The following is a 55,301-nucleotide window of genomic DNA, read 5'->3' as shown; positions in this document are numbered from 1 at the left end:
ACTGATGGCCTGCCATGAGCTGCTCGCGTTGCAGCTGGAAGAACTGCAGCAGCACCAGCCCCTGAGTGACAGCGCCGAGCTGATCGCCAAGGTCCGGGTGTTGCGTCAAGCCACTGCGCCTGCTGCACCGGCTACTGCGCCGCCAACGTCCGGCGCCGACCCCGAGTTGCTGGATATCTTCCTCGAAGAGGCTGCCGACATTCTCGACAGTTCCAGTGCGGCGCTGTCGCGTTGGCAGGCCGAGCCCGGCAATCGCCAGGAGGTGGAAACCCTGCTGCGCGACTTGCACACCCTAAAGGGCGGCGCGCGCATGGTCGAGATTGCGCCCATTGGCGACCTGGCCCATGAGCTGGAATTTCTCTATGAAGGCCTGTCTGCCGGATTGCTCGCGCCATCCCCGGAGTTGTTCGCGTTGCTGCAAGGCTGCCATGATCGCCTGGCGCAGATGATCGACGCGGTGGCGGACGGCTTGCCGGTCGGCTCGGTGGACAAGCTCATCGAGCGCATCAAAAGCCTGGTGCACCCGAGCGATGAGCCCGTGACGCCATTAGCGTTGCCGGCGGGCAAGGCGGAGGCCGTCGTCGATCCGATGGCCGACATGGTGAAGATCTCTGCCGAGCTACTCGACGACCTGGTCAACCTGGCCGGTGAAACCTCGATCTTCCGTGGCCGCATCGAACAGCAAGTCAACGACGCACGCATCGCCCTGACCGAAGTGGAAACTACGATTGAGCGCATGCGCGATCAACTGCGTCGCCTCGACACCGAAACCCAGGGCCGCATCCTCAGCCGCCAGCAAGTCGAGGCCGAGCGCCTGGGCTATGAAGACTTCGACCCGCTGGAAATGGACCGTCATTCGCAGTTGCAGCAACTGTCTCGCGCGTTGTCCGAATCCGCCTCTGACCTGCTCGACCTCAAGGACACCCTTGAGCGCCGCAACGAAGACGCCCACGACCTGTTGCAGCAACAGGCGCGCATCAACACCGAGTTGCAGGAAGGCCTGATGCGCACGCGCATGGTGCCGTTCGAGCGCATGCTGCCGCGCCTCAAGCGCATCGTGCGCCAGGTGGCGGGTGAGCTGGGCAAGGACGTGGAATTCATCGTCGGCAACGCCGAGGGCGAGATGGACCGCAACGTGCTGGAGCGCATGGCCGCGCCGCTGGAGCACATGCTGCGCAACGCCGTCGACCACGGCCTGGAGTCCCGCGATGCACGGCTGCTGGCCGGCAAGCCCGAGAAAGGCCGCATCACCCTGGACTTGACCCACGAAGGCGGCGACATCGTTTTCGACATGCGCGACGACGGCGCCGGTGTGCCGCTGGAGGCCGTGCGGCGCAAGGCGATCAAGCGTGGCTTGCTCGCCCCGCATCAAGAGATCAGCGACCGCGACGTGTTGCAGTTCATCCTACAGCCGGGCTTCTCCACGGCGGAAAAGATCACGCAGATTTCCGGGCGCGGCGTGGGCATGGACGTGGTGCATGAGGAAGTGCGTCAGCTTGGCGGCTCGATGGTCATTGACTCGACGCCGGGCGAGGGTGTGCATTTCCGTATTCGCTTGCCGTTCACCGTGTCGGTCAACCGCGCGCTGATGGTGCAATGTGCGGATGACCAGTACGCGATTCCGCTCAACACCATCGAAGGCCTGGTGCGGGTGCTGCCCCATGAGCTGGCGGGGCACTATCAGCAGGATCCGCCGAGTTATGAATATGCCGGCCAGCGTTACGAGCTGTTCTACCTGGGCGACCTGCTGCACACCGTCAGCCGTCCGAAACTGCTGGGCCAGTACCAGCCGGTGCCGGTGCTCTTGGTGCAGTGCAACGAGCGGCGCGTGGCGATCCATGTGGACGCCATGGCCGGCACGCGGGAAATCGTGGTCAAGGGCCTGGGGCCGCAGTTTGCCGGCGTGCAGGGCCTGTCGGGCGCGACGATTCTGGGCGACGGTCGCGTGGTGCTGATCATCGATTTGCTCGCGCATATTCGCGCACGCCAGCCGGCCTTGCCGGCCCAGTCGGTCGACGCGCCACTGATCCTCAACGACCCGTTGAAAAAGCGCCCGTTGCTGGTGCTGGTGGTGGACGACTCCGTCACGGTGCGCAAAGTCACCAGCCGCCTGTTGGAGCGCAACGGCATGAACGTGCTCACCGCCAAAGACGGCATCGACGCCCTCGCCGTGCTGGAAGAGCACAGCCCGGACCTGATGTTGCTCGACATCGAAATGCCGCGCATGGACGGCTTCGAAGTCGCCACCCAAGTGCGCAACGACCCCCGGCTCATGCGCCTGCCGATCATCATGATCACCTCGCGCACCGGCCAGAAACACCGCGACCGCGCCATGGCCATCGGCGTGAATGACTACCTCGGCAAGCCGTACCAGGAATCGGTGCTGCTCGAAAGCATCGCCTACTGGAGCAAGTCCCATGCTTGACCACCGCACCAGCCAACTCACCGGCCTGCTGCTGCCCCTGGCCGACCGCCACCTGGTGCTGCCCAATGTCGCCATCGCCGAACTGATCGACTTCCAGCGCGGCGAACCGGCCAGCGATGCACCGCCGTGGTATTTGCGGCAAGTGACCTGGCGCGACAGGCAAATCCCGCTGATCAGCTTTGAAGCGGTGTGCGGTGAAGCCAGCGTGACCGGCGAACGCTCGCGGATAGTGGTGTTGAACGCGTTGGGCGGGCGGCCGACGCTGAAGTTTATTGCGCTGGTGATCCAGGGCATTCCACGGTCGTACAAGCTTGATAGTGAATTGAGCTACGTGGACGTGCCGCTGTGCCCGCTGGAGCTGGCGGCGGTGCAGGTGGGCGAGCATGTGGCGAAGGTGCCGGACCTTATGGGCATCGAAGCGCTCTTGGTTGAATCCGGCTTGGCTTGATTGCCCACCTATTCAAATCCCTATGAAGTTCCAAATATGGGAGCGGGCTTGCTCGCGAAAGCGGTGGGTCAGTCACTGATAGCTGGCTGACCCACCGCTTTCGCGAGCAAGCCCGCTCCCACACTGAATTGTGCTCGCTGCTTTATGGCGGCTGCGCGCAGGAGGTCTTCGGACCTGCTGGGTGTCCTAAACAGGCCCGGTCTTGCACACCTGCGCACGGTCGCCACCCTCATTCGCGTGCAAGCGAGCGGTGGCGCTCCTCACTCACTGTTTAGGAGCTTCATCATGGCCGAACCTACCCCCCAATCGGCCGCTCTTCACCGTAAACCCGCACGAAAACACCGGAACCCTGCTGGTCAACGCCAGCGAAACCCTGTCCTCCCTCAACGCACTGACCTGCAATCTCGCTTTCGACCTGGACACCTCCCAGCGCGCAGTCATGCTCGGAATTCAGCAAATGGCGGAGTTGGGGCAGTTGTTGGTTGATAGAGCGTTGGAGCAAGTCAGCCCGTCGCCAGCCTCTTGAAGCGGTCCTAAACAGGGACTGATTGTTCCCTGATTGGGACCGCTATTTAACCAACACCATCGATCAAATGTGGGAGCTGGCTTGCCTGCGATGGCGGAGTACCAGTCGACTTATCGCCAGATGACACACCGCTATCGCAGGCAAGCCAGCTCCCACATTTTGATGTCATCAGGCTCACGATCAGCATTCGCACGGACTTCGTTACTCCAGCCGTAATAATCCACCGCCGAGCTTGATTGATGGCCCTCTGAATCACTCCTAAGGTACAGCCCACGACAGCAAACCCGTGGAGCGACCATGACAACAACAATCACCCCCGACTCGCGCTGGACGCGGCGGCGCGACGAGAAGCAGCGGCGGCTCGGGCTGGTCAAAAAATACGCAGACGGGGCGGTGTTGCCCAGTGACAGGATCGTCGAGGCGCTTGAGGCGCTGATCCTGCCCGGTGACCGTGTGGTGTTGGAGGGCAATAACCAGAAGCAGGCGGATTTCCTCTCGCGCTCCCTCGCCAAAGCCGACCCGTCCAAGCTCCACGACTTGCACATGATCATGCCCAGTGTTGGCCGTTCCGAGCACCTGGACCTGTTTGAAAAAGGCATCGCCCGCAAGCTGGATTTCTCCTTCGCCGGCACCCAATCCCTGCGTATCAGCCAGTTGCTCGAAGACGGCCTGCTGGAAATCGGCGCGATCCACACCTACATCGAACTCTATGCGCGGCTGGTGGTGGACCTGATCCCCAACGTGGTGCTTTCCGCCGGATTTATGGCCGACCGCGCCGGCAATATCTACACCGGCGCCAGCACTGAAGACACCCCGGCGCTGATCGAGCCCGCCGCGTTCAGCGATGGCATCGTGATCGTGCAGGTCAACCAGTTGGTGGATGACGTCACCGATTTGCCGCGTGTGGATATCCCGGCGAGCTGGGTGGATTTTGTGGTGGTGGCCGACAAGCCGTTCTATATCGAGCCGCTGTTCACTCGCGACCCGCGCCACATCAAGCCGGTGCACGTGCTGATGGCAATGATGGCAATCCGTGGCATCTACGAAAAACACAATGTGCAGTCGCTCAACCACGGCATCGGTTTCAACACCGCCGCCATCGAGCTGATCCTGCCGACCTACGGTGAATCCCTTGGCCTTAAGGGCAAGATCTGCCGCAACTGGACCCTCAACCCGCACCCCACGCTGATCCCTGCGATTGAAAGCGGCTGGGTGGAAAGCGTGCATTGCTTCGGCACCGAACTGGGCATGGAGAACTACATCGCCGCACGGCCGGATGTGTTCTTCACCGGCCGCGACGGCTCGATGCGCTCCAACCGGATGTTTTGCCAACTCGCCGGCCAATACGCGGTGGACCTGTTTATCGGCGCGACGCTGCAAGTCGACGGTGACGGCCATTCCTCTACCGTGACCCGTGGCCGCCTGGCCGGTTTTGGTGGCGCACCGAACATGGGTCACGACCCGCGCGGTCGCCGCCATGGCACGCCGGCGTGGTTGGATATGCGCCACGACGATGCGCCCGAAGCCTTGTTGGAGCGCGGCAAAAAACTTGTGGTGCAAATGGTCGAGACCTTCCAGGAAGGCGGCAAACCCACCTTCGTCGACACCCTCGATGCCGTGGAGGTCGCGCGCAAAAGCGGCATGCCGCTGGCACCGATCATGATCTACGGCGATGACGTCACTCACCTGCTCACCGAAGAGGGCATTGCCTACCTGTACAAAGCGCGTTCACTCGAAGAGCGCCAGGCGATGATCGCTGCCGTCGCAGGTGTCACGGCGATTGGCATGCGCCACAACCCCAAGGACACCGCGCGCATGCGCCGCGAAGGGTTGATCGCCTTGCCCGAAGACTTGGGCATCCGCCGCACCGATGCCACCCGCGAGTTGTTGGCCGCCAAGAGCGTGGCCGACCTGGTGGAGTGGTCCGGTGGCTTGTACAACCCGCCCGCCAAATTCAGGAGCTGGTAAATGCGCGCCCTTAAATTGCATGAACTCAGCCTTGCGGATCGCCTGGCCGATCTGGCCGTCGATGCGCTGATCGATGAAGCGGACCTGTCGCCCAAACCCGCCCTGGTGGACCGGCGTGGCAACGGCGCCCACAGTGATTTGCACCTGGGCCTGATGCACGCCTCGGCGTTGTCACTGTGGCCGATGTTCAAGGAAATGGCCGAGGCGGCGATTGAATTCGGTGAAGTCGGCTTGCCCCTGCGTGAAGCCCTTGGGCGCATTGGCCGTGAAGGTGAGCAAGCAATGTTGACCACCACCAACGGCGTGAACACCCATCGCGGTGCGATCTGGGCCCTTGGTTTGCTCACGGCAGCGGCGGCACTGGAACCTCGCGCCGTCACGCTGACGGCAGCCAAACTGGCCTTGCTCAACGACCGCTACGCGCCGCAGCCCGTGAGCCACGGTGCTCAAGTCGCCCAACGTTACGGCGCACGCGGCGCTCGTGAAGAAGCGCAGCTGGGCTTCCCGTCCGTGGTGCAACGCGGCTTGCCGCAGCTGCATCGAAGCCGCCAGCAAAACGCCGGCGAACAGAACGCGCGCCTGGACGCCTTGCTCGCGATCATGACGGACCTGGCCGACACCTGCGTGCTCTACCGTGCTGGCACCGAAGGCCTCTACGCGATGCAACGCGGCGCCCAGGCCGTGCTGGAGGCAGGCGGCAGCGCAACCCTCGGCGGTCGTCGCCAACTGCACGCGCTGGACCTTCAACTGCTGGCCCTGAATGCCTCCCCGGGCGGCGCCGCCGACCTGTTGGCCGCCTGCCTGTTTATCGACCGCCTCGACGGAGCGTTGTGATGGAAACCTTATCCTTTGAATTCCCTGCCGGGCAGCCGCCAAAAGGCCGTACGCTGGTGGGTTGCGTCGGCTCGGGCGATCTGGAGGTGCTGCTGGAACCGGGCACGCCGGGCACGCTGACCATCCAGGTGCAAACCTCGGTGAATGGCGCCGAACAACGCTGGCAGCATCTGTTCGAGCGCATCTTCCAGGAGCAGACGCCACCGGCGTTGAACATTGATATCCACGATTTCGGTGCCACCCCCGGCGTGGTGCGTTTGCGCCTGGAGCAGGGTTTCGAGGAGATCGACCATGACTGACTTACTCGCCAAACACAGCTTCGTTGAGCTGGGCGCTCGGCAGCGGGCCAAGGCGTTGCTGGACGCCGGCTCCTACCGCGAATTGATCGACCCGTTCCAGCGCGTCATGTCGCCGTGGCTCAGCCGCCAAGGCGTGGTGCCACAGGCCGATGACGGTGTGGTGATCGCCAAGGGCAGCATCGACGGCAAACCTGTCGTCATTGCCGCCATCGAAGGCAACTTCCAGGGTGGCAGTCTCGGCGAAGTGGGCGGCGCAAAAATCGCTGGCGCCTTGGAACTGGCCGCCGAAGACAACCGTAAGGGCGTCCCGACCCGCGCGGTGCTGCTGCTGGAAACCGGGGGTGTGCGCCTGCAGGAAGCCAACCTGGGCCTGGCCGCCATTGCCGATATCCACGCGGCGATTGTCGACCTGCGCCAACACCAGCCGGTGATCGGCGTGGTGGCGGGCAGTGTCGGTTGCTTTGGCGGCATGTCCATTGCGGCTGGATTGTGCAGTTACCTTGTTGTCACCCGCGAAGCACGCCTGGGTTTGAATGGCCCGCAAGTCATCGAACAGGAAGCGGGGCTTGAGGAGTACGACTCCCGCGATCGGCCTTTCATCTGGAGCCTGACCGGCGGTGAGCAACGCTTCAACAGCGGCTTGGCCGATCGCTATGTCGCTGACGATGTGGCCGAGATTCAACAGACCGTCAGCGCATTACTACAACAAGGCCTGCCCACCCAACAACGCAGCCACCAGGCCGCGTACTACCTGGCGCGCTTGGCCGAACTGGACGCTACGGCGCAGATCGACCCGGCGACAGTGCGCGAGCTGTATCAAGGAGAACGCTCATGAGAGGTTTGCAGTGGTTCAACGCATTGAGCGCCGGAGCGACGGCCGTTGAGGGTTTGCCCAACTCGCTGAAAGTCGCCGATGGTGTGCTGGGTGAGCAGCCTGTGCGCTATATCGCTGTGGTCACCGACGCGCAAAACCGCTTCCCCCGCGCACGCAACGGCGAAGTGGGCCTGCTGGAAGGCTGGGGTCTGGCGAAGGCCGTCGATGAAGCCATCGCCCGAGGCGATAAACGCCCGATCATCGCCATCGTCGATGTACCGAGCCAAGCCTATGGCCGGCGCGAAGAAGCCCTTGGCATCCACCAGGCCTTGGCCGCCGCCGCCGACAGCTATGCCCGTGCGCGTCTGGCGGGGCACCCGGTGATTGCGCTGTTGGTCGGTAAGGCCATGTCCGGTGCGTTTCTCGCTCATGGGTACCAAGCCAATCGCCTGATTGCCCTGCGCGATCCCGGTGTGATGGTGCACGCCATGGGCAAGGCCTCGGCCGCGCGCGTGACGCTGCGCAGCGTTGAAGAGTTGGAAGCCCTGGCCGCCAGCGTGCCGCCCATGGCCTACGACATCGACAGTTACGCCAGCCTGGGGTTGCTGTGGGAAACCTTGTCGGTCAGCCAGATTGAACAGCCCACGCCGGAGGATGTGGCGCGGGTCAGCGATTGCCTGGTGAGTGCGATCAAGGATATTGGCAGCACCGACTTGAGCGGCCGCCTGGGTGCGACCAACCGCGCCGCATCCAGCCACGTACGCCAACTGCTGCGGGAACAATGGTGAACGCCCACGACTTGCTCTGGGGCATGACCCCGGCGCATCTGCCTGCTGACGCTCCGGCGTGGGCGGTGGAGGCAGTAGGCACGGTGGTGGTGCGTCGCGCCACTGTCACGCCGGGCTGGGTCGCGATAGGCGTGCGCGGGCGTTTGCGCGAGCAGCGGTTTGCCGCCGAAATGCCGATTGCCGCGGTGCAGCGGCGAGTAACGCCGGAAGCGCTGCGTGACGTTGCCTCGACACGGGACTTACCGGCCTTGCAGGCGCTCGAACAGTTGCGGCCAGTGCTGACGCCCTTGAATTGGGGCATCACCGGCAGCGCGGGTTTTGAGCTGGCCACGGGCATTGAAGCGCTGCATGCCCAGAGCGATCTGGACCTGATTCTGCGCACGCCCGAGCCGCTGGATCGCAACGATGCACGCGACTTGCTGGCAGCCTTGGACAAAGCCGCGTGCGCTGTGGATATGCAACTGCAAACACCTTTCGGCGCTATCGCCCTGCGCGAATGGGCCGGTCCATCGCGGCGGGTGCTGTTGAAAACGGTCAGCGGTGCGCACCTCGTCCTCGACCCTTGGCAGGCCGTAGCATGAGCAGCCTTCTTGTCTTCCCCGGCCAGGGCGCCCAACGCCCCGGCATGCTCCAGGCGTTGCCGGCCGATGTGTTGGAACACGCCAGCGAAGCCTTGGGTGAAGACGTTCGTGCATTGGATTCGGCGCACGCCCTGGCGAGTACCCGCGCCGTGCAGCTTTGCCTGCTGATCGCCGGCGTGGCCTACGCCCGCTTGCTGCAGCACACGCCGGATTACGTCGCAGGGCTGTCCATCGGTGCTTACCCGGCAGCGGTGATTGCCGGTGCGCTGGATTTCGCCGACGCCCTCAAACTGGTCAGCCTGCGCGGCGAGCTGATGCAAAACGCTTATCCACAGGGCTACGGCATGACCGCGATCATCGGCCCGGAGTTATCCACCGTCGAAAACCTGCTGGCCGAGATCCACAGCCCCGAAACTCCGGTGTACCTGGCCAATATCAACGCCGACAACCAGACGGTGATCGCCGGCAGCGACAAAGCCATGAAGCTTGTCGCCAGTCGCATCAAAGGCAACGGCATCGCCAAGCGCCTGGCCGTCAGCGTGCCGTCTCATTGCGCATTGCTGGAGCAGCCAGCCCAGGCTTTGGCACAAGCCTTCGTGCCGCTCAAGGCGCCGCGCATCACCTACCTGAGCAGCACCCGTGCGCGGCCGATCCACAACCCCGAGCAACTGCGCGACGACCTGGCCTTCAATATGTGTCGCATCGTCGACTGGCGCGGCACCGTGCAAAGCGCCTACGAGCGCGGCGTGCGCCTGCAAATCGAACTGCCTCCGGGCGCGGTGCTCACCGGCCTGTCGCGCCGGGTGTTTGAACAAGGCACGGTGATCGCCTGCGAAGGCGCGCGCCTGGACACTTTGCAGGCCCTGCTGCAAGAGGAGGAACGCCGCCATCGATAAAGCAGCACCCAAGGCTTTCGAAGCACAACAACAACAATTTCGATCGAGCACTTTGAGGACAACAACAATGATTATCTACGGTGTGGCATTGCTGGCGATCTGCACGCTCGCGGGCGTGATCATGGGCGACATGCTTGGCGTGTTGCTGGGCGTCAAATCCAACGTGGGCGGGGTGGGCATCGCGATGATCCTGCTGATCTGCGCCCGCCTGTGGATGCAAAAGCGCGGCGGCATGACCAAGGATTGCGAAATGGGCGTCGGCTTCTGGGGCGCCATGTACATCCCCGTGGTAGTGGCGATGGCCGCGCAACAAAACGTCGTGACCGCCCTGCACGGCGGCCCGGTGGCGGTGCTCGCCGCGATCGGGTCGGTGGTGGTATGTGGTTGCACCATCGCCCTGATCAGCCGCACGCACAAGGGTGAACCGCTGCCCGATGAAGAGCCGCTGATCGCACCGGCAGGAGGTCGCTGATATGTGGGATCTCATTGAAAAAGGTTTGGAACACAACGGCCTGATTACCGCGTTTGCCTTCGTTGGCGTGGTCATGTGGATTTCGGTGGTGCTGTCCAAGCGCCTGACCTTCGGGCGTATTCATGGCTCGGCGATTGCCATTGTCATCGGCCTGGTCCTGGCCTGGGTCGGCGGCACGATCACCGGCGGCCAGAAAGGCCTGGCGGACCTGGCGCTGTTCTCCGGGATCGGCCTGATGGGCGGCGCGATGCTGCGGGATTTCGCCATCGTCGCCACCGCGTTCGAAGTGCAAGCCACCGAGGCGCGCAAGGCCGGGATGATTGGTGTGATTGCACTGCTGCTCGGCACGATCCTGCCGTTTATCGTCGGTGCAAGCATGGCCTGGGCCTTTGGTTATCGCGATGCGATCAGCATGACCACCATTGGCGCGGGTGCCGTGACCTATATCGTCGGCCCGGTGACCGGTGCGGCGATTGGCGCGACCTCGGATGTGATGGCGCTGTCGATTGCCACCGGGTTGATCAAGGCGATTCTGGTGATGGTTGGCACGCCGGTCGCAGCGCGCTGGATGGGCTTGGATAACCCGCGTTCGGCAATGGTGTTTGGTGGGTTGGCCGGCACGGTGAGCGGTGTGACGGCGGGCTTGGCGGCGACGGATCGGCGGCTGGTGCCGTATGGCGCGTTGACGGCGACGTTCCACACCGGGCTGGGTTGCCTGCTCGGGCCTTCGTTGCTCTATTTCATCGTGCGCGGGTTGGTTGGGTAAGTTTGGACTTTGTGTTGCTAGTTAGGGCCTCTTCGCGAGCAAGCCCGCTCCCACACTTGACCGAGTTCCAGCATGAGAATGCGGTCAAAATGTGGGAGCGGGCTTGCTCGCGAAAGCGGTTTTTCAGGCTTGGCGATTGGCATACATCCGACACTCCGCCAATAACGCCAGCAAGTTCGGGTCCCTTTCCTTGGCCTTCAGGAACACCACACCAATATGCTGCTGCAACCGATACCTGGGTTGCAGCGGTATCAGCTTCACGCGGTTTTCATACACCGCCGCAATCCTACCTGGCAGCAGTGCATAACCCACGCCCGAGCTGACCATGCTCAGCAGCGTGAAGATGTCATTGACCTGCATCGCCACCTTCGGCTCGAACCCCGCCTGCTTGAATACGCGATTGCCATCCTGGTGCGTGGCGAAGCCTTGGGTGAGGGTGATGAAGGTCGCGTCGCGCACGTCGGCAAGGTCGATCTCGCGCTCGCGGTCGAAGGGGGAATCGGCGGGGGTGGCGAGGAAAATATCATCGGAAAACAGCGCAATCTGTTCGCAGTCGGGGTCGTTGGCGTGTTCGTCCAGGGAGATGAGGATCGCGTCCACTTCCATGTTCTTGAGCTTGTAGAGCAGGTCGAAGTTGGAGCCCAGGATCAGGTCGATGTTGAGTTCGCTGCGGCGGATCTTCAGGCCCATGATCAATTGCGGCACGGTTTTCACCGTCAGCGAATACAGCGAGCCGAGCTTGAAGCGCTCGGCGGAAAAACCGGCGGCTTCGCGGGTGAGGCGCACGCTGTCGACCACATCGGCAACCAGTTTTTGCGCGCGCTCTTCCAATACGTAGGCGCTTTCCAGCGGCGTGAGGTTGCGCCCTTCGTGTTTGAACAGCGGGCAGCGCAGGGCGTTTTCCAGCGAGTGGATGGCGCGGTGCACGCTGACGTTACTGGTTTGCAGCTCGGCGGCGGCGCGGGCCAGGTTGCCGGTGCGCATGAACGCCAGGAAGATTTCCAGTTTCTTGAGGGTGAATTCTTCGTCGATCAGCATGGCCGTGGCTCTTGTTCGAATGCTGTCGATTGTGCCCGCAAAACCGCACGGCGTCCTCGGAACGTCATAAGCCGCTTGCACTCTTATGCGCAAGGTCGGACGCTTGCCGGTCAGTGCTTAACGATTACAGGAGGCCAGTGACAGATGTACCACGGGGAACGCTTCAACGCCTGGAGCCATTTGCTCGGTGCAATCGCGGCGTGTATTGGCGCCGTGTGGATGTTGGTGGTGGCGAGCCTGGACGGCAGCCCCTGGAAGATCGTCAGCGTGGCGATCTATGGTTTTACCTTGATGGTGCTGTACAGCGCGTCCACCGTGTACCACAGCGTGCAGGGGCGCCGAAAAGAGATCATGCAGAAGGTCGATCACTTTTCGATCTACCTGTTGATTGCCGGCAGCTACACGCCGTTTTGCCTGGTGACGCTGCGCGGGCCATGGGGCTGGACGCTGTTCGGGATTGTATGGGGGCTGGCGGTGATCGGCATCCTGCAGGAGATCAAGCCGCGCTCCGAGGCGCGCATCCTGTCGATCGTGATCTACGCGGTGATGGGTTGGATTGTGCTGGTGGCGGTCAAGCCGTTGATGGCGGCACTGGGTATGGCAGGGTTTATCTGGTTGGCTTCAGGCGGGGTGTTGTACACCGTCGGCATTATCTTCTTTGCCCTGGAACACCGCCTGCGCCATTCCCATGGCATCTGGCACCTGTTTGTGATCGGCGGCAGCCTGCTGCACTTTGTGGCGATCATGCATTACGTGCTGTAGGCGCCGGCTTGCCAGCTCATAGCTTTATAGGCGTTGCAGCAGGTCATGGGCGCGCTGGCCGAAGATCTCCAGCAGGTTGGCCAACATATGAGGCGGTGGTTCGTCGGCGCGGGTCAGGGCGTACAGGGTGATCGGCAGCGGCGGGGTCAGCGTGCGAATGCAGGTAGTCGCGGTCGATGCACCGAGGGCGGTGAAGGGATCGATGACCGTCAGGCCGGCGCCGGATTCGACCATCGCGCGGGCCAGCGAGTAGGTCTGCACCGAGATCGTTACGCGCGGCGGTGGGTCGACATTTTCCAGGTAGCTGTCGAGTTTCGCTGCCAGTGGGTCCGCGCTGGAAAGGCCAATCAGCGGCGCTCCCGCCAGGTCAGCCAAGGCCAAGGGGCTGCTCAGTTCGGCTTCAGACCAATAGCCGCTGGACGCCAATGCCACCAACACACCGTTGGCCAGCACCTGCGTGGTCAGCCCCGGATGGCCGGAGAAGTTCAGCGTCAGCGCCAAGTCAATCTCACGCATCAGCAGCTTCTGCACCAGCTCGCGGCTATGATCGCTGGACAGTTCGCAAGCTATGTCCGGGTAGGCGTGCTTCCACTCCAGAATCGCCGGCGGCAGCAGCGACAGGGCCAGCGCCGGGATCGCGCCGATGCGCACACTCTGGCCCGGTGCACGGCGCAGGCTCTTGGCCAGGCGGCGCACGCCTTGCAGGCTTTCGGTGACTTTCTCGACTTCGCTTTCCAGCGCCAGGGCTTCTGGCGTGGGCTGCAACTTGCCGCGCACGCGCAGAAACAGGGGGAAGCCCAGCTGCAATTCGGCGTGCTGCAACACCTTGGTGACGGCGGGCTGCGATACGTGCAGCAATTGCGCGGCGGCGCTGACGGAGCCGGTCTGGCGTATAGCCTGGAAGATTTCGATATGACGCAAGCGCATAGCGAGTCCATAACCTTTGTTTATAGGTGGTCCATCTTTATTCATTGTCGGTGGCCTGTCACCTGCCCCTAGGCTTGAGGCCTCTTGATTCAACGGCGGGCGGCAAAGATGGTGTGCATCATTGGCGGTGGGGTGATTGGTCTGGCCAGCGCTTACGCGTTGGTGCGTGCAGGTCACGAGGTAACGGTGATCGAGGCGCGCGAGACCCTGGGCAGCGAAACCAGTTTCGCCAACGGCGGGCAATTGTCCTATCGCTACGTGGCACCGTTGGCCGATGCTGGCGTGCCGCTGCAAGCCATTGGCTGGTTACTGCGCGGTGACTCGCCGCTCAAGCTGCGCCCACGCCTCGACCCCCAGCAATGGCGCTGGATGGCGGCGTTCCTGGGCGCCTGCCGTGGCTCGGTGAACAAACGCAATGCCGCGCACCTGCTGCGCCTGGCCTCCCTGAGCCAGGACACCTTGCAGCAATGGCGCGACGACGACCACCTGGACGGCTTCGACTGGCGACGCAACGGCAAGCTGGTGACCTTTCGCAACCCCAGGTCCTTTGAACAGGCGCGCAGCAAGGTCACTGATATCCTGCAACAGCAGGTGCTGTCTGCCGCCGATTGCGCGCGCCTGGAGCCAGCGCTGGCGGGCGGTGGATTTGTCGGCGGGATCTATACGCCCAATGAAGAGGTCGCCGATTGTCATGCCTTCTGCCAGCGATTAGCGGCGCGGCTGCAAGCGTCGGGGCGTTGCACCTTTTTGTTGGGGCGCAAAGTCACCAGGATTCGCCATGCCGAGGGCGCGGTACAGGCTATCGAGATAGGGGATGAAGTAATGCCGGTCGAACACCTGGTGCTGGCGGCCGGGTATCGCAGCGCCGAGTTGGGCGTGCCGTTGCCGCTGTACCCGCTCAAGGGCTACAGCCTCAGCGTGCCGATTGGCGCGCAACACCAGGCGCCGAACGTGAGCATCACCGACTATGACCGCAAGATCGTCTACGCGCGTATCGGTGAACAACTGCGGGTCGCGGCCATGGTGGACATCGTCGGCTTTGACGCCAGCCTCGAACCCAAGCGCCTGGCGCTGATAAAACGCCAAGCCCTGGAGACGTTTCCGCTGGCCGGCGATTATGCCCACGCAGTGGAGTGGGCCGGTATGCGCCCGGCCACCCCGACCGGTGTGCCGCTGATTGGCGCGAGCGTCTACCGCAACCTGTGGCTGAACCTGGGCCATGGTGCACTGGGTTTCACCCTGGCCTGTGGCAGCGCCCAAGTGCTGGCCGAACTGATCGGCCAACACGTTCCTTCCATTGATATGCAGGGCCTATCGCCCCGCGCCGCCTGAGGATGTTCCATGACCATCAACCGAATCAACAGCAACGAACGTCTCTCGGGTGCCGTGACCTTCAAGGACCTGGTATTTCTCTCCGGCCAGGTGCCCGGTGACGGGCAGGATGTGGCGAGCCAGACCCAGGAGGTGCTGGACCGAATCGACGCGCTGCTGGCCCAGGCGGGCAGTGACAAGGACCACCTGCTCAACGCCACCATTTACCTGAAGGACATCGGCACCGGTTTCGCACCGATGAATGCGGTGTGGTCCGCGTGGCTGTCGCCGGGCATGGCGCCCACGCGCACCACCCTGCAAGCGGAGCTGGCACGACCGAGCGTGCTGGTGGAAATCAGCGTGATCGCTGTACGTAAATAACTCAAACAATTCAAACAACAACGGAGCATAACAATGAAAAGAATCCTGTTGGCCGGCTGCACCCTGGGGCTTTTATTCGGCGCACAGGTCCAGGCGAATGAAGCGCCCTTGGGCGGCACGCTGGAAAAGATCGGCAACGCCAAGTCCATCACCCTGGGCTATCGCGATGCGTCGGTGCCGTTTTCTTATGTGGGCGATCACAGCGGCAAACCCATGGGCTACTCGGTAGACCTGGCGAACAAGATCGTCGAACGTATCCAACAGAAAACCGGGGTGGCGAAGCTCAATGTGAAGTACAACCTGGTGACGTCGCAGACCCGTATCCCCTTGGTGCAAAATGGCACCGTCGACCTGGAATGCGGCTCCACCGGCGTGACCGCCGAGCGGCAGAAGCAGGTGGCGTTTTCCTACGGGTTTATCTACGTGAAGGGGCAACTGCTCACGGCCAAGGACAGCGGTATCAAAGGCTTTCCCGACCTGGCAGGCAAGAACGTGGTGACCACCGCGGGCACCACCAACGAGCGCTTTCTCAAGAGTTACAACGCCGAGCACAAAACCAACATGTTCGTGATCAGCGCCAAGGACCACGGTGAAGCGTTCAAGATGCTCGAAACAGGCCGCGCTGTGGCGTTCTACATGGACGACGCGTTGCTCTACGGCGAGCGCGCCAAGGCCAAGGACCCACACAACTGGGTCGTGGTGGGCGAGGAGCAATCGCGCGAAATCTACAGTTGCATGGTGCGCAAGGACGACCCGCAGTTTCTGGCGGTGGTCAACGAAACACTCGCCGACCTGTACCGCAGTGGCGAGATCAACGGGATTTACCAACGCTGGTTTGAACAGCCGATTCCGCCCAAGGGGCTGAACCTGGAGTTTCCGATGACCAGCGAGCTAAAGGCGATCATTGCCAAGCCGGTCAGTGACCCGGTGGAGTAAACCCTAGAAGTCGCCCCACAACTGTTGGGCGACTGCCAACGCCACCACCGGTGCCGTCTCGGTACGCAGCACGCGCGGGCCGAGGCGGGCGGCGTGGTAGCCGGCGGCTTGGGCGCTGTCGACTTCATTATCGGTCAGCCCACCTTCAGGGCCGATCAGAAAGGCTAGGCTGGAAGGCTTGGCGTGACTGACCATTGGCTCGGCCACCGGGTGCAGCACCAGTTTCAAATCCGCCTCGGTCTGCTTCAACCAGTCCGCCAGCAAGAGCGGTGGGTGAATCACCGGCACCGTGGAGCGCCCGCATTGTTCGCAGGCGCTGATCGCCACTTGGCGCCAGTGCAGCAGGCGTTTGTCGGCGCGTTCATCCTTGAGGCGCACTTCGCAGCGCTCGCTGAAAATCGGCGTGATCGCATTGACGCCCAGTTCGGTCGCCTTCTGTATCGCCCAATCCATACGTTCGCCACGGGACAGGCCCTGGCCGAGGTGGATGTGCAGCGGCGATTCGGCCTGGCCCGCAAAGCTTTCGGTGAGTTGCACGGTGACGCGCTTTTTACCGACTTCCAGCAGGCTGCCCAGGAACTCCTGGCCCGAGCCATCGAACAATTGCACGGCATCGCCTTCGCCCATGCGCAGCACGCGACTGATGTAGTGCGCCTGGGCTTCGGGTAGCTCATGGTCGCCGAGGCTGAGCGGGGTATCGGTAAAAAAGCGGGACAGTCTCATTTCTGTTCTCTGGAAAATAGGGTGTTCCTGTAGGAGCCGGCTTGCCGGCGACAAGGGCGTTGGCGCTGCGCTGAATTACGGGCCCCATCGCCGGCAAGCCGGCTCCTACACGGGTGTGAGTGATCAACCGGGATCGCGGAAGCCTGGGTGAAAGTCCTTCGGCACGGCAACACTGACCTTGCTGTTGGTGGCGATATCGATGCCTTCGCTGGCGACTTCGGCGAGGAAGTCGATCTGCTCCGGCGTGATCACATAGGGCGGCAGGAAATACACCACGCTGCCCAATGGACGTAACAGTGCGCCGCGTTCCAGGGCGTGTTCGAACACCTTCAGGCCACGGCGTTCCTGCCACGGGTAGGCGGTCTTGGTAGCTTTGTCCTGCACCATCTCGATGGCCAGCACCATGCCGGTCTGGCGCACTTCCGAGACGTGAGGATGGTCCACCAGGTGCGCGGTGGCCGTGGCCATGCGCTGGGCCAGGGCCTTGTTGTTCTCGATGACGTTGTCTTCTTCGAAAATATCCAGCGTCGCCAACGCCGCCGCACAGGCCAGCGGGTTCCCCGTGTAGCTATGGGAATGCAGGAAGGCGCGCAGTGTCGGATAGTCGTCGTAGAACGCGCTGTACACATCTTCGGTGGTAACCACGGCCGCCAGCGGCAGGTAGCCGCCGGTGAGGGCCTTGGACAGGCACAGGAAGTCCGGACGGATGCCGGCTTGCTCGCAGGCGAACATCGTCCCGGTACGGCCGAAGCCGACGGCGATTTCATCGTGGATCAGGTGCACGCCGTAGCGGTCGCAGGCTTCGCGCAGCAGTTTGAGGTACACGGGGTGGTACATGCGCATGCCGCCGGCGCCCTGGATCAGCGGTTCGACGATCACGGCGGCGACGGTATCGTGGTGCTCGGCGAGGGTCTGCTCCATCACCTGGGCCATCGTGCGCGAGTGGTCTTCCCAGCTCACGCCCTCGGGGCGCAGGTAGCAGTCCGGGCTCGGCACCTTGATGGTGTCGAGCAGCAGCGCCTTGTAGGTCTCGGTAAACAGCGGCACGTCGCCCACCGACATCGCGGCGATGGTTTCGCCGTGGTAGCTGTTGGTCAGGGTGACGAAGCGCTTCTTGTTCGGCAGGCCACGGTTGAGCCAATAGTGGAAGCTCATCTTCAGCGCGACTTCGATGCACGACGAGCCGTTGTCGGCGTAGAAGCAGCGGGTCAGGCCCTCGGGTGTCATCTGCACCAGGCGCTCGGACAACTCGATCACCGGCTGGTGGCTGAAACCGGCGAGGATCACATGTTCCAGCTGGTCGACCTGGTCCTTGATGCGCTGGTTGATACGCGGGTTGGCATGGCCAAACACGTTGACCCACCAGGAACTGACGGCATCGAGGTAGCGCTTGCCTTCGAAGTCTTCCAGCCAGACGCCTTCACCGCGCTTGATCGGGATCAGCGGCAATTGCTGGTGGTCTTTCATCTGGGTGCAGGGATGCCAAAGCACGGTGAGGTCGCGTTGCATCCACTGGTTGTTCAAGCCCATCGGTTATCTCCTCGAAGCGGTCCTGCGGCGGGCGCAGGTGAATCAATCGCGCAAGCCTATGCAATGGTGGCTCGAGTCACAACCTATTGTGAGTGAATTCGCGGTAAACACAGGACGGTCTGTCACGTTTCTTAGGAATAGTCCTTAATCCGTCGTTAACTTATTGTGCCTAGGCTCCAGATCGTATTTCTCGATATTTCAAAGCGAAATTTTCCGCTTTAATTCGATAGGTAAATCGCTAGTCTTGGGCACAGCTCTTACGGGATTTGGGACATGCAGCTACGTAATTCATCGGCCCGCTATGGTTGGGTCAGCATTGTTTTGCACTGGGGCGTCGCCCTGGTGGTGTTTGGCCTGTTCGCCCTGGGCTTGTGGATGGTCGGTCTCGACTACTACAGCGCCTGGCGCAAAGACGCGCCGGACCTGCATAAGAGCATTGGCATCACGCTGTTCGCCATCATGCTGGTGCGTATTGTCTGGCGGCTGGTGAGCCCACCGCCACCACCGCTGGCCAGCTACAGCCGCATGACCCGTATCGGTGCTGCATTTGGCCACGCGTTCCTTTATCTCGGGCTGTTTGCCGTGATGATCGCCGGTTACCTGATTTCCACCGCAGACGGTGTCGGTATCCCGGTGTTTGGCCTGTTTGAGATTCCTGCCGTGGTTTCCGGGCTACCGGACCAGGCAGATAACGCAGGCCTGGTACACCTGTACCTCGCTTGGGTGTTGGTGGTCTTCGCCGGCTTGCATGGCGTGGCTGCGTTCAAACACCACTTCATTGATCGTGATGCGACCCTGGTTCGTATGCTGGGGCGCAAAGCCTGATGTTCAACCTCGACTCACAAGGAATAGAAAGCATGTTGAAAAAGACCCTCGCCGCTCTGGCAATCGGTACTGCCCTGCTGTCCGCAGGTCAGGTGATGGCAGCTGACTACAAGATCGACAAAGAAGGCCAGCACGCCTTCATCGACTGGAAAATCAGCCACCTGGGCTACAGCTTCATTCACGGTACCTTCAAGGATTGGGATGGCACGTTCAGCTGGGATGCCGCCAAGCCAGAGGCCAGCAAAATCGCGGTCGACGTGAAAACCGCCAGCCTGTGGTCCAACCACGCAGAACGTGACAAGCACATCGCCAGCAAAGATTTCCTGGACGTTGCCAAGTTCGCTGATGCCAAGTTCGTCTCCACCGCAGTCAAGTCCACCGGCGACAAAACCGCTGACGTGACCGGCGACCTGACCTTCCACGGCGTGACCAAGCCGGTGACCTTCAAGGCCACCTTCAACGGTGAGGGCAAAGACCCGTGGGGCGGCGAGCGTGCCGGCTTCAACGCCAAGACCACTGTCAACCTGAACGACTTCGGCATCAAAGGCCCAGGTCCGTCCTCGCAGACTGTGGACCTGGACATCTCGCTGGAAGGTGTGAAGCAGAAGTAATTTCTGTTTTTACACGAAAAAACCGGATCCTGAGATCCGGTTTTTTTATGCCTGGAATGCAATCAATGTGGGAGCTGGCTTACCTGCGCTGCGGGCACCTCGGAGCATCAGGCACACCGAGTCAATGCAATCGCAGGCAAACCAGCTCCCACAGTTGATTTGTGTTGAGTCAAAAAAAATGCCCCGTCTCGAAAGAGGCGGGGCATTTTTATCGGCGTTGAAAATCAGCGATTGCGGGTCAGCAGCGCTGGTTTTTCACCACGAGGACGGCCTGGCAGTTGATCCAACTGCTCGGGTGTCGGGAAGCGGTCAGCCTTCGACTCCTTGTGGATGATCTTTGGCGCCGGGCCACCGCGTGGGTTCTGCACGGCCGGTTCGGAGGAGCGAGGCTGGTCGTCACGGGCTGGGCGACGGTTGTTGCTGCGCGAGTCTTCGCGGCGAGCCTGGCCGTCACGAGGTGCACCGTTACGCGGGCCGTTGCGCTTGGCAGGCGGCGTACCGGTGGTGCCGCCGCTGCTGTTGCGCGGGCCGTTCTGGCGGCCGCCTTGTGGTTGGCCGCCACGTGGAGCGCCTGCGCCTGCACCCTGTGCCGGGGCACCTGGACGACGGCCACGGCCTTGGGCCGGTTTGGCCTGTGGCACGTAGTCAACGCGGTTACCGAAGTTATCCACATCGTCGTCGAGGAACTCGTCCGGCGCACGGTCGGCAGCAGCGCGTGGTGGCTGGCTCGGCTGGCGCTGTTCGCGGGCCGGGGTGCCTTCACGGGGTTTCTGCTCACGGGCTGGGCGTTCGCCACGGCCACTGGAGGCGGATTTTTCCTTGCCTTTGTCTTTGCCTTTGTCGCGACGACCGCCGCCACCACCGCCGCCGTTCGGGCCATCGCCCTTCGGACCACGTGGGTTGCGCGGGTTGCGCACGTCCGGACGCTCGCGCGCTTCTGGCTTCTCGGCCTCCACGGCGCTGGCATCGAAGCCCATCAGGTCGCCGTCGGCGATTTTCTGCTTGGTCATGCGCTCGATGCTTTTCAGCAGTTTTTCTTCGTCTGGTGCGACCAGGGAGATGGCTTCACCCGAGCGACCGGCACGGCCAGTACGGCCGATACGGTGCACGTAGTCTTCATCGACGTTGGGCAGCTCGAAGTTGACCACGTGCGGCAGTTGGTCGATATCCAGGCCGCGGGCGGCGATATCGGTGGCAACCAGGATGCGCACAGAGCCGGCCTTGAAGTCGGCCAGTGCCTTGGTGCGCGCGTTCTGGCTCTTGTTGCCGTGGATGGCGACGGCGGTGAGGCCGTGCTTGTCCAGGTATTCGGCCAGGCGGTTGGCGCCGTGCTTGGTGCGGGTGAACACCAGCACCTGTTCCCACGCGCCGGCGGTGATCAGGTGGGCCAGCAGCGCGCGCTTGTGGCTGGCGGCCAGGCGGAAGACGCGTTGCTCGATCCGCTCGACCGTGGTGTTCGGCGGCGTGACTTCGATGCGTTCCGGGTTGTGCAACAGCTTGCCGGCCAGGGCAGTGATGTCCTGGGAGAACGTTGCCGAGAACAGCAGGTTCTGACGTTTGGCCGGCAGGCGGGCGAGGACCTTTTTCACGTCATGGACAAAGCCCATGTCGAGCATGCGGTCGGCTTCGTCCAGCACGAGGATTTCCACGTGGGACAAGTCGACGCTGCCTTGGCCACACAGGTCGAGCAAACGACCCGGGCAGGCCACCAGTACGTCGACGCCACGGGACATGGCCTGAACCTGTGGGTTCATGCCGACGCCGCCGAAGATGCAGGCGCTGACGAACTTCAAGTCGCGGGCATACAGCTTGAAGCTGTCGTGCACCTGGGCGGCGAGTTCGCGGGTTGGGGTCAGGACCAGTACGCGTGGTTGGCGCGGGCCGTGACGCTGGGATTTGTCCGGGTGACCGTTGGGGAACAACCGCTCCAGAATCGGGAGGGCGAAGCCGCCGGTTTTACCAGTACCTGTCTGAGCCGCAACCATCAGGTCGCGACCTTGCAACACGGCGGGAATGGCCCGCTGTTGCACCGGAGTAGGCTCGGTATAGCCCGCTGCCTCGATGGCGCGGACTAAAGCCTCGGAGAGACCGAGGGAAGCAAAGGACATGAGTAATCCTGTTTTAGTTAGGGCTTGGCCCAAAGGGATAATCTTGCCGGGCGTGAATGGCGCTTAGGGGAGCGCAACCCCGTCCGGTCCTGCTGCGTCTGGCGGGCACTCCACCGGCTCGCGCGGGCTGAAAGCTGCGCTGTAGCGGGGTTGGGTGCCTTTTTCAAGACCTCAGCGGCCGGGCGTGAGCCTGGCGGAAAGGCCGGAGTATAACAGAGCAATCAGGGCGCGCTGCTTTCCTGCTGCTCAACGGTGCGTCCAGACCCCGTATTCGCCTGGATTCCACCATATTTGGCGCTCAAGGCACTATAGGCCGGTTCCTGTTTGAAGCGTTTGAGCTCGGCGGCAAACCGTTGTACCAGCAGGTCCATGCCCGCGCCACGGCGTACAGCGAGGAACTGCGGCTGGCGGCTGACCACCGCCGGCGCCTGGCTGACCTTGCCCTCCAGGCCCAGCGCCTTGATCACATGCTGGCCCACTCGACGGTCGGTGATCACCATGTCGATACGTCCCAGCATCAGTTTGCCGAAGTTGGCCTCATGGCTGGGGGCCGGTTCGCGGTTGAACAGGCCGGAGTCGCTGAACTCTGCACCGTACAGGTAGCCCGGCGAGGTACCGACGGTAAGGCCGCGCAGGTCTTCGAGGCTTTGGGCTGGGTGGGGACGCTCATTGGCATAGAAGAGCACGAACTCGACTTCCGACAGCGGTTCGCTGGGGTACAGCAGCAAGGCGTCGCGCTCATGGCTGTGGAATATATCCAGCGCCCCGTCGGCCTGGCCCTGGTCGAGCATGACCAGGCAGCGCTTCCAGGGCAGGAACTGCCATTGCACGTCCACCCCCAGGCGCTGGAACACGATCACGGTGGTCTCGTAGTCCAGCCCGTGCATGGTGCCCTGGTCCTCATACACGTAGGGCGCCCAGGGCTCGGTGACAATGCGCAGTTTCTCGCCATAAGCGGCCAGGCTCAGGCAAGTGAATAAGGCAGCAGTCAACAACTTCAGAATGACGGGCATGCCCTGAGGTTACGACGCCCCGCCGTTAAAGAGAAGCTCTGCAACAAGCATCTGCGGGCGATGCTATTTGGTCTCTGAGGTCATCAGGTGTTCGTAGATGGCTGCGCGTCGCTCGCCGAGAATCAGGCGCACCAGCGGGTTGGCGAACCAGTGTTCCAGTTGGTGCGCGTCAACCGGGCATTGCTGGCGCTCTTCCTGATTCTGTCGCGCTTTGTCCCACCAAACCGGGCCACACGCCTGATCGAACTCGTTTTCGTGTTCGTAGCAGCCGTAGAGAATCTCGCGGATAAATTGCTGCTTGCGCTTGGGCAGCGCCAGGGTGATCAGCTTGTACATCAGGCGCTGCAGGCGCGGTGGACGGGGCAGGTGGGCGGAGACCTTGCGGGTATCGGCCAGCGCCTGGTCGCAGGTGGGGGCGGTGGCGTGCTTGTTGATCCAGGCCCTGACTTTGGCGCGAAACAGCTGTTTGCGGCTCCAGTAATGATGGATCAGGTCCGGGCACTGGCGCACGTTGACGTGACGGTACGCGGCAACCGACAGGCAGAACTCTTCCAGGGTGTAGGCACCTTGGGCCATTGGAAACAGCTCGTCCATCAGCTCGATCGAATGATCCAGCAGGTGCGCGTCCTGCCGGGCCATGCCCATGACGCCGGAGTTGAGCAGCCACATATCGTCGTCGGCGACACCTTTGTCGGCCAGGTGCTTGGCCAGGGATTCATACAGCACGCTTTCGCGGTTATCACCGTATTTGGCGTGGAAAGCATTGCACAGCAGGGTGCCGGGGGCGACGCGTTCGAACAGCGCCATCGGCGAGTCGTGGAAGAACGTGTCGGTATCGATCAACAAGGCCCGTTCCGCGGTTTCCAGCACTTGGCGCAACAGCACATGTTTGGTTCGGAAATGGTAGCCGTGGGGCTCGCTCCAGCGTTTGCGCGTGGCGTCATCCAGGGTGTGGACCTGCACCGGCAAGCCCGCGTAGGGTGCCGGGTTGTCGCTGAACACCTGGATGTCCAGCGGCATGTTCGCGGTACCGCCCAGGTGTGACAGGGCGCTGGCGATGCTGAATACCGCTTCCTGATGATAGGTCTCGGCCCCGAATACCAGGTAAACCAGCTGAGGGCGGTGAGTCAGTGACGCTGTATTCATTTACTGCAGGCATCCATTCCGGGGGGAGATAAACAAAAAAAGCCCCCGTATAAACGGGGGCCTGGGGGCTGCTTGAACAGACCTCAGCGCGGCAGCTTGAGGTTGTTCCAGATGGCCAGGCTCGGTTCAGCCTGGTTAAGGGTATAGAAGTGCAGCCCTGGTGCGCCACCTTGCAACAATTCTTCACACATTGTGCTGATGACCTGTTCGCCAAACGCCTGGATGCTCTTGACGTCGTCGCCATAGGCTTCCAGTTGCTTGCGCACCCAACGTGGGATCTCGGCACCGCAGGCGTCAGAAAAACGTGCCAGCTTGCTGTAGTTGGTGATCGGCATGATGCCCGGCACGATCGGGATGTTCACACCCATGGCCCGTACACGCTCGACGAAGTAGAAGTAGCTGTCGGCGTTGAAAAAGTACTGGGTGATCGCGCTGTCGGCGCCTGCGTTGGCCTTGCGCACGAAATTCTGCAGATCGTCTTCGAAGTTGCGGGCCTGGGGGTGCATCTCCGGGTAAGCCGCCACTTCGATATGGAAGTGATCGCCGGTTTCCTCACGAATGAAGCTCACCAGGTCATTGGCGTAGCGCAGCTCACCGCTGGCCATGCCCATGCCGGACGGCAGGTCGCCACGCAGGGCGACGATGCGCTTGATGCCGGCGGCCTTGTATTGGGTCAGCAGGCCGCGCAGGTCGGCCTTGCTGTCGCCCACGCAGGACAAATGCGGAGCGGCGGGAACTTTGACTTGGCTTTCCAGCTGCAACACGGTGTTGATCGTGCGATCGCGGGTCGAGCCACCGGCGCCGTAGGTGCAGGAGAAGAAGTCGGGGTTGTAGCTGGCCAACTGCGTGGCAGTCGCCATCAGTTTTTCATGCCCAGCATCGGTCTTGGTCGGGAAGAACTCGAAGCTGTAGCGACGGTCTTGGGACATGGTCGTATCCTTGGAAACTCAAAACTGGAAGGCTTACACCGTCAATGTGGGAGCGGGCTTGCTCGCGATTGCGGTGGGTCAGTCATGATTGCTTCGACTGACACTCCGTATTCGCGAGCAAACCCGCTCCCACACAAGCCCGCTCCGACAGGGAGAGAGCCGGTTACTTAGTAACGGTAAGCGTGCGGCTTGAACGGACCTTCAACGGTCACGCCGATGTAGTCGGCCTGGGTCTTGGTCAGTTGAGTCACGACGCCGCCGAAGCCGCGGACCATTTCCAGGGCCACTTCTTCGTCGAGTTTCTTCGGCAGAACTTCCACAGTCAGGCGCTCGGCTTTCTCAGCTGGCGACAGGTCGGCGTATTTCTGGCCGAACAGGAAGATCTGGGCCAGTACCTGGTTGGCGAACGAGCCATCCATGATGCGGCTCGGGTGGCCAGTAGCGTTGCCCAGGTTAACCAGGCGGCCTTCAGCCAGCAGGATCAGGTAGTCATCGTTCTGTGGGTCGAAATCACCCGCACCGGTACGGTGAACCTTGTGGACCTGTGGCTTCACTTCTTCCCATGCCCAGTTCTTGCGCATGAAAGCAGTGTCGATCTCGTTGTCGAAGTGACCGATGTTGCAGACCACGGCGCGCTTCTTCAGGGCTTTGAGCATGTTCGCGTCGCAAACATTCACGTTACCGGTGGTGGTGACGATCAGGTCGATCTTGCCCAGCAGGGCCTTGTCGATGCTGGCTTCGGTGCCGTCGTTCTGGCCGTTGATGAACGGCGAGACCACTTCGAAACCGTCCATGCAGGCTTGCATGGCGCAGATCGGGTCGACTTCGGAAACTTTCACGATCATGCCTTCCTGACGCAGGGACTGGGACGAACCCTTGCCCACGTCACCGTAGCCGATCACCAGCGCTTGCTTGCCCGACAGCAGGTGGTCGGTGCCGCGCTTGATGGCATCGTTCAGGCTGTGACGGCAGCCGTATTTGTTGTCGTTCTTGCTCTTGGTCACCGAGTCGTTGACGTTGATGGCCGGGATTTTCAGCTCGCCCTTGGCCAGCATGTCCAGCAGGCGGTGTACGCCGGTGGTGGTTTCTTCGGTCACACCGTGGACGCGGTCCAGGATCTGCGGGTACTTCTTGTGCAGCAGCTCGGTCAGGTCGCCGCCGTCGTCGAGGATCATGTTGGCATCCCAAGGCGCGCCATCTTTCAGGATGGTTTGCTCCAGGCACCACTCGTACTCTTCTTCGGTCTCGCCTTTCCAGGCAAATACCGCGATACCGGCAGCAGCGATGGCGGCAGCGGCCTGGTCTTGGGTCGAGAAGATGTTGCAGGACGACCAACGCACTTCGGCACCCAGGGCAACCAGGGTTTCGATCAGCACGGCGGTCTGGATGGTCATGTGGATGCAGCCGAGGATCTTCGCGCCCTTGAGCGGTTGCTCAGCGGCGTACTTGCGACGCAGACCCATCAGGGCCGGCATTTCGGATTCGGCGATAAAGGTTTCGCGACGGCCCCAGGCAGCGAGGGACATGTCGGCGACTTTGTAGTCGTTGAAATCTGCAGGCGTGATTACAGCGCTCATAGAGAGCCTCCATTCGTAGTGTGCGAATGGGCGCCGTTGTGCGTTTAGTATCAGGCCAGGTAAACCAGGCCGGACAACGCCCCATGCGAGCCTGACAGGTTGAACCTGCTGCAGCGCCCCTCGGACAGGTGGCGGGAGAACGGTATCAATTGAAGATGACCGTTTTGAAGCGGGGGCGATTATAGCCGTGTACGCGGCACATCCCAAGCCTTTCTGTCGGCCATATGAAGATCGCGCATGGGCTTGATAGGCAATGGCGCATAGAGCTTGGGGCCGGGCTCTGCCATGATGTTGACCATCATTTCGCAACATGCTTTGGAGTGACCATGAACTTCCACACCCGCAAATGGGTAAAACCCGAAGACCTCAACCCCAACGGCACCCTGTTCGGCGGCAGCCTGCTGCGCTGGATCGACGAAGAAGCGGCCATCTACGCCATCGTCCAGTTGGGCAACCAGCGCGTCGTGACCAAGTACATCTCCGAAATCAACTTTGTCAGCGCCTCGCGCCAGGGCGACATCATCGAACTGGGCATCACGGCCACCGAGTTCGGCCGCACCTCCATTACCCTGACGTGTGAAGTGCGCAACAAAATCACCCGCAAAAGCATCCTGACGGTAGAGAAAATGGTCTTCGTCAACCTTGGTGAAGATGGCCTGCCAGCACCTCATGGCCGCACCGAGATCAAGTACGTGAAAGACCAGTTCAAGGACGACAGTCTTCCCGAGTAACCCTGGCCCGGGTTGATTTGTTTTACCAAACCATTCCGGGTGGACCCATCCCAGGCTCTCGCGTCACTCAGGACTACATCCTGTAGAGAGAGCCGTGTATGAAAGTGTCCAGTTCTAATGCCAATTTTCAGTCTCAACAGTCTGAAGGTGTCGATAAAGATGTAAAGACCTCTCTGGTCAACAGCGTAGGCGAGCGCAAGGTGAGCCTTGTTCGCTTCAGCGATGGCCGGGTGGAAGTGACCCTGTCGCCGCCGCCGCTTGCACACTTGGTATTGAGTGGCGGTGGGGCGAAGGGGATTGCATTTCCGGGCATGGTCCGGGCGCTTGAAGACCACCAAGCATTGGGCGGCGTAAACGTAATTTCCGGCTCATCCGCAGGGGCGATCTCTGCTGCGTTGCTGGCCAGTGGCATGGATGCCAAGGCCTTTGAAAAGTTGTCGAACAGCGTCAACCTGCCTGAATTGCTGAACAGCAAAACCCCGTTGATTGCCAAGCTGCAGAATGCCAGTGCTGAAATTGGCAAATGGGCGGGACGCTTGCCTGGGCCGGCCGGCAACATTGCGCAATTACTGTTCACCCTCCTGCCGCGTCTGCAAACCGAAGCGCAACCTCTTGAAGACTTGATTGGCAGTGAAGCGTGCAAGTCGCTGCTGGCACAGATTGCAGGAACATCTCGGGAAAGCCGGCCAGCTGAAGTCATGAAGATTGCCGACCGGCTCAGTGCGGGGAAGGGGCCCACCTTTCGCGACATAGAGGTGTTGAGTCGCCACATTCCGGCGGTCAAGCAGCTCAATATCACGGGTACCGGCATGTTCGATGGCCGGCCGCAGTTGGTGGTCTTCAACACCAGCACCACCCCGGAGATGGACATTGTCCGGGCGGCTCATATTTCCGGCTCATTGCCTGGTCTGTTCAAAAGCCCGAAGGAGCAAGGCCACGCCTTTCAGGAGCATGCTGAGCAAACGGCATTTCAGGATGGTGGGCTGCTGGTCAATACACCCTCTTCTGCGGTGATTGATCCGTCTTTTCCAGAAAGCCCCCTGAGCAAGACCGAGTCGCTGGTCGTCAAGTTCGAATCCGATAAGCCGGAGCCTGCAAAGGGAGGCAGCGTTGTGAGTGGCCTGGTCGATACCCTCATTGGTGTCTCGCATGCGGCCGCGGTGGGGTATCAGGAAGACAAGCTCATGGCCCAGGCGGACCAAACCGTCGTGTTACCGCTGAAGTCCGACAAGGGCGATTTTCGCGGCATGCTGGGCGGCACGGTTAATTTCACCATGACCGACGCTCAGAAACAGCATTTGCAGACATCGGCGTGTACGGCGGTAGGCGCGCACCTGGAAAAGCGTGCCGAGCTCCGTGAGCGCTATCCATTTCAGTCATTGGACGACGCTGTATTGGCCATGGACGATGAAATGCTGGCGAGCGTCGAGAATGATCTGAAGAAAGATCCTGCCGCCAAGGATGTGCTGATGTTTCGCCAGAGCGCGCAGCAAGCCATGCAAGCGATGGATGTCGCCATTACCGAAGCCAATCAGGCCAGTGACAAACTGACGGTGACCCCCAAATTGGCGGCGGCGTTGCGTAACCTCGATGCACTGGCGCGGCGTCCCGAGCATTTCGAATGGTTTGGGCGGCGTCTCAATGCAGCCGGCAAGCCCAATTTTCAGCAACTCCTGCAAGTGATGAGCAAGCAGTCACCTGGTAACGCAGAGGCATTGTCGAAGGTTATGACGAGCGCGGTTGTGCAGATGAAAAGGCGCGATCTCGCGGTTAAATCCGAAAATTTCACGCGGGAAGTCATTTACCCGTCGCTTTATCGTCCGGGCCAGCCGGCAGCCAACGTCGAGTTGCTGCGAGGTGCGGCACGTGACTTGGCGGATGCCAAGACGCCACAGGCGTTCAACAACGTGCTCGACGGCATCGTCAAAGACTACCCGGCGCGCAATAAGCCCTGGAGTGCTCCGTTCAGCTCTACCACGGTGGAAGCGGCCAAGGCCTGGCGCATCCCGGTTTAGTTGCATGGTCACTGAACAGCCACCGTCGCGGCGTGTCGTAGCTACAGGCACCCCTCGGACTCTGGAACATCATGGCCACCAACGCAGACGGCAAGACCCCCAACCTGTCGCAGGAAGAGCAACAGGATGTCGACAAGAACCAGCCACCCCGCGCGGCGGTTTTACATGAAATCATCCGCACCCAGGGCGATCAGGAACTGGAGCGCAGTGTCGCCGCCTTGTGGTGGTCGGCACTGGCCGCCGGGCTAACCATGGGGCTGTCGCTGATGGCGATGGGATTGCTCAACTCGCGCCTGCCGGAAGGCGAAGCCTTCAAGGTGATCGCCAGCTTTGGTTACTGCGCAGGCTTCCTCGCGGTGATCCTCGCGCGCCAGCAATTGTTCACCGAAAACACCCTGACCGCCGTGCTGCCGGTGATGAGTAAACCCACACTGGGCAATGCTGGAAGACTGCTGCGGCTGTGGACAGTGGTGCTGGTGGGCAACCTGTGCGGCACCCTGCTGGTGGCGTATGTGATGCTGCACCTGCCGATCTTCGACACCAAGACTGACCTGGCCTTCCTCGAAATCGGGCGCAAGATCATGGAGAACGATGCCGGCCAGATGTTCGCCAAGGGCATTGTGTCCGGCTGGATGATCGCCACCATGGTGTGGATGATCCCCTCCATGGAAAGCGCCAAAATGTGGATCATCATCCTGATCACCTACCTGATGGCCCTGGGTGATTTCACCCATATCGTCGTCGGTTCGGCCGAGGTGTCGTACCTGGTGTTCGCCGGCGAATTGCCGTGGAAGGATTTCTGGCTGGTGTTCGCCGGGCCGACGCTGGCGGGCAACATCATTGGTGGCAGCTTTATCTTCGCGCTGATCAGCCATGCGCAAATCCGCAGCGAGGGCAGTTTGCCGGGTAAAAAGGCTGCGGACCCGAGGCATCCGCAGCAGATCGACAAGGATCAGTGAGCGTCAGGCGTGGCCTGGGGCTCGTCCCGGGTCACGCGCTTGACCAGCTTGCCGATGCTCAACCCCTGCAACAGGATCGACGACAGCACCACAATGTAGGTGATGCTCAGCAGCAGGTCGCGCTCCGGGCCCAGCGGCAGGGCCAACGCCAGTGCCACCGAGACGCCGCCGCGCAGGCCGCCCCAGGTCAGGATGCGGATGGTCCCGCGTGGCACCGTGCGCCAGCGACGCAACAGCAGGATGGCCGGTGCAACCGTGAGCAGGCGCGACAGCAGGATTGCCACGGCCAGCAGGCTGGCGGCGAACACGTGCAGCCAGTTGAATGGCAACAGCAGCAGCTCCATGCCGATCAGCGCAAACAGCAGCGCATTGAGCATGTCGTCGAGCAATTCCCAGAAACCGTCCAGGTAGCGACGGGTCATGTCGTTCATCGCCAGCTTGCGCCCGAGGTTGCCGATGATCAGGCCGGCGACCACCATCGCAATCGGCGCCGAGACGTGCAGCTCAGTAGCCATCGCCGAACCGCCGATGACCAGGGCCAGGGTCAGCATCACCTCGATCTGGTGCTGCTCGATGCTCTTGATCATCAGGTAAACGAGGTAGCCGATCAGGCCCCCGAACACCACGCCGCCAATCGCCTCATGGGCAAACAGCATGGCGGTGGCGCTCACGGTCGGCGTTTCGCCCAACTGTGCAATGCCCAGTAAAACGGTAAACACCACCACCGCCGTGCCGTCGTTGAACAGCGACTCGCCGACGATGGTGGTCTTCAGGGGCTTGGAGGCATTGGCGGTTCGCAGCACACCCAGCACTGCAATCGGGTCGGTGGGGGAAATCAGTGCGCCGAACAGCAGGCAGTAGAGGAAGCTCACGTGCCAGCCAAACAGGGCAAAGATGTAATACGCCAGGCTGCCGATCACCACGGTCGCGATCAATACGCCGAAGGTAGCCAGCAGGCCGATGGGCCAGCGGTAGCTGCGCAGGTCGTTCAGGTTCACGTGCAGGGCGCCGGCGAACAGCAGGAACGAGAGCATCCAGTTCATCAGCAAATCGCCGAAGTCGATCTGGCCGATCAGTTGCTGGATGCGTTCCTCCAAGCCTGGATAGCCGAGAAAGCTCAAGCCTTGCAGGATCAGTGAAAACACCAGGGCCGTGACCATCACGCCGATGGTGGGCGGCAGGCCGATAAAACGGAAATTCACATAGGTGAGCAGGGTGGTGAGGCAAATAAAAGCGGCGACAAGTTCAAGCATCCGGGGTCCTTGGAAGTTGGGTGGGACAGCGTTGATGGGGGATGGACCGCAGCAGCGCCGCGATGTTGCAGGGCTGAGGGCAAATCACCGATAGAACCTTTCCGGGGCTGGCGGCTCATAGCGATAGGTGCGGCTGTGCATATTTAGTGCTAAAACTCTAATTTCTGCCTCGAACTCAAATAACAATCTGAATAAGGAATCAGTGATGACGGTGGCCTTCTGGTGTGTGTTGATCGCAATTTTCCTGCCTTACCTGTGCACGGGGGTGGCCAAGTTCAGCGGTGGCAAGTTCGGCCCTCGGCAGAACCACGATCCTCGCGCGTTCCTGGATACCCTCGAAGGGTTTGCCAAACGCGCCCACAGTGCACAACTCAACAGTTTTGAAGTCACGCCGGCCTTTGCGGCTGCGGTGATTATCGCGCACTTGGCCGGCACGGCCGAATTGGTGACCATCAATGTGCTGGCCGTGCTGTTTATCACCAGCCGCCTGCTGTACATCATCTGCTACCTGGCGGACTGGGCGATGCTGCGTTCGCTGGTGTGGTTCGTGGGGATGGCGTTGATTGCGAGTTTCTTCTTCGTTTCGATCTGACGGGTGGATGAAGATCCCCTGTGGGAGCGGGCTTGCTCGCGAATACGGAGTGCCAGTCAGTACATAGGTGGCTGATACACCGCATTCGCGAGCAAGCCCGTTCCCACATTTTGGATTTTCAGCGTCCCTTAGTTCCCCGCAGGGGCATCCGGCACCTGGGGCAGCGCTGCACCCTTTGGCCACAACATCCAGATCTGCCCTTGCTGCTTCATGTTCCCCGCCAGTTCACCCGCCGCATCGCCGGTGCCCCAGAACAAATCTGCACGCACTTCACCCGTGATCGCGCCACCGGTGTCCTGTGCCGCGACGGGCCGTGCGATTGGCGAACCGTCGGGCTTGGTGGTCGACAGCCACAACAGGCTGCCCAGCGGAATCACCTTGCGATCCACCGCCACGCTGTAGCCGGCGGTCAATGGCACGTTTAACGAGCCGCGCGGGCCTTCGTTACTGTCAGGCCGAGCGCTGAAGAACACATAGCTGGGATTGCTCGCGAGCAGTTCCGGAATGCGCTGCGGGTGTGCCTTGGCCCAGGCGCTGATGGCGCCCATGGTCACGTCTTCTTTCTTCAACTCGCCTTGTTCCACCAGCCAGCGGCCGATCGGGCGGTAAGGGTAGCCGTTCTGGTCACCATAACCGACGCGCAGTTGGCGCCCACCCGCCAGTTGAATGCGGCCCGAGCCTTGGATCTGCAGGAATTGCAGGTCCATCGGGTCCGTCAGCCAGGCAATCGGTTTGGCCGTGGAGCCCTGGCCGTTGATGGCGCTGGCATCGTCGTAGGGCTTGAGCACGCGACCTTCAAGGCGACCGCGCAGGCGCTTGCCCTTGAGCTCGGGGTAGATGCTTTCGAGATTGACGATGATCAGGTCGTCCGGCACGCCGTACACCGGCACGTTGGCGGTGGCGGTCTTGGTCAGGCTGCCGGGGTAGACCGGTTCGTAGTAGCCGGTAATCAAGCCGTTCGGGGTGTTGTCAGCTGAACGCAAGCCGAACACATCCAGGCGCTCCTTCAGAAATCCACGCACCGCCGCCGCGTTGCTCGGCACTGTGGCAGCTGCTGCACAGGTCGCGCCCCACACCGGGTCGGCCTTTAGACGTTGGCAGGCGCTGCGCCAGGATTCAAAACCGGCCAGCAAGTCGCTGTCGGACACCGCCGGCAAGGCTTCCCATGGTGCATTCACATAGGTGGCAACGGCGTGGGGTTTGGACGTTTCATCTTTGGCTGTTTCTTTGCCCGCGTCGCAGCCGGCCAGCAGCGCGATCATCGGTAGAGCCCACGCCAGGCGGCGGCTCCAGGTTTTCAAAGTGACATTCATACAAACAATTCCTGAAGCGATTGCCCGCGCCGCAGCGCCTTGGGCAACCCTTATTATTAATAGGGCTATTGGTCTTTGCGGGCGGTGCGAGGATACTGGCCGCCGTTTTCCGTGACCTCGAAGCCACCATGACTTTTAAACGACTGACCGTTGTACTGCTGGCCTGCCTGACCCTGTCCGCCTGTGGCGGCGTTGATCCAAATTCGCCATTGGGCCAGCGCAAGGCGATCTTCAAACAGATGCTCAAGACCGGTGAAGACCTGGGCGGCATGCTGCGCGGGCGTATTCCATTCGACGGCGCGAAATTCGCCGAAGGCGCGGTCAAGCTGGATGCGTTGTCCCATGAACCGTGGAAACATTTTCCAAGCGTGCGTGAAGAAGATCACACCAGCGCCAAGGATGACGTGTGGCAGAAACAGGCGCAGTTCCAGCAACTGGCCCGCAACCTTGAAACGGCCACCGGTGAATTGGTGACCGCCAGCCAGGTGCAGCCTTACAAGGCCAGCAACCTGGGGCCGGCGGTGCAGAAAGTCGAAGATGCCTGCAGCGCCTGCCATAAACAGTTCCGGGACCACTGACCGGGTTTATTCGTCGAGTTCGTCGACAGCGTCCTGCAGTTCCTTGCGGGACTCGGCGAGCTTGTCCTTGCGCTTGTTGATCTTGTCCGCGTCACCTTTTTTCATGGCCTTGTCGAGGTCGGCCTGGCGGCGGCTGACCTCATGCTTGGCGTCGAGCACCTTGTTTTCCCGTTCTTTCTTCAGGGACGCGTCGGTGCAATTGGCGGTGACTTCGCTCAGGGCTTTTTCCAGGCCGGCTTGTTGGGCACTGTTGCCGTGGGCCTTGGCTTGTTCGATCTGGGTGCTGATGGCTTGGCGCTTGGCCGCGCAGCCAGTGAGCTGGGAGGCTTCTTCGGCAGCCAGCAGCGGCGTGGCCATGAAGCTTGCGACGGTCAGCAAGGCAAAGGGGGCTAGAAATTTCATAGGGTGCTCCAAAGTCGCAATCTGATGGTGGAGGGAACAGGTTCAAAAGCCGTCCACCCCCGCCACGCGTAATGTTTCAGCCATGGCCTGTACATGCGGGTCGCGAAAAAAAGCGCTCAATTGCGCCGCGCGGCCCGGGCCGATCCCATCGATGGCCAGCCAGGCCTGGGTGTCTCTGGCGACCAGCGTCTGCCAGTCGCCTTCCAGGTTGTTACGTGCCGCAGGCGGTACACCCAAGGCTTTCAGCCATTGTGCAAAAGGCCGTTGCCGCGCGCTGTGGAGGCCTTCGAGCACTCGTGCGCGGCTGCGATCACCGAAGCCGTCAATGTTAGCAAGCTCTGCCGCATCCAGGGTCAACCAATCGAGAAAGCCTGCGATTAGACCGGCCTGGATCAATACGTTCCAGGTCTCGCGGCCGATATATGGCAAGGCCAGGCCCTGGTTGCCGCTCAGCCAGGTCAGGCGTGCCAGCAACTGCTCCTCGCAACCGGGGTCCAGTTGCCAGCAGCTCAAGGCGTGGAATCTAGCCGGGTTGGGCACTGGCAAGTCCGCCCGGGTGGGGCTGCGCAGGACGACCTCGTCCAGCCGAGGAATAACCTGGCCCGCCAGGCTGATGGAAACCTGGTCGCCCGCGCGGATATCGAGTGCCTGCCAGCGTTTCAATGAGCCAGCGCTCACCCGGCTGATCTGCCGGTCATCCAACCGTACCGGCTCCAATTCCAGCATGGGCGTGATGCGCCCGGTGCGGCCAATCTTGAACTGCACGTTGCGCACCCATGCCAAGGCCTTGGTCACCGGGTACTTCCAGGCGGCTGACCAATAGGGGGCGCTGGCTTGCCAACGCTTGGCAGGTGCGTGTTGTGCCTGGTGCAGCACCACGCCATCGCTGGCAAACGGCAGGGGGTGGTTGTACCAATAGGCGCGCCAGTGCGCGGCTTCGCTGATGTCGCGGATGGGCTGGCTGTAGCGCCGGCTATCGATGAAACCCCAGCGTGCCAGGATGGCCAGGCGTTCGGTAAACGCTGCCGGGCCTTCCGGCCAGGCCCAAACGAACAAGCCAATGCCAGCGGCGTCGGTGTCGCTCAAATGTTTGCGGTTCATCAACCCGGCCACCTTACTGCGAGCGTTGAGCCCGCCGCTTGCTGACTGCACGTGGTCATCGAGACGCCAATAGAGCTCGCCTTGCAGCACCAGGTCGATGGGCTTGGGCAACTGCTGGACAATGCCGGGAATCTTGCGCGCAGAGGCGGACCAGTCGTGGCCTGCTGTTCCATCGCCTCGGCTGATGACCTGTTTCAAGCGCCCCTGTCGATACACCAGGGTCACTGCAACACCATCGACCTTGGGTTGAATCCAGACATCCTGGCGCGTACTTAACCAGGCGTCGACGGCCTGCTCGTCCAGCAGCTTCTCCAGGCCAGTGTGGGCAACGGGATGAGACAGGGTTCCGCGTGAACTCGCCAGTGGGTTGGCAGGCGCCGCAGCCGTTTCCGGGAAACACTGGTGCCAATGGGTCAAGCGCTGGCGCGCCTGGTCGTAGAGTTCATCGTTGACGGGGGACTGGCCAAGCCGGTGGTAACTGTCATCCCACTGGCGGATCTGCTCGGCCAGGGCGCCCACCTGTGAACGGGCTGCATCGGGGCACTCTTCGGCCCACACCCAGAGAGGTAATGCGATGAGTAAAAGGGCAACCAGTAAATGCATCATGAGCATCCTTGCTCGGAAGGGGCGCCCAGCCTAAATGATCCACTCGGCCACAAAAAAGCCCCGACAAGGCGGGGCTTTTTACTGGGTGTTTCTATTTACTTGAACAGACCGCCCAGGGCTTTCACAGCGTCCGGCTTATCGGCCTTGGCTTCCTGCGTTTGCTGCTTGGCGTCGGCTTTGGCCTGGGCTTCGGAAAGTTTGTTGCAACCTTTGTTGATCTGGTCCTGGGCCGCTTTAAAGGCCTTCACTTTCAAGGTGTCCTTCTGGGCCTCGGCCGCATCGATCTTGGCTTGCAGGTCGTTGGCTTGCTTCTGGCAGTCGCCGGAGTTGCCGCCACCCAGTTGGGCGCCCAGGGCACCACTCAGCGCGCTCAGGTCGGCGGCATTTACCGGCAAGGCGAACAGGCTAAGCAGCAGGGCAGTGGGGGCGAGCGTGGAAATGCGCATGAAAAACCTCAATGTTCGATTGCCCGCACACGTGTGAATCCCGGGCTGGCGCAGGGCAATATCCAAATAAGGTGAAGGGCCCGAGAGGGCGCGGATTCTAGAGGGCCATCATTGGGCCTGCAAGCTTTGGATCCAAAAAGTGTGAAGGTTGTCGCGCCATTTGCGTGGCAATAAAAAGCCCCGCCGGATGCGCCCGGCAGGGCTTTTGTGGACCGAATGCGATTACAGGCCGGCGGCAGTGCGCAGGTCGTTGGCGCGGTCGGTTTTTTCCCAGGTAAAGGTGGTGAAGGTGTCGTCGCCGACTGTCTTCTGCGCAGGGGTACGACCAAAGTGGCCGTAGGCTGCGGTTTCCTGGTACATCGGGTGCAGCAGGTCGAGCATGGTGGTGATCGCGTAAGGTCGCAGGTCGAAGATCTCACGCACCAGCTTCACAATCTTGTCATCGCTGATCTTGCCGGTGCCGAAGGTATTCAGCGAGATCGACGTAGGCTGGGCCACACCGATGGCGTAGGACACCTGGATCTCGCAGCGCTCGGCCAAGCCGGCGGCGACGATGTTCTTGGCCACGTAACGACCCGCGTAGGCCGCCGAGCGGTCAACCTTGGATGGGTCCTTGCCCGAAAACGCACCACCGCCGTGACGGGCCATGCCGCCGTAGCTGTCGACGATAATCTTGCGACCGGTCAGGCCGCAGTCACCCACCGGGCCACCGATGATGAACTGGCCAGTCGGGTTGATGTGGAACTGGGTGTCCTTGCTCAGCAGTTCAGCCGGCAGCACATGCTTGACGATCAGCTCCATCACGCCTTCGCGCAGGTCGGCGTAGGAGACGTCCGGGTTGTGCTGGGTCGACAGCACGACAGCGTCGATCCCGACGACTTTGCCGCCTTCGTAACGGCAGGTCACCTGGGACTTGGCGTCCGGACGCAGCCACGGCAGCAGGCCGTTTTTACGGGCTTCGGCCTGGCGTTGTACAAGTTGGTGCGAGAAGGTGATCGGTGCTGGCATCAGCACGTCGGTCTCGTTGCTGGCGTAGCCGAACATCAGGCCCTGGTCGCCGGCGCCCTGGTCTTCTGGCTTGGCGCGGTCAACACCCTGGTTGATGTCCGGGGACTGCTTGCCGATGATGTTCATCACGCCGCAGGTCGCGCCGTCGAAGCCGACGTCGGAGCTGGTGTAGCCGATGTCGGTGATCACGTCACGAACGATCTGCTCCAGGTCAACCCAGGCGGTGGTGGTTACTTCGCCAGCGATGATCGCTACACCGGTTTTCACCAGAGTCTCGCACGCCACACGGGCGAACTTGTCTTCAGCAATGATGGCGTCCAGCACCGCATCAGAAATCTGGTCGGCGATTTTGTCCGGATGCCCTTCAGACACGGACTCGGAGGTGAAAAGGGAGTATTCGCTCATCTCGATGTTTTCCTGATATTTACCGATGGTGAGTGTCGCCAGCCGGCCGCTGAAAATGGCGGACCTGGATCTGGAAACCATTACGTAAACCTACATAGAGGCTTTCCCCGGGAACGAGTCCCGCAGCGGTGGCCCAACGGGCCAGATCGTCCTGTTCAAAACCCAACCAGAGATCACCGCAGGCCTCCCTGGCCCAATTCTGGTTGTGGCTGCATAAATCCGTAACCAGCAGGCTACCGCCGGGGTGCAGCAGCCCGGCCATTTGCTTGAGGGCGTCGGCGGGGGCGGCGAAATGGTGCAGCACCATATTCAACACCACGCAGTCGGCCTTGATCGTCGTGCTATTCAGTGCGTCCGCCAACTGCAGGCTGACATTGTCCAGCGCTTCGCGTTCGCACAGCTGGCGCGCCAGTTCGAGCATCGCCGGGCTGTTGTCCAGGGCGGTGACCTGCTGGAAGCGCCGCGCCAGCTCGGGCAAGAAACCGCCATCGCCCGGGCCGACTTCCAGTGCCGTGGCTTCCTCTCTGAAGCTCAACTTGTCCAGCAGCGCCAGTACGCTGTCGCGGTACTGGGGCAAGCCGGCGATCAGGTCCTGCTGCGCACGAAACTTCTCTGCAACCCGTGCGAAAAAGTCCTGGCTCGCGGCAGCGCGTTGCCCATGCACCAGGCCGATGCGCGACTGCACGTCGCCCGGCAGGCTCAGGTTGTCCACTTCTTCGAGCAGGGCGGCGTGCAGCTTGCCGCCGAGCAGTTCGGTGTGGGGCAGGGCGCGGCGGTAGAAAATCGCATTGCCTTCGCGGCGGGTGGCCACCAGGTCAGCCTGTGCCAGTACCTTCAAGTGGTGGCTCATGCCGGACTGGCCGATGGCAAAGATCTGTGCCAGCTCCAGTACGCCGAAGGAATCGTTGGCCAGTGCGCGCAATACGTTCAGGCGCAACGGATCGCCAGCGGCCTTGCACAAGGCTGCCAGTTCATCGCCGTCGTCGGGGCGCAGTGAGGGCACGGGTAGGTTCATAAGGCCAGCAGTCTAGTGATGGGTGGAAATACCCGCAAGGCCAATATCAAAAAGTTTTGATATTGAACGATAAGTGGCGGTTATAAGCAGCCGCTATAACCTCTAGACGAACCCGTTAACCGTTTCTGCAGGCGATTGCCGCCCAAAGCACAGGAAAAACACCTTCAAGTGACTATCTGTCATTGCCCGCAGGCGGTGGCTGAGGGAAAATGCCGGTCCTTTTTTCCGTTTCTTTTATATTCAAACTTCAGGAGATCAGCGATGCCCAGCCGTCGTGAGCGTGCCAACGCCATTCGTGCCCTCAGCATGGATGCCGTGCAAAAAGCCAACAGCGGCCATCCCGGTGCCCCCATGGGCATGGCGGATATCGCCGAGGTCCTGTGGCGTGACTACCTGAAACACAACCCGAGCAACCCGTCGTTCGCCGACCGTGACCGCTTCGTGCTGTCCAACGGCCATGGCTCGATGCTGATCTACTCGCTGCTGCACCTGACCGGCTACGACGTCACCATCGACGACCTCAAGAGCTTCCGCCAGCTGCACAGTCGCACCCCGGGCCACCCGGAATTCGGCTACACCCCAGGCGTCGAGACCACCACTGGTCCCCTGGGCCAAGGCCTGGCCAACGCCGTAGGCTTCGCGTTGGCTGAAAAAGTCCTGGGCGCGCAGTTCAACCGCCCTGGCCACGACATCGTCGATCACCACACCTATGTGTTCCTGGGTGATGGCTGCATGATGGAAGGCATTTCCCACGAAGTCGCTTCCCTGGCCGGCACCTTGGGCCTGGGCAAGTTGATTGCCTTCTACGATGACAACGGCATCTCCATTGACGGCGAAGTCGAAGGCTGGTTCACCGACGACACCCCTAAGCGTTTCGAAGCCTACAACTGGCAGGTGATCCGCAATGTCGACGGCCACGATCCGGAAGAGATCAAGACCGCTATCGACACCGCCCGCAAGAGCGCACAGCCGACCCTGATCTGCTGCAAGACCACCATCGGTTTCGGTTCGCCGAACAAGCAGGGCAAAGAAGACTGCCACGGCGCCCCCCTGGGTGACGCGGAAATCGCCTTGACCCGTGAAGCCCTGAAGTGGAACCACGGCCCGTTCGAAATCCCGGCCGACATCTACGCCGAATGGGATGCCAAGGAAAAAGGCCTGGCCACCGAAGCCGAGTGGGACCAGCGTTTCGCGGCCTACTCCGCCGAATTCCCTGAGCTGGCCAATGAGCTGGTGCGTCGCCTGGCCGGTGACCTGCCTGCCGACTTCTCGGAAAAAGCCTCGGCCTACATCGCCGAAGTCGCGGCCAAGGGCGAGACCATCGCCAGCCGTAAAGCCAGCCAGAACACCCTGAACGCCTTCGGCCCGCTGCTGCCTGAGATCCTTGGCGGCTCGGCTGACCTGGCCGGCTCCAACCTGACCCTGTGGAAAGGCTGCAAAGGTGTCTCGGCTGAAGACGCCAGCGGCAACTACATGTACTACGGCGTGCGTGAGTTCGGCATGAGCGCCATCATGAACGGCGTGTCCCTGCACGGCGGCCTGGTGCCTTACGGCGCGACCTTCCTGATGTTCATGGAATACGCCCGCAACGCCGTACGCATGGCTGCGCTGATGAAGAAGCGCGTGATCCACGTGTACACCCACGACTCCATCGGCCTGGGCGAAGACGGCCCGACGCACCAGCCGGTCGAGCAACTGACCAGCCTGCGTACCACGCCAAACCTGGATTGCTGGCGCCCTGCCGATGCGGTGGAATCCGCCGTGGCCTGGAAGCACGCCATCGAGCGCAAGGACGGCCCTTCGGCGCTGATCTTCTCGCGTCAGAACCTGCAGCACCAAGTGCGTACCGACGCACAGATCGCCGACATCAGCCGTGGTGGCTACGTGCTCAAGGACTGCATTGGCGAGCCGGAGCTGATCCTGATCTCCACCGGTTCCGAAGTCGGCCTGACCGTCCAGGCCTACGACAAGCTGACCGCGCAAGGCCGCAACGTGCGCGTTGTATCCATGCCGTGCACCAGCGTGTTCGAAGCCCAGGACGCCGGCTACAAGCAATCGGTGCTGCCGTTGCAGGTCAGCGCGCGCATTGCCATCGAAGCGGCGCATGCCGACTACTGGTACAAGTACGTGGGCCTGGAAGGCCGCGTGATCGGCATGACCACCTACGGTGAGTCGGCGCCGGCGCCAGCGTTGTTCGAAGAGTTCGGCTTCACCCTGGAAAACATCCTGGGTCAGGCTGAAGAGCTGCTGGAAGACTAAGGCTGTAAATTGGGGTGGCTGGACTGGCCTCTTCGCGAGCAAGCCCGCTCCCACACTTGACCGAGTTCCAGCATGAGAATGCGGTCAAAATGTGGGAGCGGGCTTGCTCGCGAAAGCGGTCTAGCAGCCACCCCATTACCCAATGGTAATCGAGAACCCCATGCCCCAACCCCGTCCCTACAAAGTTGCACTCAACGGCTACGGCCGCATTGGTCGTTGCGTCTTGCGTGCGCTGTTCGAGCGAGGGGCGGCGGCCGGGTTTGAAATTGTTGCGATCAATGATCTGGCCGACATGGCCAGCATCGAATACCTGACACGCTTTGACTCCACCCACGGCCGCTTCCCCGGCGAAGTGCGGGTCGAGGGCGATTGTCTGCACATTAATGGCAACTGCGTGCAAGTCTTGCGCAGTGCCACCCCCGAAGGCATCGACTGGAAAGCACTGGGCGTCGACCTGGTGCTGGAGTGTTCCGGTGTCTATCACACCCGTGCCGATGGCCAGCGTTTCCTCGACGCCGGCGCGCCGCGTGTGCTGTTTTCCCAGCCGATGGCCAGCGAGGCGGATGTCGACGCCACCATCGTCTATGGCATCAACCAGCATTGCCTGACTGGCGATGAGCTGCTGGTGTCCAACGCGTCCTGCACCACCAACTGCAGCGTGCCGCTGTTGCGCCTGCTGGACCAGGCGATTGGCCTGGACTACGTGTCGATCACCACGATTCACTCGGCAATGAACGACCAGCCGGTGATCGACGCCTATCACCACGAAGACCTGCGCCGTACGCGTTCGGCGTTCCAGTCAGTGATTCCGGTGTCCACGGGCCTGGCTCGCGGTATCGAGCGACTGTTGCCGGAACTTGCCGGGCGAATCCAGGCCAAAGCCGTACGGGTGCCGACGGTGAACGTGTCCTGCCTGGACATCACCATGCAGACCGTCAGCGACACCGATGCGACGGAGGTCAACCGGATCCTGCGCGACGCCGCCACCAGCGGCCCGCTCAAAGGTTTGCTGGCCTACACCGAGTTGCCCCACGCCAGTTGCGATTTCAACCATGACCCGCATTCGGCGATTGTCGATGCCAGCCAGACCCGCGTTTCCGGCCCGAGGCTGGTGAATATCCTGGCCTGGTTCGACAACGAATGGGGCTTTGCCAACCGAATGCTGGATGTTGCGGAACATTATCTGCACATCGCTTCCAAACAACCTCAACAGTAACTCAGGAACTGCGACCCATGACCGTGTTGAAGATGACCGACCTCGATCTGCAAGGTAAGCGCGTACTGATCCGCGAAGACCTCAACGTCCCAGTCAAGGACGGTGTTGTCACCAGCGATGCGCGAATCCTGGCCTCGCTGCCGACCATCAAGCTGGCCCTGGAAAAAGGTGCGGCCGTGATGGTCTGCTCCCACCTGGGTCGCCCGACCGAAGGTGAGTTCTCCGCCGAAAACAGCCTCAAGCCTGTCGCCGACTACCTGAGCAAAGCCCTGGGCCGCGACGTGCCGCTGGTGGCTGATTACCTGGGTGGTGTGGATGTGAAGGCCGGCGACATCGTGCTGTTCGAAAACGTGCGCTTCAACAAGGGCGAGAAAAAGAACAGTGACGAACTGGCCCAGCAATATGCTGCGCTGTGCGATGTGTTCGTGATGGACGCATTCGGCACCGCTCACCGCGCCGAAGGCTCCACCCATGGCGTGGCCAAGTTCGCCAAGGTTGCCGCTGCTGGCCCGCTGCTGGCCGCTGAGCTGGACGCGCTGGGCAAGGCCCTGGGCGCGCCGGCGCAACCGATGGCTGCCATCGTCGCCGGTTCCAAGGTGTCCACCAAGCTGGACGTACTCAACAGCCTGAGCCAGATCTGCAATCAGCTGATCGTCGGCGGCGGCATTGCCAACACCTTCCTGGCCGCAGCCGGTCACCCGGTGGGCAAGTCCCTGTACGAGCCGGACCTGCTCGACACCGCCCGCGCCATCGCCGCCAAGGTCAGCGTGCCGCTGCCGGTGGACGTGGTCGTCGCCAAGGAATTTGCCGAAAGCGCCGAAGCCACCGTCAAGCTGATCGCTGACGTGGCCGCCGACGACATGATCCTGGATATCGGCCCGCAAACCGCCGCCAACTTTGCAGAACTGCTGAAAGCCTCCCAGACCATCCTGTGGAACGGCCCGGTGGGTGTGTTCGAATTCGACCAATTCGGCAACGGCACCAAAGTACTGGCCAAGGCCATCGCCGAAAGCTCGGCATTCTCCATCGCCGGCGGCGGCGACACCCTCGCCGCCATCGATAAATATGGCGTTGCCGACCAGATCTCCTACATTTCTACCGGTGGCGGCGCGTTCCTTGAATTCGTCGAAGGCAAAGTACTGCCGGCCGTTGAAGTGCTGGAAACCCGAGCCAAAGGCTAAGGCTCGTGATCCGGAAAAGGAGTATTCCCATGTTCAAGTCGTTGGCACTGGTGATCGCAGCGGGCCTGTTGGCCGGCTGCGGCAGCTCCCCAAACGCGGCGCCGGAGCCTGATAAATCGGGGCCGTCGTCGAAAAAAAGTTGCTACCAGGCTGACTGGCAAGCCGAAACCATGCCGGTGATCAACAAGCGCATCGGCAACGAACGGCTGGAGAAATACGACGCCGCGCCCAACGGTCAGGAACAGGGTTGCCCTTGACGGGTCTGATCAACTGGCGGCCATCGGTCGCCTCACGAGGATTGGCAATGAAAGGCGTTTTCGCCCTGGCAGCCCTGGCCCTATTGGCCGGCTGCAGCAGCATGAACATGTTCGGCAACAAGGCAGAAACTGCCGACAAGTGGACTACTTGGACCTGCGACAGCAAAGCCGAGGTGAACTGGCGCTTTGCTAATCAGGCCAAATCCGAGGTGGATGTCCGTTTGGGCGGTTCCGATCAGGTTTACCGCCTCAAGCAGGACGTTGCCGCCTCGGGCGTGCTGTACAGCAACGACCAGTTGGCGTTTCACACAAAAGGTGAGGAAGGCCTGGTCTACTGGGTAGCCACTGATGATTTGATCGGCCGCGGCTGCAAGGCCCAATAGTCAGATCACTGAAGATCAAATGTGGGAGCGGGCTTGCCCGCGAAAGCGGTGGGCCAGTTGGCGAATTCGGCCTCTGGTACACCGCGATCGCAGGCAAGCCAGCGCCCACATCGAATCGGTCCCAGATTGGAATTTGAGTCAGCCACATCAGCAATAACGATTCAGCAGGCCAGGTGTGTAAAGCCTGGCCTGCAATAACTTGAATAGCAGCCGCCGCTACGGCAGGCTTGCACGATTAACGACCCTCGACCGGGAGAGACAACACAATGGCACTTATCAGCATGCGTCAAATGCTGGACCACGCAGCCGAGTTCGGCTACGGCGTCCCAGCCTTTAACGTCAACAACCTTGAGCAGATGCGCGCCATCATGGAAGCCGCTGACAAGACCGACTCCCCCGTGATCGTCCAGGCTTCGGCCGGTGCGCGCAAATACGCTGGCGCCCCGTTTCTGCGTCACCTGATCCTCGCCGCAATCGAAGAATTCCCGCACATCCCGGTGTGCATGCACCAGGACCACGGCACCAGCCCTGACGTGTGCCAGCGCTCCATCCAACTGGGCTTCAGCTCGGTGATGATGGACGGCTCCCTCGGCGAAGACGGCAAGACCCCGACCGACTACGAGTACAACGTACGCGTTACCCAACAAACCGTGGCCATGGCGCATGCCTGCGGCGTTTCGGTTGAAGGCGAGCTGGGCTGCCTGGGTTCCCTGGAAACCGGAATGGCCGGCGAAGAAGACGGCATCGGCGCCGAAGGCGTGCTGGATCACAGCCAGATGCTGACCGACCCGGAAGAAGCCGCTGACTTCGTGAAGAAGACCCAAGTTGACGCCCTGGCCATCGCCATCGGTACCAGCCACGGTGCCTACAAGTTCACCAAGCCGCCGACCGGCGACGTGCTGGCCATCGACCGCATCAAGGAAATCCACAAGCGCATCCCCAACACCCACCTGGTGATGCACGGTTCTTCCTCGGTGCCGCAAGAGTGGCTGGCGATCATCAACCAGTACGGCGGCGACATCAAAGAAACCTACGGCGTGCCGGTTGAAGAAATCGTCGAAGGCATCAAGTACGGCGTGCGCAAGGTCAACATCGACACCGACCTGCGCCTGGCGTCCACCGGTGCCATGCGTCGCCTGATGGCCACCAATCCGAGTGAGTTTGACCCGCGTAAGTTCTTCGGCGCCACCGTGACCGCGATGCGTGATGTGTGTATCGCGCGTTACGAGGCCTTTGGCACTGCCGGCAATGCTTCGAAGATCAAGCCGATCTCTCTGGAAGCGATGTATCAGCGTTACCTGAAAGGTGAGTTGAACGCTAAGGTGAACTGAGCCTCAGGCGTTTAAACAAAAGCCCGCAGCGATGCGGGTTTTTTTTGTCTGGATTTCTGGTGTGGAGAGGTACCATCTATAAATTGCATATATTTGTTGTGGGGGCTTCAGGTGTGGAGGCAGATCGGAGGCGGGCAGTTGTTGCTGTATGGGAGATATTTTTCTGTATCCAAATAGAAAAATATTGTTCGTTCCAAAAAACTCAGTGGTAACGCAGTACGGATTTTCAAGCAGTGGATACTGTCGCACCGAGCTAGTGCGATGCACGCTTCGGGAGAGTCAGCGTACGTCTGTTCATGGAGTATACATAGCGAAAATTGGTTGGGGCGCAGTTTGCAGAGTTTCTGTAACATTGTCGGGTCTCGATACCTCCAGTGTAGTCGTTCAATTCCACCTAAATAGAAAACCTCATGTGATTTTTTTTGCTTTTAGCCACACTGGACTTCTTCCGGCAGCAAGACTTGAACGCTTCGAGTACCCATAGGGTATCTGTGAGTCGAGAACAACTCCGTTAACTAAGACAGTCCCGGGCGGTGCCGGGTTAAAGTGGTATCCGCTATCGGGTCTTTCTATAAAGATGTCGGCATCTCCAGTAATTAGGAAAGTATGGGGTAGATCTTCGTGTTCTACTGCAGGTTTGCTGAAAAATATTGGGTTGGAGGACACAATATGTGTGATGCTGTCTATTTCATGAATGGTAAGCGTGTGAATGGATCTATCAGCACATTCAATTTTTATTAGACCTGTGCTTTTTTCTTGCCATATGTCGATAGCGATAAAGATCTCATTTTTTGTTTTGATTTCAAGAATGTCACCTGGTTCGGGTGAGGATAATTTTAACCAGTCATTAATCAGAGTGGCCATTTCGAAAGTTCCTATTGTTATGCACCTTGAGTTTTATGGGAGGCAGATATTTTTATATACCTGCCTTGCTATACATCGCATAAGGGATTCAGCGATTAGCGCAATTCCAATTGCGCTGACCTGACGAGTTGATCAGGAGGGAACATCTCAGTTTCAAAGGCGAAGCCTACATTTGCTAATGCGAATGCTCGTGGTCTTGCTCCCCCTGCGCCGGTCACGATCACAGCTTGTGCTTGCTCATCGATCGAAGTAATTGTTACATTCGCATAGGGTGTCTTCCCGTCGATTAGAGTAATCTTATCGCCTGGTTCGAGCTGTATACGCTGTTCGGTAACGGTTAGTTGGTACATTTTTCATCTCCAGAATTAAGTGTGGGTAGGGTTGGTTTATACGTGGATGGCTTTTAGTGGCAAGGTTGTGTCAAATTTCAAATTTCGCTCATAGATAGCCGCCGTTCCGCCATAACCTACATGTACAGTGGCATTTCCATAATGAAAGTTGGGGCCTTCATAGACAGTTACGTTTGAGCCGGCATACGCGTAAACATTTACCTTGGACGTTATAGTGTTAATAGTCTGGTCTACGCCCTCGCTATCCGTTATTACGAAGGTTTTCGCTTGTTGATCAGCTGATTTGTATTTTCCATCAATCACTGTCCCGTCTTTAACAACACATAAGTGGCAACCTTGTAACAGCTGTATATAACCTTGTTGGGGTGGAGGAGGTGGAGTCGGCACATGAAGGACCGGTTTTGCGTAGTTGAAAATGTTGGATCCTGGTTGAGCAATAATAAGGGCCATTTTTTTACACCTTTGGGTTTGGAGATTCAAGTTTGTAGGAGATTTTTGGGTGGGTATACTGTTAGATATGACAGTTTTTAAGTTGTTTTTGGAATTGTGGTTATAATAAATCGTTATTTATGCCGTTGATGTTTTACGCATGCCAAGGGCACGAAGGGTTTGGGTTTGGGCTACGGTGATCGTGATGAGGTTAAAGTACGTTGCGATGTTTAAGGCATGACAAATTTTCGAGGGTCGTCATAATCTTCTGAGTGGATTAACGCATTCTTGTCAATGCTGTCTCCTGTCGTCGTTCATGGATTTATAAATGTGACCCCGAAAAAACAGCTTAAATAGAATATATGCGGGTTGCCAGGCGTTCCTGCTGCACAAGACATTTCAAAAACTTGATCGAGCATTCTTCTTGAGTCTTGCGCCGTTATCTCGAAGTTGGTATTTCGCGCTATGGTGTTGGTTCCAGAGATAATGTCTACAGGAACGACTCGATAGGGGGTTTGACTAGGGGTCGTGGTAGGCGTGCGATCAATGTAAATTTCTATTAAGTCGCCGACTCTTAAGCTGTTGTGATTAGGGATCATTAAGCTGATGGTTGTATTGCTTTTCAAGTCCGCAACTTGTCTTGAGGTAAAGAAGGGTGGAGATGGAAACTGCCTTGGATTGATGAGTTGTGGAACTTGTCCTACTGCAAATGGGCGTTGGAACGTTGTCATGATTGCTGCCTCTTGCGCTCTTCATGTGTTTGTCAGTGTGTTAATTTTGTCTAAGATTCTATTGGTTTTTGATTGTGGTTGAATGCGTATTTACAAGTTGTATCTCGTCGGGAGAGAGAGAGCCACTATGATGCCATTTACATTGGTTTGGATACACGAGAAATCATACAGTCCGGGAGCTTGTGGAAAATTTGAAAGTTCAAATACATATCGACCGCCTCCATAATTCGTAATTGCGTCATATAGCGAAATGCTCATAGTTCGCGTGTGGCACGGCGCAAGGGCGGGCGGCGCACCTACCGGATCAAGGTAAAACTCGATAACATCATTTATGCGAGAGTTTATATGCATAAAAGATTGGATAAGAATATATTGTCGGAAGACGGTTATCTGTGGCGCCATTCCCACAGCTGTACCTCCTGCTGGAATGGGGGTTGCTGTTATAGAAAGGCTGTTTATGGCCGGTGTGCTGGGGAATGGGGGGTGAGGGGTAATCGGAGTGAATGGCATGGGCATGATGTATCTCCTCGGTTGGCGTGAAAAATTTAAGTTTCTACTTGAATGATGCGGTTTGGCTTGCCATCTAAATAACTGCTGAGTTGCTGTGATACAGGGTAATTTTTTATTGGAACTGCGTAACTGTCATGATTGACAGTGGTTGATAATATTTCGCTATTCTTTATATCGCCATTTGGAATAGTCGCTGCTATTGGAAGACAGTTGAAGGGCCGGGGGAGAATTTTTTGTGTGAGCGAATGAGCAAATGGCGATTGCCAGTGGCTGATGGGAACGGATCTATTTAGGGTTGATGCGTAGATCTAGAGGGGGGGCACTGTCCCAGGGCCGTCCCGGCTATCGCAGAGTGATCCAACGCCCGATGATTTTTTCTATCTCATCAAGGAGTGCAGGATTCCCCGTCAACTGCCCTCGCTTTAATGCAGTTGTTATCAATTGGATTTCAGAGGAGAGCGGAGTCTGTTCCATAAAAGCTGTTTAATTCTTCAAGACCTGCTTTACGGACAGTGGTGTGAGAGGACGGCGCACGTAAATCTGCCTTCTACGCGACTCGATAGCTAGAAAATAGTAAATCTTGCAGGGTTTGACCAGTTTGCATTGTTTACAAAACCATTTGATTCGATGGGGCCCGCGACAACATCGTATGTGCCAGCGATAAAAGGGCCGACTGTAACGTCAAAATCTCCTGCGCCGTGGCTTGAGCCAATACCTATGAATGTCCCGCCGGTAGCAGGGTTTGCAAAGTAAACTTGATGAACACCCGCTCGCGTTCTTCCGCTAATCCGTACTTGATTTCCAATTACCAGTACGCTGTTGATGATTGTGTCTGACATTTTTTATTTCTCCATGACTGAGGAGTGAAGTGGATTGGTGGTTTATACAAGTTTCTGAACAAAGAGGACAAGGGTTAACGGCGCTGTGATGCGCGTTGTGTTGCATTATTTTTAATGCTGAATGAGGTTTAAGGGTGTGTCACCTGTTAGAAATAACAGTGCTTAATATTGATTGTGAATAATGGAAAGTGCGTTTGGCTTTAAGTGAGGGTCGGAATAGAGAATTTTAAAGCAAAAGCACGGCCTTGCGAGGGAAGCAAGCTACTCCCTTGTTTGATGAAAACGGCATAGATCAGACAGGGTTGTGCCAGGCCTGAGGAATGCGGTTTTTAATAATAGGTATTGATTAGCCAGCGGGTGGAGTAACGAAACCTCGGTGTTCAAACTCGGAACATATCGCTTACGTCTTGGATCAAATTGCACGCCATATTGGTCACATTGTTCAGGTCGCGCTCGGCGAAGTCCGGCAGGCTGGAGCGGCGATCAGGTTGGGGTGTTCGAGGGCGGCGTTCAGGCGTTCGCGCAGGCAGGCGTGGAGGTCCCGCAGAGGGGCTGCGCTGTCGATCAAAAGGACGGGGTTATCGGTAGCGTTTTCGGCGCAGGGGTAGAAGCGGCGGGGTGGTAGTTGGTTCTTTATAGCAAACCCTTAACTCAAGAGAAGATTGGCCACCGTTTGCTGCGAAACAAATAGGGTGGCAGCTGTGCGCGGGTTCGCAGACCCAGGAGTTAAGACCCGGCAGACCCGAAGGCCTCCCACGCACAACCGCCATGAAAAGCCGAGCATTGGCAGGACTGCCTATGCCGTATTTTGACGGGTACGGTATTAACTCTGTAGGGCTGCGAAACGCTATCGCCGTTCAATGCCGGCGACGGGGCGAACTATAAGCGGCCTCCGATTCACCGCAACGGCCCTGTAGGACACGGAACCCATGTGGGAGCCGGGCTTGCCCGCGATGACGGTGGGCCAGCCACCGAAAATGTTGCCTGATACACCGCCATCGCGGGCAAGCCCGGCTCCCACATGGATCGTTGGTATATTCAAGAGTGCGAATGATCTATGGGCTCGTTAGGACAAGGCCTACGCAATACTAGGCGATGCTCAGTCGTGATCAATATCCAGCTTCGCAAACGTCACCCGCGCGCCTTCCTTGCTGTCCCCGCTGTTGTCCTGCACATACGCCCCTGCCTTGAAGTACAGCGGCTTGGCGCCCCACGCCGCACCAATGCGCTCATTCCATTCTCCATCCGCGGCATACACGCTCAGCAACCCGGCTTTATTGAGGTTGATCACGTAGGTAAAGCTTTTTTCCAGCGGCACATTCGAGGCTACGGTGATCACCCGCCCTTCGCCGTCATCCGGACGCATGCGTACCTTGGCGACAATATTGCCGGTCTGGGTCTTTTCCTTGAATTGATATTCCAGCTTGATCAGCGGCTTCTGGCTGTCATAGGCATGGATCTGCCCAATCACGATTTTGCCGGTGGACGGCACCTGATTCACTTGCAGGGTAGCGCGTAGAAAGTTGTCCGCATCCGAATAGGTCCAGTTGCGTAAACGCCCATCGGCGTAGGTCTCACGCAGTTCGCTGCGGGGGTACACGGCATTTTCCGTTCGGGTGCCGGTGACGGGGGTCCAGAATTGCACGTTGCTGCCTTCGGCCTGGAAATATTGGTCTTTGAAGCCATTCATCAGCTTCGGGGTGTCGATGGTGGCGGGCGGGGAGCCGACCGGGATGCTGAGGTTCCAGGTAGATAGGTCGATCATGGCGTAGGCCTTTTTACAGAGGGGTGTAGGCTATGGCCCTTGGGCCAGACAGGTTCTTTATAGGTGGTGTTAACCATCTTGTTAAATGTTTGCTGGCAACTTATTGGCGTCAAGGGAATGTCAAAAAGCCATGTTTCCCATGATCCGTGGGCTTCAGGCACTTACCGTTAGTCGGCTTACTGAAAATTGGCGCAATGATGGCACTGCCATTACTTCTGATTTTTTGGAACCGGGGATAGAGTGAGGCCTCAGCGTTTATCCGGGTTTATCTCAGAAGTGACCGGAGCAGCTCCTTAAGGAAGAGACGTAGCATGGATTGCGCTCCACAACACGGCGATGGCGATTCGGTTCTTTTGGTGGTCGATGACTACCCCGAAAACCTGCTCAGCATGCGCGCACTTTTGCAGCGGGAAGACTGGCAGGTGATCACCGCAGGTTCCGGCCTGGAAGCACTCGAATTGCTGCTGCAGCACGAAGTCGACCTGGTACTGCTGGATGTGAAGATGCCCGGCATGGACGGCTTTGAAGTCGCCCGCCTGATGCGCGGCAGCCTGCGCACCCGCATGACGCCAATCATCTTCCTCAGCGCCAACGCCCAATCACCCGCCGCCGTGCTGGAAGGCTACGCCAGCGGCGCCATCGATTACCTGTTCAAGCCCTTCGACCCGCATATCCTCAAGCCCAAGGTCCAGGCGTTGCTGGAGCACCAGCGCAATCGCCGGGCCTTGCAGCGCCTGAGCCATGACCTGGAGTCTGCGCGCGCCTTTAATGCCTCGGTGTTGGACAACGCCGCCGAAGGTATTCTGGTAGTCAGCGAGGAGGGCGTGATCGAGTACGCCAACCCGGCGATCTCACGCCTGCTGAATGCGAAGATGGATGAGCTGCAAGACCAAGAGTTCTTGAGCTTCCTGCAAAAACCCCATGTGCCCACGTGGCTCGAATCGCAGATGCACAGCGCTTACCGCCAGAGCGAGACCTGGCGCCTGCACGATGCGATCCTGCGCACCGGCCGCGGCCAGCAGGTGCCGGTGGCGTTGTCCTGTGCGCCGTTGCCGGCCGAGCAGAAGGCGATGGTGGTGACCGTGCTGGATATGTCCGAGGTGCACCACCTGCACCAGCAACTGGAGTTCCAGGCCGTCACCGACCCATTGACCGGGTTGCTCAACCGGCGCGGGTTTTATCAGGCGGTGGAGAACACCCTGCTGCGCAGCGAACGGCTGGAGCAATCACTGGTGTTGCTCTACCTGGACCTCGACGGTTTCAAGCGGGTCAATGATTCCCTCGGCCATGACGCGGGCGACCGGGTACTGCGTTGGGTCTCTGAACAATTACAGGGTTGCCTGCGGTCCTACGACATTCTCGGGCGCATGGGGGGCGATGAATTCACCGCGCTGCTGGAGCTGGAGTTCCCCGAGCAGGCGGCGAAGATTGCGGAAAAACTGATCGAACGCGTGTCGATCTGCCAACAGGTGGACGGCCTGGATGTGATGCTCGGCGTCAGCATCGGCATCGCCACCTTCCCGGACTGCGGCTCGGACCTGAACGGCCTGCTGCGCGCGGCTGACATCGCCATGTACGAAGCCAAGCGTGCGGGCCGTCAGCAATATCGCTATTACGATCAGGAAATGAACGGCCGCGCCCGTTCGCGACTGATGCTCGAAGACAGCGTGCGCACGGCGATTCAAAGCAAGGATTTCACCCTGGTCTACCAGCCTCAAGTGGCCTTGGAGGACGGGCGCGTGCGTGGCGTCGAAGCGCTGTTGCGCTGGCAGCATCCGAGTGTTGGTGATGTATCGCCGGGGCTGTTCCTACCGTTGCTGGAAGAAGCGCGGTTGATCAGCCAACTGAGCACGTGGATCTATCAACAAGTCGGCGCTCAGCGCCAGGCGTGGCAAGCCGCCTTTGATGATGAGATGGTGCTGAGCGTGAGCCTGAGCAGCAACCAGTTCAACATGCCTAACCTGGCCACCCAACTGCAGCAGGTGCTTGAGCGACATGGGCTACAGGGGCGCCAGCTGGAGGTGGAGATCAGTGAAGACAGCCTGATGAACAACCTGGAAGAGTCGACCAAGCAGCTCAGGTTATTGCGCCAGATTGGCGTGCGCACCGCCCTGGATGACTTCGGCCTGGGCAATTGTTCCCTGGCGCATCTGCGCGACCTGGCGTTCGATACGCTCAAGCTCGACCCGCAATTGGTCGCACGCCTGCCGGGCTCCGCGCGGGATGCAGTGATGGCGCGCAGCATCATCGAACTGTGCGGTCATTTTGATGTGGTGGTCGTCGCCGAGGGCGTGGAGACCCAGGAGCAAGCCCAATGGCTCAAGGCCAATGGGTGCCCGTTCATTCAGGGCCCGCTGGCGTCAGAGCCGCTGATGGCCGAGGAAGTGGCGCACTGGTTCCGCGCTCGCGCGCGCTGAATTCGCTACACTGGCGGCCATCCAAGCCCTGTTGCAGACCCCATGACCGCGCTGAAATACCTCCAGGCCTATCCCGCCACCCTTCAGGAGCAAGTGCGCCAGCTGATCGCCAAGGACCAGTTGGGTGCCTACCTGGAACAGCGATACCCCGAACGCCACGCCGTGCAAAGCGACAAGGCCTTGTATGCCTACGCCCTGGCCTTGAAGCAGGAGCACCTGCGCAACGCGCCGGCGATCGACAAGGTGCTGTTCGATAACCGCCTGGACCTGACCCATCGCGCCCTCGGCCTGCACACCACGATCTCGCGGGTGCAGGGCGGCAACCTGAAGTCCAAGAAAGAGATCCGCATTGCCGCACTGTTCAAAGAGGCGGCGCCGGAGTTCCTGCGCATGATCGTGGTACACGAACTGGCGCACTTCAAGGAGTCGGACCACAACAAGGCGTTCTACAAACTCTGTGAGTACATGATGCCGGGCTACCATCAGGTGGAATTCGACCTGCGGGTCTACCTCACGTACCGCGACCTGCAGGGCAAACCCTGACCGCACAAGGCGACCGACCATGGATGTGAGCAAGACCAAGAGCAGCTTTTATCGCCGCCTGTATGTGGCCTACCTGATCGACAGCGGCCAGGCCAGCAGTGTGCCGGCGTTGACTGAGGTGACGGGCATGCCCCGGCGTACGGCCCAGGATACGATTGCGGCCTTGGCCGACTTGGATATCGTCTGCGAGTTCGAGCAGGAAGACGGCGCCCGCAACCATGCCGGGTGTTATCGAATTCGCAGTTGGGGGGCGATAGATCGGCGGTGGATCGAGGTGAATCTGGTTTCGGTGAAACAGGTGTTGGGGTATCCCTGAAGGTCAGTGGTGGGTGACCCGGCGCTATCGCGGGCAAGCCCGCTCCCACATTTGGACCTGTGAATGCGTTCAAATGGGGGGAGCGGGCTTGCCTGCGATGAGACCCTCAGTCGCGGCGCATGCCGATGTGCGGAATATCATCCTCAAGGTATTCCTCACCCGCCACTACAAAACCATACCGCCCGTAGTACCCCTGCAAATGCGCCTGGGCTGATAGGAATATCGGCGTCTGCGGCCAGATTTCGGCAATCTGCTTGAGTGTTTCTTCCATCATCCGATGCCCCAGCCCGGTGCCGCGCGCGACCGGCGCTACAATTACCCGGCCGATCACCACATCACCGCCCTGGGACTCTGGGTCCAGCAGGCGCAGGTAAGCGACCAACTGGTCGTCCTGCCAGGCCATCAGGTGATGGGTGTCGCCTTCCAGGTCCTGCCCGTCGAGATCCTGGTAAACGCATTTCTGCTCAACGACAAACACCTCGTTGCGCAAGCGCAGGATGGCGTAAAGCTGTTCCTTGCCGAGGTCATTGTGATGTTTGCAGACCCATTCAACTGTCATGGCGTGTTCTCTTATAAATATCTGTTCCCGATAGTAAGCGCAGCCGGCGGCGCTGTCTAAATCAGCTATTTTTGTGAGTGAAATCAAATTGCCATCATTGAGTGCGTTCGGCGCCGGTTTCTTTGTGTAATCTGAGCTACTGTTAGGACCTCGGGCCCCGCCTGAGCCAAGGCCACCGCCTGCCTGCCAAGGACTTTGAGCATGCCGCGATTGACTCGTGCCGTTGCTTTGATTGGAGTGTTGCTGCTGGCCCAGCCGGCATTCGCACAGCGTTTGCGCCTGGTAGCGGACGC

At 60.1% G+C, this 55,301-nt stretch carries 56 protein-coding genes, 1 pseudogene and 1 riboswitch (2 of these 58 running past the window's edge); of the genes and pseudogenes, 33 read left to right on the top strand and 24 right to left on the bottom strand.

What is annotated here, in order from left to right:
• The 12 genes from KUA23_RS28210 to madM form a co-directional block, all read left to right on the top strand.
• Positions 1–2,425: the final stretch of an Hpt domain-containing protein gene (locus KUA23_RS28210; protein WP_252993180.1), read on the top strand. It extends 3,395 nt beyond the left edge of the window; the window shows 2,425 of its 5,820 coding nt (coding positions 3,396–5,820); its start codon lies off the left edge, out of view; its stop codon occupies positions 2,423–2,425.
• Positions 2,418–2,873, top strand: coding sequence for a chemotaxis protein CheW (locus KUA23_RS28205; RefSeq protein ID WP_078050548.1), 456 nt, complete (start codon positions 2,418–2,420; stop codon positions 2,871–2,873). The genes KUA23_RS28210 and KUA23_RS28205 overlap by 8 nt, the downstream gene beginning before the upstream one ends.
• Positions 2,874–3,123: 250 nt before the next feature.
• The gene (locus KUA23_RS28200) at positions 3,124–3,399 is read left to right on the top strand and encodes a DUF6124 family protein (RefSeq protein WP_252993179.1); all 276 of its coding nucleotides are present in this window, start codon (positions 3,124–3,126) and stop codon (positions 3,397–3,399) included.
• A 297-nt stretch (positions 3,400–3,696) separates the two neighbouring features.
• Positions 3,697–5,367, top strand: a complete 1,671-nt coding sequence (gene mdcA / locus KUA23_RS28195) for a malonate decarboxylase subunit alpha (RefSeq protein ID WP_038849452.1) — start codon at positions 3,697–3,699, stop codon at positions 5,365–5,367.
• Positions 5,368–6,201, top strand: coding sequence for a triphosphoribosyl-dephospho-CoA synthase (locus tag KUA23_RS28190; protein WP_038849449.1), 834 nt, complete (start codon positions 5,368–5,370; stop codon positions 6,199–6,201).
• The gene (locus tag KUA23_RS28185) at positions 6,201–6,500 is read left to right on the top strand and encodes a malonate decarboxylase subunit delta (RefSeq protein WP_252993178.1); all 300 of its coding nucleotides are present in this window, start codon (positions 6,201–6,203) and stop codon (positions 6,498–6,500) included. Before KUA23_RS28190 ends, KUA23_RS28185 begins: the two co-directional genes overlap by 1 nt.
• Entirely contained in the window at positions 6,493–7,335 is an 843-nt protein-coding gene (locus tag KUA23_RS28180; RefSeq protein ID WP_252993177.1) for a biotin-independent malonate decarboxylase subunit beta, read from the top strand. Before KUA23_RS28185 ends, KUA23_RS28180 begins: the two co-directional genes overlap by 8 nt.
• On the top strand, positions 7,332–8,102 hold the full coding sequence (gene mdcE, locus KUA23_RS28175) for a biotin-independent malonate decarboxylase subunit gamma (RefSeq protein WP_028618286.1): 771 nt from the start codon (positions 7,332–7,334) through the stop codon (positions 8,100–8,102). The genes KUA23_RS28180 and mdcE overlap by 4 nt, the downstream gene beginning before the upstream one ends.
• Complete coding sequence (locus tag KUA23_RS28170; RefSeq protein WP_252993176.1) at positions 8,096–8,683, top strand: malonate decarboxylase holo-ACP synthase; 588 nt, start codon at positions 8,096–8,098, stop codon at positions 8,681–8,683. Before mdcE ends, KUA23_RS28170 begins: the two co-directional genes overlap by 7 nt.
• Positions 8,680–9,579 (top strand): malonate decarboxylase subunit epsilon, encoded by a 900-nt coding sequence (mdcH, locus tag KUA23_RS28165; RefSeq protein ID WP_099493112.1) that lies wholly within the window; start codon positions 8,680–8,682, stop codon positions 9,577–9,579. The genes KUA23_RS28170 and mdcH overlap by 4 nt, the downstream gene beginning before the upstream one ends.
• Positions 9,580–9,646: 67 nt before the next feature.
• Positions 9,647–10,051: a malonate transporter subunit MadL gene (gene madL, locus KUA23_RS28160; RefSeq protein ID WP_034109908.1), complete on the top strand. Its 405-nt coding sequence runs from the start codon at positions 9,647–9,649 to the stop codon at positions 10,049–10,051.
• 1 nt (position 10,052) lies between these two features.
• Positions 10,053–10,817 carry a malonate transporter subunit MadM gene (gene madM, locus KUA23_RS28155; RefSeq protein ID WP_010207194.1) on the top strand — a complete coding sequence of 255 codons (765 nt, stop codon included), beginning with the start codon at positions 10,053–10,055 and terminating at the stop codon, positions 10,815–10,817.
• 123 nt (positions 10,818–10,940) lie between these two features.
• Here the strand turns inward: madM and KUA23_RS28150 are convergent, their stop codons facing one another.
• On the bottom strand, positions 10,941–11,855 hold the full coding sequence (locus KUA23_RS28150; protein ID WP_100491958.1) for a LysR family transcriptional regulator: 915 nt from the start codon (positions 11,853–11,855) through the stop codon (positions 10,941–10,943).
• A gap of 144 nt (positions 11,856–11,999) precedes the next feature.
• Between KUA23_RS28150 and trhA the strand changes: the two genes are divergently transcribed.
• Complete coding sequence (trhA, locus tag KUA23_RS28145; protein ID WP_078050540.1) at positions 12,000–12,617, top strand: PAQR family membrane homeostasis protein TrhA; 618 nt, start codon at positions 12,000–12,002, stop codon at positions 12,615–12,617.
• Positions 12,618–12,641: 24 nt separating this feature from the next.
• Here trhA and KUA23_RS28140 read toward each other — a convergent pair whose 3' ends face one another.
• Positions 12,642–13,544 carry a LysR family transcriptional regulator gene (locus KUA23_RS28140; RefSeq protein WP_252993175.1) on the bottom strand — a complete coding sequence of 301 codons (903 nt, stop codon included), beginning with the start codon at positions 13,542–13,544 and terminating at the stop codon, positions 12,642–12,644.
• A gap of 108 nt (positions 13,545–13,652) precedes the next feature.
• On the opposite strand from KUA23_RS28140, the gene KUA23_RS28135 reads away from it, so the two are divergent.
• From KUA23_RS28135 to KUA23_RS28125, 3 genes are read left to right on the top strand one after another with little or no spacing between them, the layout of a single operon-like run.
• Positions 13,653–14,876 carry a D-amino acid dehydrogenase gene (locus tag KUA23_RS28135; RefSeq protein WP_252993174.1) on the top strand — a complete coding sequence of 408 codons (1,224 nt, stop codon included), beginning with the start codon at positions 13,653–13,655 and terminating at the stop codon, positions 14,874–14,876.
• Between the two features lie 9 nt (positions 14,877–14,885).
• On the top strand, positions 14,886–15,236 hold the full coding sequence (locus KUA23_RS28130) for a RidA family protein (RefSeq protein ID WP_099493109.1): 351 nt from the start codon (positions 14,886–14,888) through the stop codon (positions 15,234–15,236).
• A gap of 33 nt (positions 15,237–15,269) precedes the next feature.
• Entirely contained in the window at positions 15,270–16,172 is a 903-nt protein-coding gene (locus tag KUA23_RS28125; RefSeq protein ID WP_252993173.1) for a transporter substrate-binding domain-containing protein, read from the top strand.
• A gap of 3 nt (positions 16,173–16,175) precedes the next feature.
• On the opposite strand, the gene KUA23_RS28120 is transcribed toward KUA23_RS28125, so the two are convergent.
• Positions 16,176–16,895: a 16S rRNA (uracil(1498)-N(3))-methyltransferase gene (locus KUA23_RS28120; RefSeq protein ID WP_252993172.1), complete on the bottom strand. Its 720-nt coding sequence runs from the start codon at positions 16,893–16,895 to the stop codon at positions 16,176–16,178.
• A 123-nt stretch (positions 16,896–17,018) separates the two neighbouring features.
• Positions 17,019–18,425, bottom strand: a complete 1,407-nt coding sequence (locus tag KUA23_RS28115) for an adenosylmethionine--8-amino-7-oxononanoate transaminase (RefSeq protein ID WP_252993171.1) — start codon at positions 18,423–18,425, stop codon at positions 17,019–17,021.
• Between the two features lie 273 nt (positions 18,426–18,698).
• Here KUA23_RS28115 and KUA23_RS28110 point away from each other — a divergent pair, with 273 nt between their 5' ends.
• Both KUA23_RS28110 and KUA23_RS28105 read left to right on the top strand, forming a co-directional pair.
• The gene (locus KUA23_RS28110) at positions 18,699–19,250 is read left to right on the top strand and encodes a cytochrome b (protein ID WP_078050533.1); all 552 of its coding nucleotides are present in this window, start codon (positions 18,699–18,701) and stop codon (positions 19,248–19,250) included.
• A 32-nt stretch (positions 19,251–19,282) separates the two neighbouring features.
• Entirely contained in the window at positions 19,283–19,861 is a 579-nt protein-coding gene (locus tag KUA23_RS28105; protein WP_021492687.1) for a YceI family protein, read from the top strand.
• A gap of 224 nt (positions 19,862–20,085) precedes the next feature.
• Here KUA23_RS28105 and rhlE2 read toward each other — a convergent pair whose 3' ends face one another.
• From rhlE2 to ahcY, 5 genes are all read right to left on the bottom strand, one after another.
• On the bottom strand, positions 20,086–21,969 hold the full coding sequence (rhlE2, locus tag KUA23_RS28100; protein ID WP_078050532.1) for an RNA helicase RhlE2: 1,884 nt from the start codon (positions 21,967–21,969) through the stop codon (positions 20,086–20,088).
• A gap of 221 nt (positions 21,970–22,190) precedes the next feature.
• Positions 22,191–22,982: a substrate-binding periplasmic protein gene (locus tag KUA23_RS28095; RefSeq protein ID WP_099493103.1), complete on the bottom strand. Its 792-nt coding sequence runs from the start codon at positions 22,980–22,982 to the stop codon at positions 22,191–22,193.
• Between the two features lie 63 nt (positions 22,983–23,045).
• A complete protein-coding gene (locus KUA23_RS28090) occupies positions 23,046–24,128 on the bottom strand; it encodes a hypothetical protein (protein ID WP_252993170.1) in 1,083 nt (360 codons plus the stop codon).
• An 83-nt stretch (positions 24,129–24,211) separates the two neighbouring features.
• Positions 24,212–25,057, bottom strand: coding sequence for a methylenetetrahydrofolate reductase [NAD(P)H] (gene metF / locus KUA23_RS28085; protein ID WP_071494443.1), 846 nt, complete (start codon positions 25,055–25,057; stop codon positions 24,212–24,214).
• A gap of 167 nt (positions 25,058–25,224) precedes the next feature.
• Positions 25,225–26,634, bottom strand: a complete 1,410-nt coding sequence (gene ahcY / locus KUA23_RS28080; RefSeq protein WP_078050529.1) for an adenosylhomocysteinase — start codon at positions 26,632–26,634, stop codon at positions 25,225–25,227.
• A 21-nt stretch (positions 26,635–26,655) separates the two neighbouring features.
• A riboswitch (S-adenosyl-L-homocysteine riboswitch) is annotated at positions 26,656–26,762 on the bottom strand.
• Positions 26,763–26,960: 198 nt separating this feature from the next.
• On the opposite strand from ahcY, the gene KUA23_RS28075 reads away from it, so the two are divergent.
• The 3 genes from KUA23_RS28075 to KUA23_RS28065 all read left to right on the top strand — a co-directional run bounded on the left by KUA23_RS28075 (position 26,961) and on the right by KUA23_RS28065 (position 30,339).
• Positions 26,961–27,365 (top strand): acyl-CoA thioesterase, encoded by a 405-nt coding sequence (locus tag KUA23_RS28075; protein ID WP_003194988.1) that lies wholly within the window; start codon positions 26,961–26,963, stop codon positions 27,363–27,365.
• A 98-nt stretch (positions 27,366–27,463) separates the two neighbouring features.
• Complete coding sequence (locus tag KUA23_RS28070; protein WP_252993169.1) at positions 27,464–29,380, top strand: patatin-like phospholipase family protein; 1,917 nt, start codon at positions 27,464–27,466, stop codon at positions 29,378–29,380.
• Positions 29,381–29,451: 71 nt separating this feature from the next.
• Positions 29,452–30,339 (top strand): formate/nitrite transporter family protein, encoded by an 888-nt coding sequence (locus KUA23_RS28065; RefSeq protein ID WP_078050527.1) that lies wholly within the window; start codon positions 29,452–29,454, stop codon positions 30,337–30,339.
• On the opposite strand, the gene KUA23_RS28060 is transcribed toward KUA23_RS28065, so the two are convergent.
• On the bottom strand, positions 30,333–31,592 hold the full coding sequence (locus tag KUA23_RS28060; protein ID WP_078050526.1) for a cation:proton antiporter: 1,260 nt from the start codon (positions 31,590–31,592) through the stop codon (positions 30,333–30,335). The genes KUA23_RS28065 and KUA23_RS28060 overlap by 7 nt on opposite strands.
• 205 nt (positions 31,593–31,797) lie before the next feature.
• Between KUA23_RS28060 and KUA23_RS28055 the strand changes: the two genes are divergently transcribed.
• The gene (locus KUA23_RS28055) at positions 31,798–32,184 is read left to right on the top strand and encodes an MAPEG family protein (protein ID WP_010207167.1); all 387 of its coding nucleotides are present in this window, start codon (positions 31,798–31,800) and stop codon (positions 32,182–32,184) included.
• Positions 32,185–32,312: 128 nt separating this feature from the next.
• Here KUA23_RS28055 and mltA read toward each other — a convergent pair whose 3' ends face one another.
• Complete coding sequence (gene mltA / locus KUA23_RS28050) at positions 32,313–33,497, bottom strand: murein transglycosylase A (RefSeq protein WP_252993168.1); 1,185 nt, start codon at positions 33,495–33,497, stop codon at positions 32,313–32,315.
• Positions 33,498–33,625: 128 nt separating this feature from the next.
• On the opposite strand from mltA, the gene KUA23_RS28045 reads away from it, so the two are divergent.
• Positions 33,626–34,075, top strand: coding sequence for a c-type cytochrome (locus KUA23_RS28045; protein ID WP_078050524.1), 450 nt, complete (start codon positions 33,626–33,628; stop codon positions 34,073–34,075).
• A 6-nt stretch (positions 34,076–34,081) separates the two neighbouring features.
• Here KUA23_RS28045 and KUA23_RS28040 read toward each other — a convergent pair whose 3' ends face one another.
• The 5 genes from KUA23_RS28040 to KUA23_RS28020 all read right to left on the bottom strand — a co-directional run bounded on the left by KUA23_RS28040 (position 34,082) and on the right by KUA23_RS28020 (position 39,058).
• Positions 34,082–34,477 carry a DUF1090 domain-containing protein gene (locus KUA23_RS28040; RefSeq protein WP_078050523.1) on the bottom strand — a complete coding sequence of 132 codons (396 nt, stop codon included), beginning with the start codon at positions 34,475–34,477 and terminating at the stop codon, positions 34,082–34,084.
• 42 nt (positions 34,478–34,519) lie between these two features.
• Entirely contained in the window at positions 34,520–36,184 is a 1,665-nt protein-coding gene (gene ligB / locus KUA23_RS28035) for an NAD-dependent DNA ligase LigB (RefSeq protein ID WP_100491968.1), read from the bottom strand.
• 95 nt (positions 36,185–36,279) lie between these two features.
• Positions 36,280–36,630 (bottom strand): hypothetical protein, encoded by a 351-nt coding sequence (locus KUA23_RS28030; protein ID WP_100491969.1) that lies wholly within the window; start codon positions 36,628–36,630, stop codon positions 36,280–36,282.
• 222 nt (positions 36,631–36,852) lie between these two features.
• Entirely contained in the window at positions 36,853–38,043 is a 1,191-nt protein-coding gene (gene metK, locus KUA23_RS28025; RefSeq protein ID WP_034109862.1) for a methionine adenosyltransferase, read from the bottom strand.
• Positions 38,044–38,062: 19 nt separating this feature from the next.
• Positions 38,063–39,058 (bottom strand): ArsR/SmtB family transcription factor, encoded by a 996-nt coding sequence (locus KUA23_RS28020; protein WP_100491970.1) that lies wholly within the window; start codon positions 39,056–39,058, stop codon positions 38,063–38,065.
• A 261-nt stretch (positions 39,059–39,319) separates the two neighbouring features.
• Here KUA23_RS28020 and tkt point away from each other — a divergent pair, with 261 nt between their 5' ends.
• From tkt to fba, 6 genes are all read left to right on the top strand, one after another.
• A complete protein-coding gene (gene tkt / locus KUA23_RS28015) occupies positions 39,320–41,317 on the top strand; it encodes a transketolase (protein WP_028618256.1) in 1,998 nt (665 codons plus the stop codon).
• Positions 41,318–41,477: 160 nt separating this feature from the next.
• Positions 41,478–42,533, top strand: a complete 1,056-nt coding sequence (epd, locus tag KUA23_RS28010) for an erythrose-4-phosphate dehydrogenase (protein ID WP_252993167.1) — start codon at positions 41,478–41,480, stop codon at positions 42,531–42,533.
• Positions 42,534–42,550: 17 nt separating this feature from the next.
• On the top strand, positions 42,551–43,714 hold the full coding sequence (locus tag KUA23_RS28005) for a phosphoglycerate kinase (protein WP_025857657.1): 1,164 nt from the start codon (positions 42,551–42,553) through the stop codon (positions 43,712–43,714).
• A 29-nt stretch (positions 43,715–43,743) separates the two neighbouring features.
• Positions 43,744–43,971 carry a hypothetical protein gene (locus KUA23_RS28000; protein WP_252993166.1) on the top strand — a complete coding sequence of 76 codons (228 nt, stop codon included), beginning with the start codon at positions 43,744–43,746 and terminating at the stop codon, positions 43,969–43,971.
• A gap of 47 nt (positions 43,972–44,018) precedes the next feature.
• A complete protein-coding gene (locus tag KUA23_RS27995; protein ID WP_078050518.1) occupies positions 44,019–44,354 on the top strand; it encodes an MliC family protein in 336 nt (111 codons plus the stop codon).
• Between the two features lie 266 nt (positions 44,355–44,620).
• Positions 44,621–45,685, top strand: coding sequence for a class II fructose-bisphosphate aldolase (fba, locus tag KUA23_RS27990; protein ID WP_003177554.1), 1,065 nt, complete (start codon positions 44,621–44,623; stop codon positions 45,683–45,685).
• Between the two features lie 408 nt (positions 45,686–46,093).
• On the opposite strand, the gene KUA23_RS27985 is transcribed toward fba, so the two are convergent.
• From KUA23_RS27985 to KUA23_RS27955, 7 genes and pseudogenes are all read right to left on the bottom strand, one after another.
• Entirely contained in the window at positions 46,094–46,549 is a 456-nt protein-coding gene (locus tag KUA23_RS27985) for a hypothetical protein (RefSeq protein WP_252993165.1), read from the bottom strand.
• Between the two features lie 95 nt (positions 46,550–46,644).
• Entirely contained in the window at positions 46,645–46,899 is a 255-nt protein-coding gene (locus KUA23_RS27980; RefSeq protein ID WP_078050517.1) for a hypothetical protein, read from the bottom strand.
• Between the two features lie 36 nt (positions 46,900–46,935).
• Positions 46,936–47,349, bottom strand: a complete 414-nt coding sequence (locus tag KUA23_RS27975; protein WP_252993164.1) for a hypothetical protein — start codon at positions 47,347–47,349, stop codon at positions 46,936–46,938.
• Between the two features lie 293 nt (positions 47,350–47,642).
• On the bottom strand, positions 47,643–48,059 hold the full coding sequence (locus KUA23_RS27970) for a hypothetical protein (protein ID WP_143523195.1): 417 nt from the start codon (positions 48,057–48,059) through the stop codon (positions 47,643–47,645).
• Positions 48,060–49,132: 1,073 nt separating this feature from the next.
• On the bottom strand, positions 49,133–49,408 hold the full coding sequence (locus tag KUA23_RS27965; protein ID WP_143523194.1) for a hypothetical protein: 276 nt from the start codon (positions 49,406–49,408) through the stop codon (positions 49,133–49,135).
• A 346-nt stretch (positions 49,409–49,754) separates the two neighbouring features.
• Positions 49,755–50,045: pseudogene (locus tag KUA23_RS27960) on the bottom strand (fructose-bisphosphate aldolase).
• 462 nt (positions 50,046–50,507) lie between these two features.
• Positions 50,508–51,173, bottom strand: coding sequence for a polysaccharide lyase family 7 protein (locus KUA23_RS27955; protein WP_078050516.1), 666 nt, complete (start codon positions 51,171–51,173; stop codon positions 50,508–50,510).
• A 311-nt stretch (positions 51,174–51,484) separates the two neighbouring features.
• Between KUA23_RS27955 and KUA23_RS27950 the strand changes: the two genes are divergently transcribed.
• The 3 genes from KUA23_RS27950 to KUA23_RS27940 are packed head-to-tail and all read left to right on the top strand — an operon-like array spanning position 51,485 to position 54,449.
• Positions 51,485–53,590, top strand: coding sequence for a putative bifunctional diguanylate cyclase/phosphodiesterase (locus KUA23_RS27950; RefSeq protein ID WP_252993163.1), 2,106 nt, complete (start codon positions 51,485–51,487; stop codon positions 53,588–53,590).
• Between the two features lie 42 nt (positions 53,591–53,632).
• A complete protein-coding gene (locus KUA23_RS27945) occupies positions 53,633–54,133 on the top strand; it encodes a M48 metallopeptidase family protein (RefSeq protein ID WP_078050514.1) in 501 nt (166 codons plus the stop codon).
• A 19-nt stretch (positions 54,134–54,152) separates the two neighbouring features.
• Entirely contained in the window at positions 54,153–54,449 is a 297-nt protein-coding gene (locus tag KUA23_RS27940) for a winged helix-turn-helix domain-containing protein (RefSeq protein WP_078050513.1), read from the top strand.
• A gap of 106 nt (positions 54,450–54,555) precedes the next feature.
• Here KUA23_RS27940 and KUA23_RS27935 read toward each other — a convergent pair whose 3' ends face one another.
• The gene (locus tag KUA23_RS27935; protein ID WP_099493089.1) at positions 54,556–55,008 is read right to left on the bottom strand and encodes a GNAT family N-acetyltransferase; all 453 of its coding nucleotides are present in this window, start codon (positions 55,006–55,008) and stop codon (positions 54,556–54,558) included.
• Positions 55,009–55,209: 201 nt separating this feature from the next.
• On the opposite strand from KUA23_RS27935, the gene KUA23_RS27930 reads away from it, so the two are divergent.
• Positions 55,210–55,301: the beginning of a substrate-binding periplasmic protein gene (locus KUA23_RS27930; RefSeq protein ID WP_214497236.1), read on the top strand. Its footprint extends 646 nt past the window's final position; 92 of the gene's 738 nt are visible here — the first part of the coding sequence; the start codon lies at positions 55,210–55,212; the stop codon falls past the right edge of the window.

The organism is Pseudomonas pergaminensis (genome assembly GCF_024112395.2).
Classification (GTDB): domain Bacteria; phylum Pseudomonadota; class Gammaproteobacteria; order Pseudomonadales; family Pseudomonadaceae; genus Aquipseudomonas; species Aquipseudomonas pergaminensis.
This window is presented reverse-complemented; position numbering and strand designations above follow the sequence as displayed.

What these genes read in the sequence shown, in the direction of transcription:
- KUA23_RS28205 (WP_078050548.1), top strand. Translation starts at nt 2,418, where the DNA reads ATGCTTGACCACCGCACCAGCCAACTCACCGGCCTGCTGCTGCCCCTG.
- mdcA (WP_038849452.1), top strand. Translation starts at nt 3,697, where the DNA reads ATGACAACAACAATCACCCCCGACTCGCGCTGGACGCGGCGGCGCGAC.
- KUA23_RS28190 (WP_038849449.1), top strand. Translation starts at nt 5,368, where the DNA reads ATGCGCGCCCTTAAATTGCATGAACTCAGCCTTGCGGATCGCCTGGCC.
- KUA23_RS28185 (WP_252993178.1), top strand. Translation starts at nt 6,201, where the DNA reads ATGGAAACCTTATCCTTTGAATTCCCTGCCGGGCAGCCGCCAAAAGGC.
- KUA23_RS28180 (WP_252993177.1), top strand. Translation starts at nt 6,493, where the DNA reads ATGACTGACTTACTCGCCAAACACAGCTTCGTTGAGCTGGGCGCTCGG.
- mdcE (WP_028618286.1), top strand. Translation starts at nt 7,332, where the DNA reads ATGAGAGGTTTGCAGTGGTTCAACGCATTGAGCGCCGGAGCGACGGCC.
- KUA23_RS28170 (WP_252993176.1), top strand. Translation starts at nt 8,096, where the DNA reads ATGGTGAACGCCCACGACTTGCTCTGGGGCATGACCCCGGCGCATCTG.
- mdcH (WP_099493112.1), top strand. Translation starts at nt 8,680, where the DNA reads ATGAGCAGCCTTCTTGTCTTCCCCGGCCAGGGCGCCCAACGCCCCGGC.
- madL (WP_034109908.1), top strand. Translation starts at nt 9,647, where the DNA reads ATGATTATCTACGGTGTGGCATTGCTGGCGATCTGCACGCTCGCGGGC.
- madM (WP_010207194.1), top strand. Translation starts at nt 10,053, where the DNA reads ATGTGGGATCTCATTGAAAAAGGTTTGGAACACAACGGCCTGATTACC.
- KUA23_RS28150 (WP_100491958.1), bottom strand. Translation starts at nt 11,855, where the DNA reads ATGCTGATCGACGAAGAATTCACCCTCAAGAAACTGGAAATCTTCCTG.
- trhA (WP_078050540.1), top strand. Translation starts at nt 12,000, where the DNA reads ATGTACCACGGGGAACGCTTCAACGCCTGGAGCCATTTGCTCGGTGCA.
- KUA23_RS28140 (WP_252993175.1), bottom strand. Translation starts at nt 13,544, where the DNA reads ATGCGCTTGCGTCATATCGAAATCTTCCAGGCTATACGCCAGACCGGC.
- KUA23_RS28135 (WP_252993174.1), top strand. Translation starts at nt 13,653, where the DNA reads ATGGTGTGCATCATTGGCGGTGGGGTGATTGGTCTGGCCAGCGCTTAC.
- KUA23_RS28130 (WP_099493109.1), top strand. Translation starts at nt 14,886, where the DNA reads ATGACCATCAACCGAATCAACAGCAACGAACGTCTCTCGGGTGCCGTG.
- KUA23_RS28125 (WP_252993173.1), top strand. Translation starts at nt 15,270, where the DNA reads ATGAAAAGAATCCTGTTGGCCGGCTGCACCCTGGGGCTTTTATTCGGC.
- KUA23_RS28120 (WP_252993172.1), bottom strand. Translation starts at nt 16,895, where the DNA reads ATGAGACTGTCCCGCTTTTTTACCGATACCCCGCTCAGCCTCGGCGAC.
- KUA23_RS28115 (WP_252993171.1), bottom strand. Translation starts at nt 18,425, where the DNA reads ATGGGCTTGAACAACCAGTGGATGCAACGCGACCTCACCGTGCTTTGG.
- KUA23_RS28110 (WP_078050533.1), top strand. Translation starts at nt 18,699, where the DNA reads ATGCAGCTACGTAATTCATCGGCCCGCTATGGTTGGGTCAGCATTGTT.
- KUA23_RS28105 (WP_021492687.1), top strand. Translation starts at nt 19,283, where the DNA reads ATGTTGAAAAAGACCCTCGCCGCTCTGGCAATCGGTACTGCCCTGCTG.
- rhlE2 (WP_078050532.1), bottom strand. Translation starts at nt 21,969, where the DNA reads ATGTCCTTTGCTTCCCTCGGTCTCTCCGAGGCTTTAGTCCGCGCCATC.
- KUA23_RS28095 (WP_099493103.1), bottom strand. Translation starts at nt 22,982, where the DNA reads ATGCCCGTCATTCTGAAGTTGTTGACTGCTGCCTTATTCACTTGCCTG.
- KUA23_RS28090 (WP_252993170.1), bottom strand. Translation starts at nt 24,128, where the DNA reads ATGAATACAGCGTCACTGACTCACCGCCCTCAGCTGGTTTACCTGGTA.
- metF (WP_071494443.1), bottom strand. Translation starts at nt 25,057, where the DNA reads ATGTCCCAAGACCGTCGCTACAGCTTCGAGTTCTTCCCGACCAAGACC.
- ahcY (WP_078050529.1), bottom strand. Translation starts at nt 26,634, where the DNA reads ATGAGCGCTGTAATCACGCCTGCAGATTTCAACGACTACAAAGTCGCC.
- KUA23_RS28075 (WP_003194988.1), top strand. Translation starts at nt 26,961, where the DNA reads ATGAACTTCCACACCCGCAAATGGGTAAAACCCGAAGACCTCAACCCC.
- KUA23_RS28070 (WP_252993169.1), top strand. Translation starts at nt 27,464, where the DNA reads ATGAAAGTGTCCAGTTCTAATGCCAATTTTCAGTCTCAACAGTCTGAA.
- KUA23_RS28065 (WP_078050527.1), top strand. Translation starts at nt 29,452, where the DNA reads ATGGCCACCAACGCAGACGGCAAGACCCCCAACCTGTCGCAGGAAGAG.
- KUA23_RS28060 (WP_078050526.1), bottom strand. Translation starts at nt 31,592, where the DNA reads ATGCTTGAACTTGTCGCCGCTTTTATTTGCCTCACCACCCTGCTCACC.
- KUA23_RS28055 (WP_010207167.1), top strand. Translation starts at nt 31,798, where the DNA reads ATGACGGTGGCCTTCTGGTGTGTGTTGATCGCAATTTTCCTGCCTTAC.
- mltA (WP_252993168.1), bottom strand. Translation starts at nt 33,497, where the DNA reads ATGAATGTCACTTTGAAAACCTGGAGCCGCCGCCTGGCGTGGGCTCTA.
- KUA23_RS28045 (WP_078050524.1), top strand. Translation starts at nt 33,626, where the DNA reads ATGACTTTTAAACGACTGACCGTTGTACTGCTGGCCTGCCTGACCCTG.
- KUA23_RS28040 (WP_078050523.1), bottom strand. Translation starts at nt 34,477, where the DNA reads ATGAAATTTCTAGCCCCCTTTGCCTTGCTGACCGTCGCAAGCTTCATG.
- ligB (WP_100491968.1), bottom strand. Translation starts at nt 36,184, where the DNA reads ATGATGCATTTACTGGTTGCCCTTTTACTCATCGCATTACCTCTCTGG.
- KUA23_RS28030 (WP_100491969.1), bottom strand. Translation starts at nt 36,630, where the DNA reads ATGCGCATTTCCACGCTCGCCCCCACTGCCCTGCTGCTTAGCCTGTTC.
- metK (WP_034109862.1), bottom strand. Translation starts at nt 38,043, where the DNA reads ATGAGCGAATACTCCCTTTTCACCTCCGAGTCCGTGTCTGAAGGGCAT.
- KUA23_RS28020 (WP_100491970.1), bottom strand. Translation starts at nt 39,058, where the DNA reads ATGAACCTACCCGTGCCCTCACTGCGCCCCGACGACGGCGATGAACTG.
- tkt (WP_028618256.1), top strand. Translation starts at nt 39,320, where the DNA reads ATGCCCAGCCGTCGTGAGCGTGCCAACGCCATTCGTGCCCTCAGCATG.
- epd (WP_252993167.1), top strand. Translation starts at nt 41,478, where the DNA reads ATGCCCCAACCCCGTCCCTACAAAGTTGCACTCAACGGCTACGGCCGC.
- KUA23_RS28005 (WP_025857657.1), top strand. Translation starts at nt 42,551, where the DNA reads ATGACCGTGTTGAAGATGACCGACCTCGATCTGCAAGGTAAGCGCGTA.
- KUA23_RS28000 (WP_252993166.1), top strand. Translation starts at nt 43,744, where the DNA reads ATGTTCAAGTCGTTGGCACTGGTGATCGCAGCGGGCCTGTTGGCCGGC.
- KUA23_RS27995 (WP_078050518.1), top strand. Translation starts at nt 44,019, where the DNA reads ATGAAAGGCGTTTTCGCCCTGGCAGCCCTGGCCCTATTGGCCGGCTGC.
- fba (WP_003177554.1), top strand. Translation starts at nt 44,621, where the DNA reads ATGGCACTTATCAGCATGCGTCAAATGCTGGACCACGCAGCCGAGTTC.
- KUA23_RS27985 (WP_252993165.1), bottom strand. Translation starts at nt 46,549, where the DNA reads ATGGCCACTCTGATTAATGACTGGTTAAAATTATCCTCACCCGAACCA.
- KUA23_RS27980 (WP_078050517.1), bottom strand. Translation starts at nt 46,899, where the DNA reads ATGTACCAACTAACCGTTACCGAACAGCGTATACAGCTCGAACCAGGC.
- KUA23_RS27975 (WP_252993164.1), bottom strand. Translation starts at nt 47,349, where the DNA reads ATGGCCCTTATTATTGCTCAACCAGGATCCAACATTTTCAACTACGCA.
- KUA23_RS27970 (WP_143523195.1), bottom strand. Translation starts at nt 48,059, where the DNA reads ATGACAACGTTCCAACGCCCATTTGCAGTAGGACAAGTTCCACAACTC.
- KUA23_RS27965 (WP_143523194.1), bottom strand. Translation starts at nt 49,408, where the DNA reads ATGTCAGACACAATCATCAACAGCGTACTGGTAATTGGAAATCAAGTA.
- KUA23_RS27955 (WP_078050516.1), bottom strand. Translation starts at nt 51,173, where the DNA reads ATGATCGACCTATCTACCTGGAACCTCAGCATCCCGGTCGGCTCCCCG.
- KUA23_RS27950 (WP_252993163.1), top strand. Translation starts at nt 51,485, where the DNA reads ATGGATTGCGCTCCACAACACGGCGATGGCGATTCGGTTCTTTTGGTG.
- KUA23_RS27945 (WP_078050514.1), top strand. Translation starts at nt 53,633, where the DNA reads ATGACCGCGCTGAAATACCTCCAGGCCTATCCCGCCACCCTTCAGGAG.
- KUA23_RS27940 (WP_078050513.1), top strand. Translation starts at nt 54,153, where the DNA reads ATGGATGTGAGCAAGACCAAGAGCAGCTTTTATCGCCGCCTGTATGTG.
- KUA23_RS27935 (WP_099493089.1), bottom strand. Translation starts at nt 55,008, where the DNA reads ATGACAGTTGAATGGGTCTGCAAACATCACAATGACCTCGGCAAGGAA.